Here is a 57671-nt window from a genome sequence, read left to right as displayed (position 1 = left end):
TCATCAAATTCGCTCAGCACACGCTTCATCTCGGTAGTCGAGACTCCTGCAGTACGAGGCAGATAAACTACTTCGACTTCGTCATCCAGATCATCAAATTTACCCTGCCAATCTTCGCCGATGCCGAACACCTTGGCATCATATTTTTTGATATCAAGACGCTTCTGTTCCCAGTTTTCCTCCGGGATCGCCAGATCTACGTACTTGATGGCTTGAACGATCTCCAGCCGTTGGGCGAAGGGCACGATGGGCTTTTTGCCTTTGATCGCGTTGAATTCATCGGTAGAAACGCCGACTACGAGGCGGTCGCCCTTTTCTTTGAGCCGCTTGAGAATATTCAGGTGTCCAATGTGGAACAAATCGAACGTACCGTAAGTAAGAACTGTTTTAGCCATGTTTACCTCCACGTCATGTTGCTGATGCATAGTTATTGTGGTGGGCTCTACGCCCGCCGGCCAGATTAAAGAACTGGTGGTCGTCCTGCCAGAGTCATTCTAAGCACGGTAGACCACTTCAGTTTAGGCCGAGTTTCACGGTGCCATGGGCTACCACGCCAACCAGCGCGCCAACCACCCAAATACTGTCGAACCGCAGGGCGGTTTTTCCGCATTCTGAGGCACTCAACCAGTAACCAAGATGTCGGATAGATCCAGCACAACGGTACAGGCAAGTTTCTTCGTGCCAGCCAAACTCTGTTGCGAGCATTCAGGCGATAAAACTCATCGTGCCGGCGGGGGTCAACCACTGGATGACCAATGCGCATGTCCCCGGCATACCAAACATAATGTCCGGTATCCCAAATGCGCCAAGCGAGTTCAATTCCTTCATGGGCGTACCAGAATCCTGCGGCCCACCCGCCAGTAGCATCAAAAAGTGCCCGGGGACTGACTAAGCAAGTCTCCCCCACATGGAAGACCTTGCTTGGTTCTTCAGCAGTACGTTTATTCAGGCGTGGAATCCACCGCGTTGGATCATTCTCCAGGGATTTTGGATCCGTAATTCGAGGCTGCAAGAGTCCCATTTTCGGGTACCGCTTGAAACGGTCAACGGAAGTGATCAAAAAATCTTCGTCTAGGAACCACGAATCATCATCCAGGAAGCAAAGGAATTCGCCTTGCACATGGTTCACCCCCGCATTGCGTCCGGCAGGAATACCAAGGTTCTCGGGAAGGAAGTGTGTTTTGATGGGCGCCGGAATGTCCTTGGGGTCCCAACCGTTGCCCACAACCACTGCATCAATTTGAACGCGCTTCTGTGCCAGCAAAGACGCTAATGCGCGTTTCAATTCGATGGGGCGATTTCCCATTGTCAGGACAACAACGCCTATCCGAGGCAGTACTCCTGTCGTCATTTTCTTCCTCCCTTCCAGCTAGTTAGCCTTAAGCCTAGTAGAAGCCATGTTTGCAACGAAATGACCTACGTTGACCAACACCGTAGCTGGAAGCAAAATCCAGATCATCCATTTTTCGGCAATCCCAGGTTCCCCAACCAGAGCCGAGATGATGGCGCAAGCCAGTATCACGAGGCTGAGTTCCACCGCGTGCAGCATCCTGTGGAACGGCACAAATCGAGCCAGCGAACGCAAACGTCCGACGAGCGAAGTTACTGGAATTGAGCGTGCTTCTGCGGTATCCGGCAGTTTTCCGAGTCCAGCCATCCCGCGAGCTGCATGCACCATCAAGGACTGGGACCTATTGAGAACGAGCAGGACAGCGAGACATCCACCCATAAACAAGGTTGGCCATGCCTGCGTAGCATTATCGCTACTTGCAGAGAGCTCCATGAACACGCGGTATCCCAAAGCAATAGGAATCAGCGCTTCGGTTGTATGGTGACCCACCATGTCGATAAATATCCCGCGCGGCGACTGAGTACCACGCCAGCGAGCCACTTCCCCGTCTGAACAATCAAAGTAGAGCTGTACTTGGGAAAGTACGACGGCCAGAAGTGGCCCCCAGATGCCTGGGATCAACAAAGCAACCGACATGCACCAGCCGGCAAGGATCATTAACCCGGTGACGCCGTTGGCGGAGATACGGGTTCGCACCAGTACTGCCGTGAGATATATGGAGATATGACGAAGGTAGAGTTCAGCGGTCCAATGTTCAGCGTTTTTTCGCGCGCGAACTTCAGGAGGTTGGCAGACCTCGCGTAGTTCTTGCAACGACGGTCGCGAAGGACGTACTGAACTCATTTAACCCTGCCTTTATCCAACGTGCTGCCGGCTCCAGATATACGCCCCTTGATGTAACCGAGTGCCCACGGAAGATGAATGGATGGGAAAGCGACAGCTGTAAGTAGCTTCTCCTTGAGTCCTCTTCCTTTGGCGCGCATTCCTTCCACTAAACAGACCAATGCGTAGAGCACCGGAACAATTCTGCTCAGATTCATCAGGACGTTGACGGGTTGTGGAATTGAATTACCGGCAACCGGTTGCACGGCAGCGGAGAGAATACCTACACCCACTCCCGCGAGAAGCAACGGTGGAAGGTCATGTCGCAAGGATTTTCCTTCGGGGAATCGCCGGGCGATTTCACCACGCCAGGTTCCAGAGGCGAACGACTGTTTGATAAGGGAGGGAAAATTATCGCGCGGGTAGTAGCCGACCTTCAGCTCCGGATCAAACCAGACTTTGTGGCCGGCCTGCCTTATCCTCAGGCAAAGCTCCCAGTCTTGTGCTCGCCACATGTTCTCGTCAAAGTAGCCGACTTCTTCAAAAACTTCACGCCGGAAGATACCGAGATATGCAGACTCGGCTTCACCTTCGGGGGCGCCTGAATGGTAGGCGGGTCCACCAAAACCAAATTTCGAGTGGTAGGCAGCGGCAATGGCCTTTTGCATTGGCGTGCGGCCACGAGCATCCATCAGACCGCCAACATCATGAGCACCAACGCGGTTGAGTGTTTCAATGCCGCGTTTGGTGTAGTAGGTAGGAAGCTCGCTGTGTGCGTCGACGCGAACCACAATTGGATGAGTCGAATTACGAATAGCTAAATTCAAAGCTATCGGGGTTCGGCCTTGAGGATTGTCCACCAGAGTAATACGTGAATCTTGAGCTGCTAATCGATGGGCAACAAGATTCGTTTCATCCGTGCTCGGACCCAATGCAAGCACCAGTTCCTTGTCACCTTCATAATCCTGCGCGAGAATCGATGCGACGGCCTCTTCAAGGTATTCCGCTTCGTTCAGCACAGGCATTACGTAAGCAACGCCTGGATATTCCGTCATCCGTCCCTTTACTTCTTCTTCAAATGAGCTTGGTAGGCCTTGATCACTGTGTCCGGATCGCCATCCATCTTCTGGACACCCTTCTCAATCCAAATACAGCGATTACAGGTCTCTTTGATTGAATTCATGGAGTGCGAAACGTTGAAAATTGTACCGGCGTTCTCTTGAATCTCGCGGATCTTTGCTTCACTTCGCTTCTTGAACTTCGCATCTCCAACAGCAAGAGCTTCGTCGATTATCAAGATATCGTGTTGCTTCGACGCCGCGATAGCAAACTTTAGGCGAGCACTCATACCTGATGAATAGGTACGCATTGGCAAGTCTATAAATTCTTCGAGTTCAGCGAACTTGATGATCTCTTCGCGCATCTTCTCAACCTCTTGGCGGCTATAGCCGAGCGCCAAACCACCAAGTGTAATATTTTTATCACCCGATAGACCGGGAATAAGAGCAGCTCCAACTCCCAATAAACTTGGGCGAGATCGCGCATAAACGCTTCCAGATGCAGGCGGGGTCAGCCCAGTAATTGCTTTGAGTAGCGTAGATTTGCCCGAACCATTAGAGCCGATGACACCGATTGATTCGTTTTCATATGCAACGAAGGAAATACCCTTCAAGGCATGAACGGTTCGAACTCCACGCATATTTGACTGCAGCAGTCGACGAGCGCCAGAAGCACCTACGGCCTTGCCACTGGAGTACACCTGATACTTCACATGAAGATTATCAACCATCACCACCGGCTGACGGGTGGAGTCAATGTAAAGATTTGAGTTTGCGCCTTCATCCTGCGTAACCACGTCAATGAATGAGGTGTCATCAGAAAAAATACGTTCAGGTTCGTATTCCGGATGCAAGTCCGGATTGATTAAGTCATCAAAATTAATCCGCACGGCCGTAACGCTCCTCAGCTTTCCAGAAGTAAATAAGGCCGAAGGCCAACGTGGCGATCGCCCAGGCTCCGACTATAAGCCATGCCATTGGGTCATATGGACTATCATTCATGATCATTGCGCGGGCAATACTCAAGGTCTGGTAAAGGGGATGAAAATCGAACACAGCAATCATCCATGGCCACTGGTTAAGGATTCTGTCAACGCTGAACAAGACGCCTGAGGTGTAGAAAAGTACGCGGCCAATGAGCGGCAAGATATTCGTGAAGTCTCTAATATGCACCGTAATTCGAGCGCAAATAAGGGCAACACCCATATTGAAGACGCTGAAGAGAAGTACCAGGGGGATGATCATGAACCAAGACCATTTAGGGGTGGTTCCCAAGATGAGAGCGTAAAGGAACATCACTCCGAGCATGGGCACCAGGGTCAATAGGTTTTGAGTGACTTGGGCGACTGGGAGCGATAGTCGCGGAAACGCAAGAGATTGAACAAGGGCAGTATTTCCAGTGATCGACTTCGCTCCACCGTTCATGGAGGTAGTGAAGAATTCGAAGAGGAATACACCGATAACTACGAATACCGGAAATTCTGGAGGCTTGTTAGCGCCTTGTAGTACACCGAAAATCATTCCATACATGAGCGCGTTGAAAGTTGGTTTGAGAACCACCCAAATCATGCCCAACCGGTTACGATCATTCTGCGACTGTACTCGAGCTTTCGCCAGTTCATAAATGAACTCTCGGCGGCTCCAGGTCTGCTTCAGGTAATCGACCAATGACGGCCTTGCCCCTACTCGGTGCAAGCCGTACTTTTCGGCCTCCTCCGCAACTGTCATGTGGAAAATGTCCTCTTGTCGAATGCTAACTACTACTTGAATTCGTAAGCACAGATGATCAAAGTCTAGTTTATGCGCAGTGCTAACACGTGATTTCATGTACGAAGCTCACGTGCAGTTAATCCCACTCAGCACTATAGGCACCTACTGCGGAGGATTATCCACAAGATATTCGGCCATAGTGTCCGTTTGCAAAGCTTCCGAAATCTGACCGATCGCCAACTCGCTAGCTAGTTCTATGGATTGCCCGTCGGGGCTTGTTGAGCTGCCAGCGGTAGGCATGGTGAACATTTCAAGGTTCTCGGTATCAACGTTCTTTAGTTGCATACCCAATCCCACTATGGTGGCCGCATCAAATTCTGAGTCAAAGGTCAGATACGGCGAAACCTTGTCGACGATGTTGTAGAGCTTCGTCGGATTAGTAAACGTATCGTTAGACAGCACTTGATTCACCGCAGCCATCAAGAAAGTCCGTTGATTCTTAACTCGTTGATAGTCACCATCACTGAACGATTTGCGTTCGCGCACGAACCGCAGGGCGCGGTCGCCCTCGAGAGTTATCTCGCCTTCTGGATAGAAGTAGTCCGTGTCGTGGGCCGTGAATGGAATCTCGTTAGTTACTTTAACTCCTCCGAGTGCCGTTGAAAGTTCTCGGAATCCGGCGAAGTCGATCATCGCTACGTGATCAACCTTTGTATCGAATAAGCCCTCTACCGTTTGCATCAGCAGGGGGACTCCCCCGAGTTCTACAGCAGCGTTTAACTTGTGCTGTCCATACCCAGGAACATCAACCCACATGTCTCTTACTAAAGACATTACGTAGATTTGTTTTCGGTCCTCGGGAATATGAACCAGCATCATCGAGTCACTGCGTTGACTTACCGCACCGTCCAGTGCCGCTGATTCAGCCTCGTTCTCGTCTGCGTGGTCAACACCCAGCATCAGAATATTCATCGATCCATCATCTGGGGCTTTCACCGGACGCTGATTCTGTTGCTCTTCGGTGTAGTTGATGGCTACGGAGTTGGATTTCGAATTAAACTTATGCTGAAGGTTGAAAACATAAAATCCGGCGCCCAAAGCCGCTACCACAACGAGAGCAACAACAGACAGTAAAACACCGCGCATGCGTCGTTTTCGCTTGCGCTGCACCCCGTAGCGGGCGCTACGCGAGGTGAAGCTTTCGCTCTTGTTTGGGATATTCATTCCTGCAGCTTCTCAAAGAAAATCTATGGTCGTCCCACGTGGCGAGTGGTTGCTCGCGACGGTGGCAAAGAAAAAGACTACTCAAGATAAATGTGATTATCCTGAGTAGCCCCTTTATTGCTAGTTATCGAGAGCAGCCACGAAGGACTTGAGCCAACTCTTCATGCCCTCGCCGAGCTCTTCATTTTCTACTGCGAGGGTCACGTTTGCCTGCAGGTAGCTTAGCTTGTCACCCGTGTCATAGCGGCGACCACGGAAAACTACTGCGTGTACTCCTGCTCCTTCAGCAGTACCGACGGCTAGTTCCTGCAACGCGTCGGTTAACTGAATTTCATCTCCACGGCCAGGTGCGGTGTGTTCAAGCACCTCAAATACCTGTGGATGCAACAAATAACGTCCAATAATGGCGAGGTTACTTGGTGCTTCTTCCACACTCGGCTTCTCCACTAAGGCGTTTACTTTGACATATTCTTCGCCTTCAACCGCAGAAACATCCGCGCAGCCATACGCGCTGATCTGTTCCGGCTCAACTTCCATGAGCGCAATGACTGACCCACCTGTTTTCTGCTGCGTTTCCACCATTAATGACAACAGTTCATCGCGTGAATCAATGAGATCATCACCAAGAAGGACAGCGAAAGGTTCGTTGCCTACGTGTTGCTTAGCGCACAGGACTGCATGGCCAAGACCACGTGGATCACGTTGGCGAACGTAGTGGATATCGCCCAATTCGGTGGCCTCTTGGATCGAACGCAGTTTTTTGGTGTCTCCCTTTGCTTCCAAAGAAGCTTCGAGAGAAGGTACTCGATCGAAGTGGTCCTCGAGGGCGCGCTTATTACGACCTGTAATCATCAGCACGTCGTTAAGGCCAGCTTTGACAGCCTCGGCAACAACGTATTGGATCGCAGGCTTGTCCACTACTGGCAGCATCTCTTTGGGCATTGCCTTCGTTGCCGGCAGGAATCTCGTTCCGAGACCCGCTGCTGGGATAACCGCTTTTGTAATTTTTGGATTTAGTGCCACGTTGCTAGTCCCCCGTCATTCTCAAATGCAATTAAATTCTTGTGACCCACTCCTGGCTCGATACACGAACCCGATTTTAACTCTTTTTCGACAGCCGCTTAATGACCGCGCGTGGGAAATACTCGTTCACATCCCCACCCAATGACTGCACCTCTTTGAGCAGTGAGGACGATAGGTGAGTAAATCTCGTGTCGGCCTGCAGAAAGACTGTTTCCACACCGGTCAGGTGACGGTTCATCGTAGCCATAGGAATTTCATAGGCATAGTCCACCGTGCTTCGCAGTCCCTTGACTATTGCCTCTGCACCTTGCTCCTTGCAGAAGTCTGCGAGCAGACCCTGACCCATAGGTATGGCCGAGACACCCCGAAGTCCTCCGACGGTCTCTTCAACTATTGCTACCCGTTCTTCTTCGGAAAACCGGTACTTCTTCGAGTAGTTTGTCGATACAGCAACAATGACCTCGTCAAAGAGACTTGCCGCTCGGGCGATGATCTCAACATGGCCATTATGAAGGGGATCAAAAGATCCTGGGCATACAGCTCTGCGCATATCTAGAATCTATCAACAAACCACTGATAACACGTGATTTTGACAGAACTGTCATGTAACGATTCATGCGTGTTCGCTTAGACCATCCAGAGGCCAGGAAGCATAATTGAGCTATGACCTTTGAATCTACCCCCTGGCGACGAACGGCTCAGAGCGCAAATCTCTTGGGAGCGGATGGTGAACCCGGCGTCACAATCTTCGAAGAAATCACCGGCCTAGCCACTAAGCATCAAGCCATCAACCTCGGTCAGGGATTCCCGGATACAGAAGGTCCACAAGAAATTCGTGAGATTGCGGTCAGGGCTATCCAAGACGGGGCTAACCAGTATGCCCCTGGCAGCGGGATTCCGGTGCTACGGCATGCGATAGCCAATCATCAACACCGATTTTATGGTTTGTCCATCGACCCTGACACTGAGGTGGTCGTCTCCACAGGAGCAACTGAAGCCATAGCTGCGGCAGTTTTGGCTTTTGTGGAGGCCGGGGACGAGGTTGTCACCTTTGAACCTTTTTATGATTCCTACGCCGCAATGATTGGACTTGCTAACGCCACTCACAAGGTAGTGAAATTGCGGGCTCCCTCCTTCGCCCCAGATCTTGATGAGCTTCGCAGAGCCATCACGGGTAAAACCCGGATGATTATTGTCAATAATCCGCATAACCCTACAGGCACCATCTTTGGAACCGAGGTCTTGGACGAAATCGTAGCTCTTGCACACCAGCACGATTGCATTATCCTGTCGGACGAAGTTTACGAGCATCTCACCTTCGCTTCTGCTCATGTTCCTATCGCTAGCCGCCCCGGCGGCTTCGAGCGAACCATTACTCTTTCCTCCGCAGGAAAATCCTTTTCCTTTACCGGTTGGAAAGTTGGTTGGGCCACAGGGCCCCGTGAGCTGATAACGGCTCTGCGCACAGTCAAACAGTTCCTTTCATACTCTTCTGGCCCTGCCTTCCAGCCGGCTGTAGCGCAGGCATTGGAACTACCCGATACTTTCTTTGAAAGTTTTGCCGCAGACCTTGGCGCTCGTGGTGATCAACTGGCCGAAGGACTCGAAGAGGCAGGCATTAAAGTCATCCGACCCAAAGGTACGTATTTTCTGGTTGCAGATTTGCAGGGTCTGGGCAATACCAGTGCGGTGGACGTTGCGAAACTGATGCCGGAGCGAATCGGTGTAGCTGCGATCCCCATGTCGGTGTTCGCTCTTCAAAAAAACCAGAAAGACTACTCATCCTTGCTGCGGTTTGCTTTCTGCAAACGGCCTGAAGTCATCGGCGAAGCGGTAGACAGACTGCAACTACTTCCCAAGGTGTTAACAAAATGAGTATGAAACCGCTAAAACGCTGGCTTGGTGGGATCCAAGAACACGCTAGCATTTATCCTGATGACCTAGTTCCAGGCGCGATGATCTTGGCGATTGGTGGCGCTGAACAGTCTCACGTAAATCTGACGCATCCAGAAAACATCTTCTACGAATACCTCGCGAGAATCGCGAATCATCTTGACGTGTTGCGCCCGCAGCGTGAGCCGCTCAAGTTTTTGCACTTGGGTGCCGGCGCGCTAACCCTCGCCCGGTGGGCCTCACTACGGTATCCCGAGAGCAAACACGTGGCTGTTGATATCGAACGTGAATTACTTGATTTTGTGCTAACTCATCTGCCTTTGCCAGAACGGTGCAATATGCAGACGCTGGTGGCTGATGCTCGTGCAGTCTTGAAGGAAGAGCTGCTCGATAAAGAATTTGACGTGATCGTCTTAGATATTTTCAGTGGCCCTGAAGCACCAGAGCATCTGACTAAAACGGAATATTATGAAGAACTGGCTCTGGCGCTAGCGCCAGAGGGTTTGCTCTTCGTAAATATTGGTGATGACCCTCCACTTGCTTTTACGGATCGTCAAGTTCAGGCCGCGCAATCTGCTTTCGACTATGTCTTGCTAAGTTCAACCCCGGAAATGTTTACGCGCAAATTCCCTGGCAACCTGATACTTACCGCTTCAAAGAAGCAAATCAACCAGTCAGCTATTACAGCTTGTGAAGCAGCCGGTCCTTATCCCGCAGAGGTTAGACATTCTTTAGCTCTGGACCGGTTCGGCAAACCATAACCGTGTTTCCCCATATTTTTTATCGGCGATCTTTGCCAGATTTGCGGGCCACAACGGTTCAGGGGAACGGCTTGAACGCTCGACAATTACTGTCGCATCCTCTGCCAAGATCATGGAAACCTTGTCAAGGGTGACAGCGAGTTCCTGATCCGTTAACGGATATGGAGGATCCATTAAAACCAGATCAAAGGTTCTTTTGGGAGCACTGCCTTCCTCATCGAAAAAGCTGGATAAAACGGTATCAACTTTGCCTCGTTGGACCGAGACAACGTCGCTTTTCAGAGCCTCATTGATTTTGGTGGCGTTGTGCTGACAAACGCTCACCGCTTTAGGAGCTAGTTCGACGAGCAATACCTGACGGGCTCCACGGCTTGCGGTCTCAAGTCCGAGGGAACCGGATCCAGCAAAAAGATCCAGTACGCGTGCCGACGAAATGACGTCCCAGCTTTCCAGGCGGGAAAACAGTGCTTCTTTGACCCGGTCAGTCGTTGGCCTTGTCGCGTCTCCGGGTACTGATTTCAGGCTAGTTCCCCCGGCAACTCCGGAAATAATACGGCTCATGTCTTGCTACTACTTTCGAAGTGTCAACGTTAATTCTTATTCAGAAATTCTCGGGTGGACTGGTCTATCCACGACTCTGCGACGGCAAAAAGTTCTGGATACTTTGTAGCCCACGCGCCCTGTTTTATGAGTTCTTGCACGTCTTCTCGCGCGGACTCAATGAGACCACGGTCTTTGATAATGCTCAGTTCTCTCAGCGTTGAGCGGCTACCAGATTGCTGTACTCCAAGGATATTTCCTTCCTTGCGTTCGGCTAGGTCTGCTTCTGCTAACTCGAAGCCATCAAGGGTCGATTCAATGGTTCGTAATCTATTCACCGATTGATGGTCCGCGTCCAACCACGTGGTGAGTAGACAGGTACCGGGCAATCCACCGCGGCCCACTCGACCTCGTAGCTGGTGGAGCTGCGAGATGCCGAATCTTTCGGCATCCATGATCGCCATCAAAGTTGCATTATGAACATCCACGCCAACTTCAATCACCGTGGTAGAGACCAACACATCTATCTGACCGTCAGCAAACTCATCCATGATTTCTTGTTTGTCCTGCGAATCAAGTTGTGAATGCAAGGCTTCCAGACGCACACCATCAAAAGATGGCATCGAGGAAAGCAACTCGAACATTGCTTCAACGCTCATAGTCTGGTTGGCGCCGTCCTCAGCAGTTGCCACCAGAATTCCTTGTTCCACCGCTGTTTCCGAAATTCTTGGACACACCACATAAACCTGATACCCCTTGGCCACTTCTTCACGGATCCGTGAAAAAAGCCTGTCCCGGTAACCGGTCAACTGCATCGGGACGATATGTGTTGAAATCGGGGCACGCCCTGCTGGCAATTTTTTAATAGTTGAGGTATCGAGGTCTCCGAAAACCGTCATCGCTACGGTCCGTGGAATAGGTGTAGCCGTCATGACCAAGGTATGCGGAACGTTTTCTTCACCCTTGGCGCGAAGAGCGTCTCGTTGCTCCACGCCGAATCGATGCTGCTCATCGATGACCACGAGACCGAGCTCTGCGAAGCGCACATGCTCCCCTAACAGCGCATGCGTTCCAATGATCAGTCCGGTCTCCCCGCTGGCAATGCCTAGAAGCGCCTGACGGCGCTGCGCCGTCTTAGCCGACCCGGTAAGCAGAGCTACGCCGGTACCTTCGCCCTCGCCAAATAAGCCTGGCTCGGCCAAATCTCCCAGCATTTTCCTAATCGAGGAATAGTGCTGGGCTGCAAGAACTTCGGTGGGCGCCAGTAAAGCGGCTTGTCCACCGGAATCAATGACCTGCAAAATAGCTCGTAACGCGACTATGGTTTTGCCCGAGCCGACTTCGCCTTGGAGCAGTCGGTGCATCGGATGCTCATTGAGCAGATCTGCCGAGATCTCTTTGCCGACCTCTATCTGATCCTCAGTGAGGGTAAAAGGAAGTCTTGAATCAAATTTCTCGGCTAACCTGCCTTTGACCGGTTTGCGCGCAATGGCTGGCTGGTTTCCCACTGCACGGTTTCGTTCTGCCAGGGAGAGTTGCAGCATGAAGGCTTCTTCGAAGGCAAAACGCTGACGGGCAATATAGGCATGCTTGATTTCACGAGGGTGGTGCCTGTCCAGGTAGGCCTTGGCTCTGCGTGGGTAATGATGTTTTGCCAAAAGTTGTTCTGGGAGAAATTCGGGAAGTTGCTCCTCTGTCATTTCATCAATGAGCAGTGAGAGTAAGTCTCGAATTTTCTTATTTGGCATTTTTGCCGAGGCCGGATAGATAGGTATGGGCCGCGGATCAGCCTCGGCTACCGTGTCCAAGATGGCGTAGTCGGGTTGGCTGAGCTGCAGGTGGTCCTGATACCAGCCGACTTTACCGCTGAACATCGCGATGGTTCCGACTTGCAAGTCTTGACGCGCTTGATAGCCGTTGAAAAAAGTCATCTTGAGTTCTTGACCATTCTGGTCAAGTTCGTCACTGACTGTCACTTCGAAGATGAAGCCACGTCGCGAGTGCATTTGCCGCTGGCTGACGTTAGTCACTTGTGCCACGACGGTGACGTGCTCGTCAAAAGGTAATTCTGCAATGGGGGTCAGCTCCCCCACGTCAACGTAGCGCCGGGGAAAATGCCAGAGGAATTGACCTACGGTGGTGTATCCAAAAGCTTTTTCGAGGGCACCAGCATTTTTGGCCCCGAGAACTAGTGATAGTTCAGCCTGCTCTAGAGATACCGCTTTGGTCTCATCCATCATGAGTACACAAGTCGGTGATGCTGATGTTCACCGGCTCCCCCTGCTGACGGATAAGATCCAACGCCAAGTCTGCCTCGGCCACGTGCACGTGGACCCTCCAGCGATACACTTCTTCGCCAGTGGGGTTGACCGGCGACATGATCACCGAGTCACCCACGCGATCCAGTTGCCCTCGCAGTGTGGCTGCTCCCAACGCATCAAGGGTAATCGTGCACATCACTTCGACACCCTGGGCATCATTTTGGATCAAATGCACATGTGGATCTTGGACTTGGTATCCATTAAAACCATCATAGGAATCAAAGTCTGTTTCTGTACCCCGAACTGCAGCGCAGAACTCGTCCAAGATCACCAGCATACCCACGGCGCCCGCGTCCACTACGCCTGCATTTTCAAGACTAGGTAATTCGTTTTCGGTACCGCGTACCGCCATCCGCGAAGCTTGAGCCACATGATGAAGCACAGTATCCAGGGCTGCGCGGCTCTCCACGTCTGTTTTTATGTGGGCCAAGGTTGAACCGGCAGCCAACGCTGCCGCACTGATCACCGAGAGCATGGTGCCTTCGACTGGTTCACTCAGTGCTGACCAGGAACGCACCTTGGCCCGTTCAAGGCCCTTGGCAAGCAGGCTAGCGGTCAGCCGGTCATGGCCCCGCCATGGTTCTGCGAGCCCACTGAGGAATACCGCCAGTAGGGTTCCTGAGTTGCCGCGCGCTGACTCCATGGACGCGCGGGCGGCAACTTCTAAGAATCCGCCGATGTCATCACTTTCCAGCTTGCTGACGGCATCATGACCGGCCCGAGCGGTGAGATACAGGTTAGTTCCTGTATCACCGTCGGCGACCGGAAACACGTTGATGGCGTTGAGCCTATCTGAATGATTTCCAAGACTCTTCACGCTCCGTTGCAACCATTCGCGAATGGCACGCACGGAGGTATCGAGTTTTTGTGTCATGGGAAATCGGGTCTTTCAGTTTTATTTGGAAAGGTCCGTGCTTGCCACGAACTCATCCATTTTGTCTTCCTGCAACGCCTTGCCAAACTTATCAATAGTTTCCATGTCAGGTATGACTATCGACTGGCCGTCTGCGGATCGCCCTGGTCCCTTATTTGGCAATGTAAAGAAAGTCATGTCACTTGGACGTACGTTGATCATTGACGCAGCGTAGCCGGCGACCTTGGAGGCATCCAGTGTTTCATCCACGGCAATAAATGGCGCAATCTCAGTGACCACGTCGTTCAGTTTACCCGGGTTGGTCAGAGTGTCCCTAGACATGATTTGTCCAAGCATTGCCTTGACGAAGAGCTGCTGGTTCTTCACACGTCCGTAGTCACTGCCTGGGAACGACTTACGCTCACGCACAAAGGCCAGTGCCTGCTCGCCGTCTAGGGTCTGAACTCCGGCAGGGAAATACATGCCGTTGGTAATTGACTGGCGGAAGGCTTGCGGGTTGTTGACCGTCACTCCTCCGAGCGCATCAGTCAAGCCTTTGAAGCCTTCAAAGTCGACGGAGGCTACGTGGTTGATGCGGACACCAAAGAGCCCTTCCAAGGTTTCTACGGCCTTGGGAACGCCGCCGCTGGCAAATGCACGGTTGATCTTTGCAGTTCCAACACCAGGAATGTCCAACCAGGTATCACGCATCACCGAGGTGACGTACATACCCTTGCGGTCCTCTGGGATATGTACCAGCATCATGGTGTCCGAACGGCCACCGTTTGGTAGGGTTCCGAACTCTTCGCTTGATTCGTCTGTCTCCCGAGTGGCGCGGGTGTCGCTACCCAGAAGCAGGATATTTACTGCGTCTTTAGATTCTTCTTTGACCTCTGGGCGAGTTTCCTCAGCAGGGAATGCCTCGGCAATCTTGTCACTCTTCGAGTCGAAGGTGCGGCCAAGATTCCAAACGTACCCGCCGGCCACGAGGCCGGCAATCACTACTAGCGCCAGAATGCCAATGAGGATTCCACGCCCGGTGCGTTTTTTCTTCGCACGTGGACGTACGGGCTGTTCTTCGAAGGACATATGCTACCTTTCACAGTTTCATCTTTTTACATCTTATCTTTCAGAAACGAACGGTACGCTGTTAAAGTGTCCGTTTTCAGTAATAAGAGTCAAGAGTCATCAAAACTTAATCTAAAGATTAGGCGTATGGCTACTTTAGCCGCAGTCGCCTTGGTGATCACACCCACACTTGCCGCCTGCGCCTCGGTAGCAGCTGTAGAGCCTGCAAGTGATGCCGGGAATCCAACCTGTGCCGAGATGATGGTGATTCTCCCGCAGTTCATTGGTGATGCTGAGCGTCGCAGCACTAACTCCCAGGCTACTGCCGCCTGGGGCGACCCATCTCAGGTGGTCCTACGCTGTGGGGTTCAAGTACCCGGCCCAACAACAGATCCCTGCGTCTCAGTGAACGAAGTTGATTGGATTGCGCACGAGGGTGAGGACGGAGTGTGGACATTAACCACCTACGGCCGTACCCCGGCTACGGAAGTCGTTCTAGACCCGCAGGTAATTCCATCGAGCACTGTGCTCGCCTCGCTATCCCAAGCCGCCTCACGCATTCCTGCAGAAGGCGCGTGCGTCAGCGTAGAGAAGAACGTAGATCTCTAACTAAGGAAATACAGCCCGGCAAACAGCGAAGCCGTTCAAATATGCGGACCGTCGAAGATCCCAGATCTTTGACGGTCCGCATCAGTTAAATTGCTTTAGCGTAAACCAATTTTTCGTTCACAAGCTAATGCGATGAGTTCATTGATTAGTTCGCTGTAGCCGATACCCGTCTTTGCCCACATTTGTGGATACATGCTCGAAGGGGTGAAACCTGGCATGGTATTGATTTCATTGATAATCCACTCGCCATCAGCGGTGTAGAAGAAATCAACCCGAGATAATCCTTCGGCGTCAATGGCATCAAATGCTTTCACTGCCAGCTCTCGGATAGTTGAGGTCGCCTCATCACTGAGGACAGCCGGGCAGCTGAGCTTCGCCGCTGCACCATCAACATATTTTGCTTCAAAATCGTAGAAGGTATGCTCGTTGCCTGCTACTGCGATCTCCCCTGGCATAGACGCCCGAGATTCCAGCGAACCGTGGCCTTCCAGAACACCGCATTCGATTTCACGCCCGCTGATGCCCTGTTCCACAATGACCTTCGGGTCTTCCTCGCGAGCAAGCTCAATAGCTGCCTGTAGCTGTGTAGCGTCCTCAACCTTGGTGATACCAACGGAGGACCCCGCACGCGCCGGTTTGACGAATAACGGGTACTGCAAATCCTTGCACCGATCCAGTGCTGCAGCACTGTCACGCAGCCACTGTTTGTTAGTGATTACCTGGTATGGGCCAACGTTAAATCCAGCATTTTCGAAGACGACCTTCATGAAATGCTTGTCCATACCCATGGCGCTGGCTGCGATGCCTGAACCGACATAGGAAACGCCAGACATTTCCAGCATCCCCTGAATCGAACCGTCTTCGCCAAAAGGGCCGTGCAGCAGTGGGAAGACCACATCAATGGGACCTAGATCAGTGATTTCAGAGCCCGAATACTGCAAGAGGCAAGTTCGCTGACCATCATTGGACAGGTGCACAGGTTTATCCGCGACCGAGATTTCGGGAAGATTTCCCGAACTCAGAGTCCAATCTGGAGAGTCCTGGTCTACCAGGGTCCATGCTCCCGCGCGGGTGATTCCCACGGGAATGACTTCAAATCGATCTTTGTCGATTTCCTGCATGACACCGGCGGCGGTCACACAGGAAACGGAATGTTCTGAGGAACGGCCGCCAAAGAGCAGGAGGACTCGTGGTTTTGGCTCGCTCATTTTTGCAGTTCTCCTTCAGATTTCAGTTCTCGCGACAACAGACGCTCCGCCATATTCTCGACGCTCAAAGTGCCTTCCAGAACCATAACCACAGATTCGGTAATTGGCATGTCCACCTGATGGCTCGTTGACAGATCCAGGACTGCACGAGCCGATTTGATTCCTTCGGCCGTCTGGGACATACGATCATTTACTTCTTCAAGGAAAAGACCTTGTCCGAGCAAGCGGCCTGCAGTGTTATTTCGTGACAGAGATGAGGAGCAGGTGGCAACTAGGTCGCCGAGCCCCGAGAGGCCGGACAATGTCTCCAAACGGCCGCCAAGAGCAAGTACCAGACGTGTGGTTTCTGCCAATCCGCGGGTGATGACGGTGGATTTAGTATTGTCACCCATTCCCATGCCATCACACATTCCTACGGCCAGGGCGATGATGTTTTTGACGATTCCGCCAAGTTCAACACCCAGTACGTCGTCATTGGTATACGGACGGAAGTACGGTGCGGAGCACAATTGCGCAATCCAATGCGCAGTCTGTGCGTTGGAGCAGGCAACCACCGAGGCGGTTGGCTGTTCGCGGGCAATTTCCATGGCCAAGTTTGGACCGGAGAGGACCGCGATACGATCAGCTGGAATACCGGTAACCTCGGCCATTACTTCGCTCATCCGAAGATCCGTGCCGCGTTCAAGGCCCTTCATCAAGGACAGCAAAACAACATCTTGTTCAAAGTACTGAACAAATTTAGCCAGTTCTTCACGTAAGGACTGGGCGGGAATGGCCAAGACCACGAGGTCTGCGCCAGTTAATACTTCAGCACTCTGCGCAGAGGCGGAAATATTGGTGGGAAGTTTCGTATCGCGCAAATAGCGCGAATTGGTGTGACGCTCGTTGATTTCACGAGCAGCTTCTTCACGGCGGGCCCAGATCTGTACCGGAATGCCTTGGTCAGAAACTGCGTCCGCCAGAACCTTCGCAAAGGTGGTTCCCCAGCTTCCGGCACCCATGACGGCGATCTTACGTGGTAGCGGCTTACTCAAGGCTTTTCCTTCGCTAGGTGATCAGACTTAGTCGTTTGGTTGTTTCGGGGCATCATAATCTCGGCCCGTAGTTGCTTGTCCATGCTCACTTGGGTTCCACGGCGCCTGCGGTGCTGTCTCTTGGCGCAGTTCAGCTTCTAGCTCGGTAATGGAGGCCATGATTCGTGCCGTGGCTTCCTGCAGTACCGTACGGGTGCGTGCCCCGACACGCAGATCATCAAGCTGCACTTGTTCCCCCACGGACAACGTCACGTGCTTACGCGGGAACGGGTACATTTTCTTGGCATATCTGGGAAATAATTCTTGATCTCCCCAGTGGGCCATTGGCACCACCGGCGCTCCAGTTTGCAATGCCAGGCGTGCAGCACCGGTACGGCCAACCATTGGCCAGAGCTGAGGATCTCTGGTCAGCGTGCCTTCAGGGTAAATGACAATCACGCCCCCTGCTTCAAGGACCTTTTTCGCAGCTTCCAGAGATTCAGCGGCACTTGAGGATTTACGAGAAACCGGAATTTGTCCGGTTGCACGTAAAGCTGATCCAAGAACTGGAACTTTAAACAATGAGTCCTTGGTCAGCCAACGCGGCAAACGTCCACTGCTATATATCGCATGGCCAACGACCAAAGGATCAATCTCGGTCAGGTGGTTAGGGCAGAGAATAAACCCGCCGGAAGGAAGCTTGTCAAAGTTTTGCCAAGTCCTGCCAATCAGGGTATTCATAACCGGACGAACCACACCGGCCAGGATTGCAAAGACCGTTTTACTTTTGACGGTTTCCCGATGCACTGAGTTATCTGTCACGAACTAACGCTCCCCTAGTTGCTCAGTTCAACGTTTGCACCTAGTGCGGTCAGCTTTTCCATGAAGTGCTCATAGCCACGGTTGATAATCTCAATACCGGTCACCTTGCTGGTGCCTTCGGCGGCCAGTGCGGCAATCATATGTGAGAATCCGCCACGCAAATCAGGAACGTCAATGTTTGCGCCCTTCAACTTTGCTGGGCCAAGAACTACCGCTGAGTGCTTGAAGTTACGCTGACCAAAACGGCAAGGGGTAGAACCCAAGCAGTCGGTATGCACCTGCACGGTGGCGCCCATACGTACCAAAGCGTCGGTGAAGCCAAAGCGGTTTTCGTACACGGTTTCGTGGATGACAGAAACGCCGCTAGCCTGCGTCAGCGCAACCACCAGAGGCTGCTGCCAGTCGGTCATGAACCCAGGGTGCACATCGGTTTCAAGGATCAAAGGATTCAGCTCTCCACCTGGGTGGTAGAAGCGAATACCGTTCTGCTTCACTTCAAATTCTCCGCCAATCTGACGGTAAACGTGGAGGAAGGCGGTGAGGTCACGCTGCTGCGCTTCTTCAACGAAGATATCGCCTTTGGTGACCAGTGCAGCAGAGGCCCACGAAGCGGCTTCATTCCGGTCCGGCAAAGCGTAGTGGTCATAACCACGGAGTTCGTCAACACCCTGGATGCGGATGACTCGGTCACGGTGCACCGAGATAATGGCACCCATTTTCTGCAGCAAGGAGATCAGATCCAGGATTTCCGGCTCAATCGCCGCGTTGCTGACCTCGGTGACTCCCTTTGCGCGCACTGCGGAAAGCAGAACCTGCTCGGTAGTGCCAACGCTTGGGTACTGAAGTTCTAGTTTCGCACCAGTCAGTCCCAGAGGGGCGGAGATACGGATGCCAGCGGCTTCTTTATCTACCACGGCACCGAATTCGCGCAAGACTTCCAGATGGAAGTCGATAGGACGGTCACCAATTCGGCAACCACCTAGGTCTGGGATGAAAGCTTCACCCAGGGAGTGGATAAGAGGTCCACAGAAGAGAATAGGGATACGTGAGTCGCCTGCGTGAGCATCAATGGCCTGGTTTGAGGCGCTCTTCGCGGCGGATGGATCCATGGTGAGGTCACCAGTCTCGGGGTCTTGAGAAACCTTAACCCCATGGATCTCTAAAAGGCTGCGCACGACTGCGACGTCTTTAATCTCCGGTACGTTACGTAGTACCGAAGGAGAGTTTCCGAGCAGTGCCGCAACCATAGCCTTTGGAACCAGGTTCTTAGCGCCGCCTACTCGAACGGTGCCTTTCAAAGGGACACCGCCATGGACCGTTAGAATCTTACCCATGTATGAATAAACCTCATCGCGTAGTCGTTTTCTCCTGCCCGGGCCGGTAGGCCGATAAAACAGGCAGGACTAAGCAAGCATACCGTCATTGCCGGTGCGCGTTGGAGCGGTTCTGCCCGTGGCGCACACATTGTGAGGATGCTTTCAGGGAAGACCTGTAGATGGTGAGGCTGTTGATTGCATTAACGAAGGAAGGCCCCGCTCGAATACACCTACTGATTAGTACGAACGAGGCCTGTCAACCAACTTAGTCAGCTGTTCTTGCCGGCAAAGTCTGAGGCTTAAATGCTGCACGGGAAGCTTCAAAGGAAGTAATGTCAGCTTCTTGCTTCAGCGTCAGCCCAATATCGTCCAAGCCTTCCATCAGACGCCACCGGGTGTAGTCATCAATCTGGAACGGAGCCACAATTGATCCGCACTGCACGGTGCGCGCATCCAGATTTACGGTGACTTCAGTTCCTGGATTATTCTCGAGTTCTTTCCAGATCAGTTCAATGTCACTCTGCGCAACCTCGGCGGCAACCAATCCCTGCTTGCCAGAGTTACCACGGAAGATATCGGCAAAGCGGGCTGAGATTACGGCTTTGAACCCATAATCTTTCAGGGCCCAGACCGCGTGCTCACGTGAAGATCCGGTACCAAAATCCGGACCTGCGACCAAGACCGAGCCCTTGTCATATGGCTGCGTATTCAAAATGAAATTTTCATCCCGGCGCCAGCCAGCGAACAGCGCATCTTCAAAGCCTGTGCGTGTAATCCGCTTCAGATAGACGGCAGGAATGATCTGGTCAGTATCGATGTTGCTCTGACGCAGCGGGACACCAATTCCGGTGTGGGTAACAACTTTTTCCATGATGGTGTTTCTTCCTAGGCCGAGACCGGAGTGTTGGCAATATCCGCGGGGGATGCGAGAGTGCCACGAATAGCCGTTGCTGCGGCTACCAGTGGTGAAACTAGGTGGGTACGCCCACCCTTTCCCTGACGTCCTTCGAAGTTTCGGTTGGAGGTAGAAGCGCAACGCTCCCCCTCAGCCAGTTGGTCTGGGTTCATTCCCAGACACATGGAGCAACCAGCAAAGCGCCACTCTGCACCGAAGTCCTTGAAAATCTTATCCAGCCCTTCGGCTTCCGCTTCGAGGCGAACACGGGCCGAACCTGGCACCACGATCATGCGGATCTGCGGATCCTTTTCGCGGCCCTTCACAATTTCGGCGGCCGCGCGCAGGTCTTCCATCCGCGAGTTGGTGCAAGAACCTAAGAACACGGTGTCCACCCGGATTTCCTTCATAGGAGTTCCGCCGGTCAATCCCATGTATGTCAACGCACGTTCGCAGGCCTTGCGATCATTTTCGTCTTCAAAATCTTCGGGGACCGGAACGTTGGAGGACAGCGAAACACCCTGGCCGGGGTTGGTTCCCCAGGTGACGAATGGTTCGAGCTCATCAGCATTCAGGAACACTTCGTTATCGAAGCGTGCACCCTCGTCGCTTTGCAAGGTCTTCCAGTAGTCAACGGCAGCGTCCCAGTCATCACCCTCAGGTGCGTGGGGGCGGCCCTTGACGTATTCAAAGGTTGTTTCGTCCGGTGCAATCATGCCGGCGCGGGCGCCAGCTTCAATGGACATATTGCAGATCGTCATGCGGGCATCCATGGACAATGCGCGAATTGCGGAACCTCGGTATTCCAGCACGTAGCCCTGTCCACCGCCTGTGCCAATCTTTGCAATTACTGCCAAGATAATATCTTTTGCGGTCACACCCGGCTTCAGTGTTCCCTCAACGTTGATGGACATCGTCTTGAATGGCTTCAAGCTCAGAGATTGCGTGGCCATGACATGTTCAACTTCGGAGGTGCCGATACCAAAAGCCAGAGCACCGAAGGCACCATGCGTTGAAGTATGGGAGTCACCGCAGACGACGGTCATACCTGGCTGTGTCAGGCCCAACTGGGGACCAACCACGTGAACAATTCCTTGTTCCTTGTCGCCTAGTGAGTGCAGGCGGACGCCAAATTCCTTGCAGTTATCCCGCAAGGTGAAGATCTGTGTCCGGCTCGTTAAATCTGCAATGGGCTTATCAATATCACGCGTCGGAGTGTTGTGATCCTCTGTAGCGATAGTGAGATCCGGGCGGCGAAGTTTGCGCCCCGCCAGACGCAAGCCTTCAAAGGCTTGCGGTGAGGTGACCTCGTGTAGCAGGTGAAGGTCAATGTAGATCAAATCGGGTTGGCGTGCTTCGCCTTCCCCTTCTCCATGGCGCACTACGTGCGCATTCCAGACCTTCTCTGCGAGGGTCTGGGGCGACTGCATGGTGGACATGCGACACACTCCTCAAGCTACGAACTATCAACACCTTTACTTTGACACTTCATAGAACACCATTTCCAGTATCTGGACTTGAATCTCAAATACTGAGACGCAATAATGGTTTCATGACTACAGGTAGCGGTGTTGGTGTCCTCGATAAGGCAGCAGCCATTCTTAACGCATTGGAAAATGGGCCGACTACCCTTTCGCAGCTGGTGGAGGTCACGCAGATCTCCCGCCCCACAGTGCACCGTATCGCTCAATCGTTGGTTCATCATGGACTGGTGGGCCGCGACATGCACGGCCGTTTCGAGCTCGGCGGACGGCTTGTCGAGCTCGCAAGCGCGGCAGGTGAAGACAGACTAGTGAGCACCGCGGGGCCGGTACTCACTAAATTGCGGGATCACACCGGCGAGAGCACTCAGGTATTCCGCAAACAAGGAGACTTCCGCGTGTGTATAGCCAGTGCCGAACGGCCTGTAGGGTTGCGCGATACCATTCCTGTGGGTACGCAGCTATCGATGAAGGCTGGCTCCGCGGCTCAGGTTCTCTTGGCTTGGGAAGACAATGAACGCATGATTGATGGCCTGCATCACGCGCGCTTTACCCCGACCATCCTGGCCGGGGTGCGGCGCCGCGGATGGGCGCAGTCACTGGGCGAACGGGAACCCGGAGTTGCCTCGGTCTCTGCCCCAATTCGGGGGCAGTCCGGACGGGTGATCGCCGCACTGTCCATGTCCGGACCTATTGAGCGCTTGACCCGCCAGCCAGGCAAGATTCACCACGAATCGGTAGTGAACGCCGGCCGGGAGCTGTCCGATTTATTGCGTATTCAGTCCGAAGGCTAAAAACTCAGCACGGCTCTAGCCGAAGTGATCAAAACCGTTTCGGTAATCCAATTGTTTTCCGTCGAGACGAACTGTTGACCGACGGCCAGTAGTGCGTAGAACCTTTCCAACAACGGTAAATTCTTCAGGAATTTCGGCTTCGGCCGGGAACGTTGCGAGCAGACCAAAGTCTTCTCCGCCGCGCAACACCCACTCCATGGGGTCTGTTTTTAAAAGCGTTGCAGCAGGTTCCAAACGCTGAGCAAAACCTTCAAGCGCCTGCCGGTCTAAGTCGAGACTGACGCAGCTAGCCTTTGCCAGCCTTCCTGCATCCCGGAGCAGCCCGTCTGAAATATCCATCATCGCGCTTGCCCCGGCTTGTGCTGCACGCGGACCAGATTCCAAGGGTGGTACCGGCCTGCACTGTGCCTCAACCAGTCGAAGCACCGCACGGTTCCAGCTCGTTGAATCGTTGTGCGCATCCAGCAGAGCCAGGCCCGCACCAGCGGAACCTAGCCTGCCTGCAACTGCAAGCAGGTCCCCCGGCTTCGCCCCACTGCGCAGGACTTTACCGTGTTCGCATTCACCAAGTACTGTAGTGGTCACCGAAATTTCCGAAGACTTACTCAAGTCTCCGCCTAAGATGGCCAAGCGATCAGCACCCAGCGAAGTAATCGCTCCGGCGATTCCCCCGGCAAATTCTTTTGCCCATGACAAAGTAACGTCTGTAGGCATGGACAGCGAAACGACTGCTCCGGTGGGCACACCGCCCATGGCATTGATGTCTGAAACATTTTGAGCAATGGACTTCCAGCCAATGTCATACGCTTTATGCTCATGACCGCTGGGCCAAACTAAACGGAAATCCTGGTCTTGGACAATAGTGTCTACGGACACCACTACCTCGCCACCAGCCACGCGAAGCGCTCCAGCGTCATCCCCTGGGCCAAGTCCGGCGTCTTTGGCATCTAGCAGAGGAAGAATCTCATTAAGAATCCCCTGTTCGCCAATGTCGCCTACGGTCAAGTTTTTCTCTGTCTGTTGATTAGTCAAAGGCTGCTATTCGACTTTCTTCGCTGCTCTGGTAATCAGCGACGCATAACTGTTGTATTGCTCTAAATGGTGTGATGTTGGATCTACGATAAATCGCCGAACCACGCCACCCACTGAATTTTGAAGATTTTTTAGTGCTTTCCTTCGCTTCAGTCTAGCGACCATTTTATTTATAAATGACCCGAAGATTCCCAATACTATGCCCAGCAGTACCCCCACAAAGACCATCAGCGTTGGAATTGCGAATCCTTCCACGCGCGGAGTCTCTGGAAGATTAAATTGGAAGTAAGCAGCCACTGCAATTCCACCAAGCCACAACGCCCCTACCAGTGCCACCACGACTCCAAGCCACTGAACAAATTTTGTCACCGGCCACCACCAGGACTTTTTTTCAACTCCAAGGGTGCAACTAGCTATAGCAATATCGATTTCATTTGCCAGTTCCGTTTTTTGTTCGTGGATACCGTCCTTGAGTGACTGGGACCAACGTGGCGAGAGGTCTTCAGTAGCAGTATTCAGATATTTCACGACGGCTTGGTCTACCGCAGCATTCTCTGCGATTGATAGTTCGGGACGCGACGTGAGAGAAATTTCAGGCTTTTCAATTCCTCGGCCAAGATTCATTCGTTTCAGTGGGTCATTACGCAACCTGGTCAACCAGCTAGTCAGCGGCCAGCCGGTGTTAGTCGCAGCACGCAGCTTATACGAGGTCTGGGCCGCATCAGCGATCCGGTGGGAACCATGGGCCTTGGCAATGCTGCCCTCAAGCTCACTCTGTTCCATAATCCCAGGGGTATGGACCTTGGGAACCGCAAGGTCACCGTCCAACAAGCGCAATAGTCCATCCACATCGGCACGCAATCGTCTGGTTGCCTGCACCTTATTATTCAGTGCTGCCGCTAATTTGTCGCGAACGGCATCGAGGCCTTCTCCCGAACGTGCTGAGGCCAAAACAATGGGCACTTGCCCGATTCCCTGATCCGCAAGCAATGCTTTTAAAGATGCCTTAACCGGCTCACGGTCGCTTTCCGCGATGGTATCGACCTGGTTAAGCACCACCAAGAGGTTTCCGCGTTGGCCGGTCAGCTCACTGAGGTAGCCATGGTGAATCGAAGCATCAGCATACTTTTGTGGGTCAAGGACCCAGACAAGGTAATCGACTTGTCCTGCGAGTCGTGAGGCGATGAGGTGATGTTCAGTTGAGGTTGAGTCCATATCTGGAAGATCCAGCAGGATAAGTCCTCCACCTAAATCTTGAGACTTCTTGGAATCTTTGCCAAGAACCTGTGAACTCAAAATATGACGCTCACTGACCTCCAGCCAGTCAAGTAAGGCGTCAGCGCCCACAGGCTGCCAGATGGCAGCCACGGTTTTGGTAGTGGTCGGTCGGATCACACCGGTTTGTGCTATCTCGGAACCGACGAGGGCATTAAATAGCGAGGATTTCCCACTGCCAGTGGCACCAAAGAGGCCTACCACCACATGATCAGCTGATAGCTGCCGGCGCGCTTCGGCACGTTCAATGATCACGGCGGCTTGGTCAACGATCTCGGGCTCAAGATACGGTTCAGCAATTTGCATTGCAGAGACTACCGCGTCAATTTGTTCGCTAAGTCCCGTATGTGCACGAGTTACCTTGCGCTCGCTCATGCCTTATACCCTCCACCACGTAAAGGTTTCACTTGGCCAAGTAGTTCTTGAACAATTGCTGGCTGAAGATGAGCGTCAATTTCATTGCGGTACACAGCTAGATTCTCGTCAATGAGCTCCTGGGTTCGAGTCTCGAGCATGGTGCGGGCGCGCGTAGCCATTCGCCTCACCGCGTCTTCACCAAATATTGCTTCCAGCAATTTTTGTCCCACCACTGCTGAGCCTCCAGCGATTCCTACTTCCAATCCGGTGACTCCGGCAGTGGAGGCAAAGACCACCACCATCAGCGCCACTGCCACACCGTTAACACCGAATGCAGCGATTCTGGCTGTCTTGCGCTTCCCCGCACCTTCGTTGCGAATCATTTCCAGCACATCTTTTTGCCAGGCGCGGATCGTGTCTGCAGCCCTAGTTTCCAGTTCTTTGGGCGGACGCTGGGCAGGCAATGAACTGAGAAGGTGTATTCCAATCGGCGTATTGCGCCAGCTTCGATCTACGTCATGGAATGCGTTGGTGATCTCACCAACCAAAACCGTATGAAGACCTGATTCTATGGCATCTTCAACCCGATGCGTTGCCGGTGGCTTGCCGCTGAAGAATGAACCAACTCGGTCACGGATGCGCCCCACGACGCCTTCAATGCCTCGCAGTAATTCTCCGGCGCCGACAAAGTCTTGCCACCGGGCTAAAATCTCACCGCGCAAGAGCGATCCGTCGTTCAGCGCTTCGGTGGTCTTTCCCAAGGTAAATTCAAAGCGCTCAGTGGCAATCCTGGCTAGGGCAGACAATTGAAGATCTTGATCGTCCGCCTGCTCACCTAGGCAGCGAACATCATGTTGCAAACGCTTAATGGCGCCTTCGAGCGTCTGTTCGGCAATGCGTTGACGTTCGGCTACGTTGGCGGCTAGAGAATTCAGCCATGCCGAAATCGGTTCGAGCCGCTCGCCCGGAATCATTTGCTGTTCATCAAGCGGAACCTCGTTGATGACGTGAAGTAATTTAGGATCCAAGTTTTTTGCTGCGAGCAGTCTTTGCAGATCCGGAACAATATCAGTCTCGGCTCCGGACGGGACACGGTTAAGTATCACACAGACCGTAATTTCCCGCCCGCCTGCTTCAGTGAGCATTTCCCACGGGATCGCGTCGGCGTACCGGTTCGCGGTGGTGACAAAAATCCAGAGGTCTGCAGCATTCAGCAGCTGTCCCGCAAGAGCGCGATTATCATCTGATACGGAGTCAATGTCTGGTGCGTCAAGAATAGCTAATCCCCGGGGCACATTCCTGTGCGTTACCACCAGTAAAGCATCGTGGCGCTCCATACCGTGGCCTTCGCTGTAACCAGCACCTTTGAGACGTGTCAGCTCAGGAAGGATCCGTTCGCTGGCAAACCACGGCTGGTCTGCGGGATTCACTGCAAGTACCGGTGTGCGTGTGGTGGGCCGTACTGCTCCGGAGCGGCTAATACGATCACCAAGGAGTGAGTTGACTAGCGTGGATTTTCCGGCACCGGTAGAACCTCCGACCACTGCAAGTAGAGGTGCATTTAAACTTTTGATGCGAGGTTCGAGATAGTCATTGATCTGGTGCAATGCCTTGATGCGCAGCGATTCACCATTGGCGTCGTGAGCGAGAATGAACTGCAGATTATTGAGTGAGTCTTCAAGCTTGGCTACTCGCTCCAGCATTTCAATGGCATGCTTATCCGGCTCGGTGTTGTCCGGGTTTGTCGATTCCGGCGGTAATGACGTGGACTCCATGAGTCCAATCATGCCTTATGACAAGCTGAACGCCACGAGCAACAATGGTGTCAGAAGAGGTTAAGAAGAAAAACCACGACAATGTCGTGGTTTTTGTGACCCCAACGGGATTCGAACCCGTGTTGCCGCCGTGAGAGGGCGGAGTACTAGGCCGCTATACGATGGGGCCGTACGCTAAAGATTTCTCTTCAACTCACCGAATCTCTCCGGTGAAGCGCTGGGATACCAGGACTCGAACCTAGAATGACGGAACCAGAAACCGTTGTGTTGCCAATTACACCATATCCCAAGGTGACTTGGACATTCAGCGAACAAACCTCATCAGGATTTTCGCTTTATGCCATAGCACGAGAATTAACTATACCCAGCTAATCAGGCGCTGACAAATTGAGGACTTGAAGTTAGGCGCACTCCTACAAATCGATGCATTGACCGATTAAGGTAGTGAGCTGGCCGAGGTTCGATACGGTGAAAGCCGATTGCGCTGCGTGTTTGGAGTCGCGGTCGACAAAGATTCCGATAAGTCCGGCGTTCTCTGCGCCCTGAATATCATTTATTGGATTGTCACCCACGTACAGGGTTCTGGCCGGCGCGGTTTGCAGCTGACTGCACCCAGCAAGAAATGGCGCAGGATCTGGTTTAGGTGCCCCGGCCGTGTCCGACCCGATCACCACCCTGAATCCGGGCAGTCCGGCACGTTCCAGCTTCATTCGCTGATACGCCTCAACGTTATTGCTCACCGCACCATAAGGTATCCCCCAACTGCTGAGCGCGGCAAGATGCGGCAAGACGTCATTAAATGGTTTCCACGAATCCTTGACCAGAGATTCATAGTCGTCAGCCCAGCGAAGGTAGGACTGCTCTGAAAGAGGTTTGTGGTCAACTAGCTCAAAGGCGCGATTTAGCCGCAATTGACGTTGCCCGAGAAACGTGACTTCGCCGGCCATATATCGTTCATAAGCCCCTGCACCATCATCTGCAAAGTCTTCGGCAATGAGTCGTAACCGCTCGCTAGTGACTTCTTCTAGCAGGTCATTAACCATGGCAAGAAATGCACCGATTGCTGCGGACCGCAAATCAACGAGTGTGTCATCTATGTCAAAAAGAACACCTTCGATTCCGCCACCCAGTCGGGCGGTGGAATCGAAGGTGTTGCTTAGTTCGCGCAATGCGTGTTCTATCGCTTAGCGTGATTCGCCGAAAGCACGCAGGCGCTTCAAGCTGGATTCGCGTCCCAGAATTTCCATTGATTCAAACAATGGAGGCGATACTCGCTTTCCTGAAACAGCAACACGAGCCGGGCCGAATGCCTGACGGGGCTTAAGTTCAAGCTCCTCAATCAGCTTTACTCGCAATGCGTCCTGAATGTTTTCAGCATTCCATTCCTGGACACTTTCAAGTGCAGCAATGCTCGCGTCTACAACCTCAATCAGGTTTGCAGGCATTCCCTTCAGGGCCTTCTCTTCAATCTCAATTTCTTCATCAGATTTGAAAAGGAACTCCATCATTTCGGCGGCTTCTCCGAGCAAGCCGACACGCTCCTGAACCAGAGGTGCAGCCGAGTCAAGTATTTCGTTCTCGCGTGCGCTCAATTCACTGCCCACAAGCTGAGCAGCCTGCAGATAAGGAACTAGACGGTCACGGAAGTCTTGCGGCTCAAGCAAACGTACGTGAGTACCGTTGATAGCTTCTGCCTTTTTGATATCGAAGCGTGCTGGGTTTGAGAGCACGTCTTTAACATCAAATGCTTCGATGAGTTGCTTACGGGTGAAGATATCTTCATCAGCACTCAGCGACCAACCTAGCAGCGACAGGTAGTTCAGTAGACCCTCGGGGATGAATCCGCGGTCACGGTGCAGGAATAAGCTCGACTCTGGGTCACGCTTGGACAGCTTCTTATTTCCCTGACCCATCACGTATGGCAGATGTCCAAACAGCGGCATGTACTGGGCGACCTTTATATCAATCAAGGCTCGGTACAGCACTATCTGACGCGGAGTTGAAGAGAGCAAATCTTCGCCTCGAAGCACGTGGGTGATACCCATCAGGGCATCATCAACGGGGTTCACCAAGGTGTAAAGGGGCTGGCCATTGGCACGGACAACCACAAAGTCGGGAATGGTTCCCGGCTTGAAGGTAATGTCGCCACGAACCAGGTCGGTGAAGGTGATGTCCTCTTCTGGCATGCGAATGCGCAGTACAGGTTCGCGGCCTTCCGCCTTGAACGCGGCAATCTGCTCTTCGCTCAATTCGCGGTCGAAGTTGTCATAACCCAGCTTTGGATCACGACTCGCGGCCTTATGGCGTGCTTCGACTTCTTCAGGGGTGGAGTATGACTCGTAGACGTGTCCTGCAGCGCGAAGCTTTGCAATGACGTCCTGGTAAATGTCACCACGCTGGGACTGGCGGTATGGCTCGTGTGGGCCACCGACGTTTACGCCTTCGTCCCAGTCGATGCCCAGCCACGCCAAAGCGTCCAGCAGCTGGTTGTAGCTCTCTTCGGAGTCGCGCTTCGCATCCGTATCTTCGATACGGAAAATCATCTTGCCCCCGGTATGGCGTGCGTAGGCCCAGTTGAACAGGGCTGTACGGATCAGGCCAACGTGTGGGGTGCCCGTAGGCGATGGGCAGAAACGAACCCGAACCGGGGTTTCTTCGGTCACGGTAGGAATCAGCGATAGATCAGTCATGGTGATTTCATTCTAGTCCCGTTGACCTGCCGGAAGCACAATAGCGCGCTGGTCTTCGCATCACAATGGATGAGAAGATCAGCGCGCTACGGCAAAATCGTTCTCCGGAGATCTCGTCAGCTTAACGGCGGAAGACGCTTCGAAGAGTTCCGATTCCTTCTACTTCAATCTCCACGTTGTCACCTTCAACAACTAAACCAACGCCGGCTGGCGTACCGGTGAGAATTACGTCTCCCGGTAGCAGCGTGAAAGCCTCGGACGCCCTAGCGACAAGGTCATTGACCGACCAGATCATTTCGCTGGTTGATCCGTCTTGGCGAACTTCGCCGTTAACACGGGTAACGATTCCCACATCATCTGGATCGGCTAGCTGTGTTTCAATCCACGGGCCTAGTGGACATGACCCATCAAAGCCCTTGGCTCTCGCCCACTGCGGATCCTTACGCTGCGCGTCACGTGCGGTGAGGTCATTAGCCACGGTGTAGCCAAAGATCACGTCCGCAGCTTTTTCCGCTGGGACATCTTTGCAAATACGTCCAATGACCACTGCTAGTTCGCCCTCAAAAGAAACTTCTTCGGAGAATGCTGGAAGAGTCACAGGATCGCCGTGCCCCACGACGGAGGTATTCGGCTTGAGGAACATCAATGGTTCATTGGGAACTTCGTTTCCAAGTTCTTTTGCATGTTCACGGTAAGTTCTACCGAACCCCACGACCTTAGAGCGGGGAATGATCGGTGCCACGAGTCGTACGTCGTCGAGCTGGTGGGTAACACCGGTGGTCTTGATTCCCTGGAAGAAAGGGTCTCCGGACAAAACGTGGATATCGTTTCCGTCTACGACTCCATACATTGGGTCGCTATCAACTACAAATCTGGCAATGCGCATACACACAAGCCTAGGGCATGTTTGCAATCAGCAAAAAGCGCTTTCAAGCGCACTGCCTCTGACAACTAGCCAGCCTTAAATGGTTTCAGATCGAATTCAACGAGCGTTGTATCTTCGAAAGTCCCGAAAACTCGCCCCGTGGGCAGCGAGGTTATCCTGTATCCAAATTTATCTTTGGTTTTACGGCTGCCGATCGTTGACATAGTACCCTTCACGAAGTCAATGACTGTCGTAGTATCTGCAGCACTATGAACAATCTTCCCACCGCCGCCCACTGCTAGATCAGCACTCGCCCAACCAGCTCGTCGCTGGGAATTGTTTGTATCTGATAGTCGGTGCTTCCGCACAAGACGGCCATCAACAGGATCAATTACGTTGATTCCTTCGATGTCGGCTACCAACAGCCAACCTGCAATTATTGTAGGCGCATATAGAGCACCTGTGTCGAGTATCGGAGAGGACTGCCAGACTAATCGTTGTTGTTTTATATCGAACTTAAAAATCTTCGCAGGGCCTTTCGTGTCTGGTATACCATAACCGTTTCGAACGGAAGTCGTTCCATACACGTGCTGTTCATCCGCTACAAGTCCAATGATGGAATGCCCTTCTATGTACCCTTTCCCATCTCCGTCCAGTACCCAGTCGATTTCACTTTCGTACGGAGATATTTTCCCTAGCACTCCCCCGGAACGTCCATAATCAGGAACCGTGCCGAAAAAAACGCTATTCGAATTCGTGGCCCACCCGAAAGGTCTGGACTGGCCATATTTTCTGTCTAACCGCTCAAGACGAAGATAACCTTTGGAAATATCCCGACGTTTGTAATCAACACTGACGATGTCCGCAAAACCGTAAGAGCCGACATACAAGCTCGAAGGGTCAAACTCCACCATCCCCTCAATCTGGTTGATAACAGTTTGCTCAGCGGGGGAAGACCATCGGGCGTTGGTATCGGGATTTACAGATGCGAGTCCTTCGCCCATATAACCACCGAGGTAAATATTCCCGTCGGAATGCCCCAGAAGGGATTGGATTTTAAAGTCTCCACCCTTGAGGGTTATAGGGCTAATCGATCCAACCGACATGTCTCTGACGTCAATGCGCGTTATCACCAGTCCTTTCGGTGACTCATTTACCAACGAAACATACTGATCCTGCGTAGTTATTTTAATCAGAGAATCGCTTGGAACTGATCCTAGTTTCGTCTCATTCCAAGTCTGTGTATCTGTTTCAAAAAGCGCTCCATCAGAAACGGTATAGAACACGTTTCCTAGGGAGCCCTTATTTTCCTCCGATGCAAGGCGAGCACCCCAAACGCGATCGATTGGGTCCTCCCATTGTCGAGTTTTAACGTTTAGGACGAGCTGTTCGGAAATCCCGCTAACGCTGACGATAAGTCGATCGCCCAGAAGATCTAGAGTCGAGATAAAACCATTTGCTTGAGGTCGTGGAAGGGCAATCTCTTCGACACTATTTGGCGATTTAGATGAGAATACAAAAATTCGTGGATTCAGAGATCCAGTTCCAACCCATATTTGGTCTCGTTCGTCAATTACCAGACGTCGAGTGTAGTCAGTATCTGGAGCCAACTTGCCCGTAGAAGTAACTGCTTTTTTGGCCGTGTTTATGCGATATACAGCTCCGGTAGGATAAGCGCCGACCCAGAGGTTTCCTTTAGAATCGACTAGCGCTCCGTACAAGGTACTGGCTTCAGTGATGATGGCATTTGGCTCAAGGCGATCCGGGCGCGCACTAGACCATTCGTATATTTGATTCAAGGTTGAAAAGAGAATTCGTTGCCGTTCACGGTCCCAGACTAGTGCGCTTATCCCCCCATCGTGGCTTTCAGGAACTGTCAGAACATGAACCGGCTGTTCCATCTCCGCGTCAATAATTTGCAACTGATTAGAGACTCCAATGATTGTCACCGCATACATTCTGCGTGGCTTACCCACAAATCCTGGAAGCTCAATCACTTTGTCAATTTTTGTCATGGGAAAAGCGCTTTCATACTTCCGCAAAGCGCCGCTAGTGTTAGATACACGTTTCAAGGGGTGCAATATCGCTCGGTCACGATTTTTCCACTGATGAATTTTAGTCGAGTTTGTTTCTATTTCGTGTTGAAGCGATCCGGGCATACCAGAATCTACAGATTTAGCGAACGTAAGAAGTCCCGCGGAAGCGAGCACCAAGGACAGCATACTTCTACGAGCAATGGTCTTGGGAAGACCGTTCTCATTCTCATGCACTATTGGCTGCTCCTAAATTCTGCGTTCAATTCGCGCTACTGACTATAACCTTTAATTCTGAGACGATACTAGCCATGGCGGACTGCTCCAGTCTTGTGGACTCAAGTTCAGCTGTACTGAACTTATCGATCGGAAGAGCGCGCTCATCCAAATTAGTCCACACCTCCGTAAATGCCAGCCAGTCGTTTAACCGAAACAGCAGCAAGATTTGATTAAAAAAGAACCAGCGGGCCAGATGCAAGTTCCGCCCCGCTGATTCCGGTTAATGCTTTAGGCCAAGCGCTCGAGCCAACCGTGGCGGTCTTCTACGGTTCCGCGCTGGATACCTAGAAGTTCTTCACGGATGGACATTGTCACTTCCCCGGCCGGAGCATTCTCGTCACCGATCAGTTCTTCACCGTTCTTGAGCACGCCGATTGGAGTGATGACTGCGGCAGTACCGCAGGCGAACACCTCGGTGATGTCGCCGCTGGCGACCGAATCACGCCACTCGTCCAACGTAATCTTGCGCTCTTCAACTTTCATGCCACGATCCTTGGCCAGCTGAATCACCGAAGAACGAGTCACGCCCTCCAAAATGGTCCCGGTCAACGCCGGGGTGACTAGAGTGCCATCCTTAGTTACGAAGAACACGTTCATTCCGCCAAGTTCTTCAACTGCATTGTCATTGAATGAATCAAGGAAGAGCACCTGCTTGCAGCCGTTCTCTTCTGCTTCTAGCTGGGCTACAAGTGAAGCGGCGTAGTTGCCACCGCATTTAGCCGATCCGGTGCCGCCACGGCCTGCACGGGCGTAATTCTTTGAAACCCAAATACCTACTGGCTTCAGTTCCCCGCCGAAGTAGTTTCCGGCCGGTGAGGCAATCACCCGGTAGGAGACTTCACGCGCGGCACGAACACCCAAGAAAGCTTCGGTGGCGATCATGAATGGGCGCAGGTAGAGAGCTTCCCCGTCACCGGTAGGCACCCAGTCAATATCGGTGGAAACAATTTTGCGCAGCGAATCAACAAAAACGTCTTCGTCCAGCTGTGGTAGTGCCAGGCGTACTGCTGATTTGTTCAGACGTGCTGCGTTGGCGTGCGGGCGGAACGTCCATACTGATCCGTCCTCGTGGCGGTACGCCTTGAGTCCTTCAAAGATTTCCTGGCCATAGTGCAGGACGGAGGCAGCAGGATCCATTGCGATGGGGCCGTACGGCTCAACTCGGGCGTCATGCCACTGACCGGTGTCAGCCTCGGAGCCAGCAGTCCAGTCAACAACCACGGTGTGGTCGGTGAAAAAGTCCCCAAACCCGGGGTCTGCTAGGACGGCAGCGCGTTCTTCCGCGCTCTTGCGATTCGATGAAGGATTTTCGGTGAATTCCATCTAACTCTGGACTTCCTTGCTCAGTTAACGAAAAACGGGCGCCCACGCCATTGGCGGAACACCCGTCCGTGGATTTGCTGCTCGATTAGCAACTAATCGAGCTACATCACTTTTAGCTTAGGCCAGTAGCGCCACAATTGCATCGCCGATTTCGCTGGTGGTGCGATGATCGGTCAATTCTTGGCGCGAAGTGATCTCTTTTTCGACAGCCTGCTCAACAGCGGTAGCCGCAGCTGACATTCCGAGGTGTTCCAGCATCAATGCCACCGACAGGATTGCTGCCGTGGGGTCGGCCTTCTGCTGACCGGCGATATCTGGTGCCGAGCCGTGGACCGGCTCAAACATGGATGGGTAGGTTCGGTCCATGTTGATGTTGCCGCTGGCTGCCAAGCCGATGCCGCCGGTGATTGCGCCGGCCTGGTCGGTGAGAATGTCACCGAAGAGGTTGTCGGTCACAATGACATCAAAACGCGACGGGTTGGTAGTCAAGAAGATGGTGGCCGCATCCACGTGGAGGTAGTCGTGGGTGACTTCCGGGAATTCTTGGGCAACCATTTCTACAGTACGGCGCCACAAGTGTCCGGCGTAGACCAGCACATTGTGTTTGTGAACTAAGGTCACGTGCTTGCGTGTCCTGGCTGCCGCACGGGTGAAGGCATCTCGAACTACTCGTTCTACGCCGTAGGCGGTGTTCACCGAGACCTCGGTAGCAATTTCATGCGGGGTGCCGGTACGGAGCGAACCGCCGTTGCCTACGTATGGGCCTTCGGTGCCTTCACGGACAACCACGAAGTCGATTTCTCCCGGGTTTGCCAGTGGGCTTTCAATACCTGCATACAACTTGGACGGACGCAGGTTCACGAAATGATCAAGAGAGAACCGCAGCTTCAACAGCAATTCGCGTTCAATGATTCCCGAAGGGATTCGTGTGTCACCCGGTGCGGCGCCAACGGCACCGAACAAGATGGCGTCATGCTTTTTGATGGCTTCAAGAGTTTCATCGGTCAGGGTCTCCCCCGTCTTGAGCCAGTGTTCTGCGCCCAAGGTGTACTCGGTGAGATCTACCTGCTGGTCTCCACCGTTAGTCACGAACTTCAGGACTTTCACGGCTTCGGCAACCACTTCTGGGCCGATACCATCGCCTGGAATGACAGCAATATTAATGACGTTTCCCATGCTCTCATCATAACGAAGTGAATCCACCATTTGAGAACCTATCTCAAATTATGAGATAGGTTTCTTTTTGCGTCGCAGAATCTCAAACCGTGGCATGAGGACTGCGGCCAATTCGCTGGCTAGACTCAAGGTAGAACAGAGCATAAGCACGCGCGAGGGAACACTTGATTTTCACTAATCCACACCGGCGGATAGACCGGTGGATCCGTTCAAACCCCGGCCGGATCGATATGTTCGCAGGTGCGATTTACACACTCGTGTGCATTACTTTCTCGGTCGGCCTCGGATTTGGCGTGGGCATAGGCTTTGGACTCAGCATCGCGGCAATCGCCCTATTGCAATCGGCACCACTCATGGTCCGCCGTCGCTACCCGTGGGCAGCTACCCTCACCATTGCTAGCGCCCACATTCTGCAGCTGTTCTTCCAAGGGGTATTCCTGCCCTCTCAGATCTCGGTCCCACTCATGATTTACACCATGGCTATCTATGGGAAACGCTGGCAATCCTTCGCTACCTTGGGTCTGGGATTTCTTGGAGCCATTTTGGCTACGTTCAATATTTTCGGACCGGGACTTTATGGTAATAATCCAATTACCTTTGACATGGTCATTTCCTTTGTCGGCTTGTCCTTAGTGGTGACAGTCGCTTGGACCTTTGGCGACCTCGCGCGAAGTAGAAAGCAAACTTTGAGCGCGTTACGGGCACATGCGCAGCGTCTGGAACATGAACGTCTGATTGAACGCGAGCTGGCCGCCTCTGACGAACGCAACCATATAGCCCGAGAAATGCATGACATCGTGGCACATTCGTTATCGGTGATTATCACGCAGGCGGACGGCGCTCGGTACGCAGCGGCTCAGGACCCAAATATTGCCATTGAAACGTTGAAGACCGTCTCAGATGCGGGCCGGTCTTCACTACGGGAAATGCGTCGTTTGCTAGGCGTGCTGCGCACCGACGAAGAAGTTGAGCACCGTCCGTTGCCAAGTTTGAGTAATATTCCTGAACTCGTTGAGATGGCAGTCAAGTCTGGCTTGGAAGTTTCCTATGAGACTACGGGGTCCCCTCGACGGTCTCTGCCTACCGGCGCCGAGCTCACTGCGTACAGATGCGTACAAGAAGCGATCACTAATGTAATAAAGCATGCTGGCCCAAAGGCTATATCCACGGTTAAGTTGCATTGGTCAAACCGAGGCCTCGATATCAATATCGAGGATGACGGAGCGTGTGCCGGAAAACTTGAAATCGAGGGTGCTGGCCAAGGGTTACGTGGATTGCATGAACGGGTCGCCCTATACGATGGAACCAGCACAGCTGGACCGCTTCCTGACGGAGGCTTCTGCGTCTCCGTCTTCATCCCCTACTCCGAGGACTGAAAATCGAATGACTACCACCGAGCCAATCAACGTTGCCTTGGTAGATGACCAGCTTCTGGTCCGTAGCGGATTCCGAATGCTGATCAATTCCCAGGACGATATGAAGGTGGTTGCCGAAGCGTCCAATGGACGCGAAGCCTTGGCGTCTCCAGCCTTAGCCGCAGCGGACGTCATCTTGATGGATGTTCGTATGCCGGAAATGAATGGTATAGAAGCTACTGAGCGATTGCTAGATCCTGATAGGAAGGCAGCTGGCGGCCCCAAAGTCATAGTTCTGACCACGTTCGATATGGATGAGTACGCACTGAGTGCAATCCAAGCCGGCGCAAGTGGCTTCCTTCTCAAGGATGTTCCACCAGAAGAGCTCTTGGAATCTATCCGTACCGTGAACCGTGGTGACGCAGTGATTGCTCCATCGACTACACGCCGATTATTAAATCATATGGCGCCAATGCTCAAGAAGATCACCGCTCAAAGTAACGATCACCTTACTGCAGCCGTCGAGTCCTTGACGCCTCGTGAGCGTGAGGTGTTTGGTTTGATTGCTGAAGGTCGATCAAACCCAGAAATCGCAGAGCAGCTATTCCTGTCGGAGGCCACAGTAAAAACACATGTCGGACATATTCTGGCGAAGCTGGGAGCCCGCGACCGAGTTCAGGCAGTGGTCATTGCCTATCAAACTGGCATAGCCAGCGTCTGAGCCTTCGTTGCACAGACACTTGATCCCAGTATATTTCCTGTTGCAGGGACGGACGTCGTCTATTCTTGAATCATCTGAGCTGCGCGAACCAATTGTTCTTCACTTGGATTCCAAGAATTGAATTCTTCGGCTCGCTCTCCAACATGAAGAAGTTCCGCTATCGCGGCAACGCTCCTTAGCGAAGCTTTACCGTCACCATATGGGTTTATTGCAGTAGCCATCGACTCGAATGCTGCTTGGTCACCCAAGAGAAGCAACATTTCACGGACGATGTCGTCGGTAGCCGTTCCCACCAATTTAACGGACCCAGCAACAATACCTTCCGGCCGTTCAGTATTGGAGCGCATGACAAGTACCGGCTTACCTAAACTTGGCGCTTCTTCCTGAACGCCACCAGAGTCAGTCAGCACAACGCTAGATAGACTCAGCAATTTCGTGAACTCTGCATAATTTAATGGATCCGTTACCACTACATTATCGAGTCCTGAAATTGCTGGAATTATCTGATCGCGAACAGCGGGGTTCCAATGCAACGGTAAAACGAAATCCGTCTCTGGAACAGTCGCAGCAATTTCCGCGATGGCCCTAGCTATCGATGTCATCCTCGAACCATGATTCTCACGTCGATGAGTTGTGATTGTTACAAGTCGTCTACCCGAGGACTCGACTTCCAATAGGCGCGGATCCGAGAAACTAATATCGTCCGAGAGAGTTTGAAGCAAAGCGTCAATCACGGTGTTACCCGTAACCACGATGTTCTGTTCAGAGACCCCCTCGTTTAACAAATTACGTTTATTGAACATCGTTGGGGCGAGATGCAGGGTGGCAAGTTGGCTCGCTAGTTTACGGTTCGCTTCTTCTGGGAAGGGTGAGAACAGATTGTAGCTGCGGAGTCCGGCCTCCGCGTGAACCACCGGTATGCCCCGGTAAAACGCAGCAATGGCGCCAGCCACGGCGCTGGTTGTGTCCCCTTGAACCAATACAACGTCAGGAGCACACTCATCGAATACGCCATCTAGGCCGTCAATGATCCGTGCAACCAGCCTATTCAACGACTGATCCTTAGCGAAAACATCGAGATCGAAATCAGGCACGATTCCGAAAAGTGTATTCACTTGGTCCAACATCTCGCGATGCTGGCCGGTAACGGCCACCACACACTCTAACTGAGGAGATGTTTTGGCTGCCTGGATAATAGGTGCAACTTTGATAGCTTCGGGACGCGTCCCGAATATAACCAGCAGTTTTTTTGCTTCCACGGACTAGATATCCAATTCTTTCCACAGACCGCGCGTGTCCACCAGGTCTTTGGCAAGCAAAGTACTTTGCGGAATCGTTTTAAAGATGTCATGGTCAACTAGCAATACGAGCAAGTTCTCATTCTCAAGCGCAGTCTCAAGGTCTGTAAGCTTCACATTGTCGAATTCCTGCAATGCCCGTGGAAGCACATCGACAAAAGGTTCGACAACGCTTAGCCTAACATCTGGGTACTGCAGGGCTAGATCTTGCACGATGCTGACGGCGGGCGATTCTCGAAGATCATCCACATTGGCTTTAAAGGCCAATCCTAAAAGCGCTAGACTATCTCGCTGCGTACTGCGAAGGTGTTCCGCGATCTTGTCCACCACAAACTTCGGTTTTGAATCGTTGACATTCCTCGCGGAACGGATCAAAGTCGCCTTCGTCGGTGCCGAGGCGACAAGGAACCATGGATCTACCGCGATGCAGTGACCACCTACCCCTGGTCCTGGTTGAAGAATTTGCACACGTGGGTGTTTATTCGCCAGCTCGATTACTTCCCAAACGTTAACACCTAGATGATCTGCAACGATGGACAGCTCGTTAGCAAATGCGATGTTGACATCTCTAAAAGAATTTTCAGTCAGCTTGGTTAGTTCAGCTGTCCGCGCATCGGTCAGATGTATCTCGCCCTGGCAGAATGAGCGGTACAGATTCGCCGCACGTTCCGCGGAAATCGCGTCATACCCGCCGACAACACGATCGTTACTGATGATTTCCTTCATCATACTGCCAGGAATAACACGCTCTGGGCAGTGCGCGAAGTACAAGTTGGAATCGACTAGATCAGGCCTCGACCGAAGCAAGAGTTCACGGATCATCTCGGTTGTGCCTACTGGCGAAGTGCTTTCCAAAATGAAAAGGTCGTTATCTTTCGCAAAAGGAGCTACCGATTCAATTGCAGATCTGATATACGAGGTATCTGGTTCATTGTTTGAATTAATCGGTGTAGGGACAGCTATGATATAAACATTTGATACTTGCGGAACGGTCGACACTGTGAGATTTCCACTGTTGACGCAGGTTCTAAGCTCTGACGAGATCCCGGGTTCTTCGAACGTAGCTACACCATTACTCAAGTCATTTACGACTTGTTCATTAATGTCTACTCCGTGTACGCGCCAACCCGCTCTGGCTAATACAACTGAAGTGGGCAAACCAATATATCCCATGCCCACGACACAAACATCAATTTCAGTCATTCTTTTTCTACTTCCAAGGATTGTTTATGCTTAGTCGATAAAGTTTGAAAAATGCAATTAATGCCGCCTACTTCTCGCTTCTTTCATCACACAACGAACTGTACAGAGTAGTTATTCTCTCCGCGTTGGCTGCCCATGTCCTCGTAGCCAGGACCTTCGTACGCCCGGCATGTCCCATCGCCGACCGCATTTCCTTGTCTTCCAATAAGATCCGAATCTTATCGGCAAGATCTGATTGGTCGCCTGCTGCGAAGAGCAAACCGTCCACACCATCATCCACGATCTCCCGTAACGCGGGAAGATCAGTAGCTACCACTGGTACTTCGAATGCCATGGCTTCTACTGGTTTAAGGGGAGTTACTGCACGCGTGACATCCAAATCGCGACGAGGAACAACGAAAACATCCAACGCTCGATGATATAGGCGAGCTTGGGTCTTCTCAACTCGGCCAGGGAATATTGTCCGCCCCTTGACACCAAGTTCATCGGCTAAATTGATGAGGCTCGTCCGCTCAGTTCCGTCGCCGACGATCACGATCCGCAATTTTGGATGGCGTGGTGCAAGTTCGGCAAACGCCCTAATAAGAAGGTCGAGTCCTTCGTAACCAACGAGACTTGAAACAGTACCAATCAGTTGCCAGTCGTCATCTAATCCGAGCTTCTTTCGGCTCGAGGATTTGTCTGGCACGTTCTCGATGAATTCCTCGCCGACTGCGTTCGGGCAAATCAGAATGCGCTGAGGATCCACACCAGCTGCGACCAGCTCGTCCTTCATGGTGCTTCCAAGAGTGATAACTGCATCTGCAGACTTCGCTATCTCTGCTTCCCTTGCTTTGAAGTTTACGTACCGGAAGGATTCCCTACTTCGATCTTCGCATCCGGACAGCCAAGTATCCGCAAGTTGTCCTCGAACTTCATAGACCCACGGAAGCTCCGCCTTTTGAGCAACGTCTTTTACCGACATGCCGTTTAAGAACTCGGTCGTAGTATGCAGGACTGACGGTTTAAACTTATCTACAGCTTGCGACAAAAGTTCTGACTGTACGGACAATCGTTCAGTTACTGTCGCCGGAAGTACCTTCGGCAGTAACCGGCGATAAGTTACCCCGTCGATCTCATCAGCGTCAGCGCTCGGTAATATTCCTACAATCCATGGATAACCAACTCGTGAAAATGGGACTACTTCCCATCCAGCCTTTTGAATGGACTTTAAAACACTGTGGCTTCGTTGTGTATATCCGCTATTGGTGAATGGGAGTGAATTAGTCAGCAGGTGCAAAACACGACGATCTTGAATATAGATATCCGTTAAAGACGTCTCTTGATCCGTCATCGCAACGGAGAGAACGGATATCTCCGAGGCATATTGTTTAGCTAAACGTCGCCCGGTCTTTCCAGCGTTTGTTGCTTCGGTAAGAGCAATCTCGTACTCGCCCAAGAATGCATGGATCCTAGCACGTGCACACAATGTTTTCGCATCGTGAAGGCCGCTGAGCAATGCGATAGCGTCATTCGGTTTACCGTCCAATAGGAGGATAGAGCTACGTATTCTTCTGGCAAAATCAAAACTCGCGAATTTTTTGGTCTCGAGAAGGCGACCAATCCGTTCACTGGCACTTAGGAAGATTCTGCTTGACGCAAAGCGACGTGAAACCATCAAGGCAAAGTGAACAGGGTCCTCTTTTACACCAGCCACGCCAATACGCGAAATTGCAAGTAATCCACGTACTCTAAGTGCCGACATCAAACTTTTCTTCCTTCGATTTGTTGATAGTGGGAATTAAGTAGACGGAAATACTCATGTCCCAACCGCTCAAGATCAAAACGCTCCTTGAACGCGCGTAGCGAGGCCGGATTTGGCTGCCATTCAATAATTTTTGAAGCGTCCGCCATCCACGAACTAGAAATTGAAAGAACATCGCCCGTGTAGCTAAATCCAAGTTCGTAAACCCGTATCAGATTCTTTGCTTCACCACTCACAAGACCCGTAATGTGGCATCCGTATCCTGCAAGCTCAAAAAGTTTTGAAGGCACAGTGTAGTCGAAACTTTCCCAGTCTTCGCGAAGAGAAACTAGACAGGTATCAGCCCAGTCGTACCATTCAAGAACGGTAGCACCTTTAACCGGCGGATAGAAAACTCTGCTAAGTCCTAATTCATCAGCGCGTGATTGCAATGCAGGTAGAGCCGACCCTTTACCTACGATTCGTAGATCCATCCAGTCTTTGGATACTGCTGCTATGTCCAAGGCCTTCTGGAGGCCTTGACTTTCGCCAAGATTTCCTAAATATAGAACTCGAAGTGGACGATGACTGGTGCCAGTCCGGGACTTACTTTTGCTGAACTGTCTGAATCGATATCCATTAGTTACGACTTCAACGTCTTTGCAACCGTTTTCGACCAACTTTGCGACATGCCCAGGCGTGACAGCCACAACCTTGGAAGCCGAGTTTTGCATACGAGTTATACACCGAACTGCCATTCGTTCTACCGCCTTCCAAGGGATCACCCCAGACTCTTCCAATAGTTCTGGCCAAGCATCCCGCATTTCAACGACGAGCGGAACCCTCCGTAGTTTGGAAACGATGTATCCAGCGACAAGAGTCGGCAGGGCCGGTACGGTAACAATGAGCAAATCTGGCTTCGGCGCACGAAGCGCACACGGAATCATGAATAGAATCATCAAGAACTGCACAAGCAGCTTGGAGTACCAGCGGAAAGCTCGGAATCGAAAACTGAACGAGTATAGAGAGAATTTCCCATGCACTTTATCCAGTGTGGCATCGCTCAACGGCGTCCACGTCTTATCCGACTGACGATTAGGCGCAATTACATCAACGTCGGCCCCATTCGCAAGAAAAGTTTCAATGAACGTCGACCATCGCCGCTGCGGAGGAGAGACTTCCGGACCGAATGAATGAGTTAGAAGTTGAATTCGCATGCTAATTATCTTTCATTCGTTTCCGGCGGCTGTTTGGGGCTTCTACAATCTTATAGTTTCGCTAATTGCTTGGGCCGCTTCCTCGCCACTATCGATGAATTGAGGGTATCCATCTGTCTGCGTTGTGCTATCGCACCCTCTCGAGGACCTATCCAGAAGAGCAGCAATATAAGTATAAATCTCGCTGTCTGATAGAGCGGTAAAGTGCTTTACATCATCGCATAGAGCGTCAGCACGTGTTTTCTGATCGTCTGTACTCGCGTTTAAATTGGGGATCACAAGTGACGGTACATCCCATTTTATGATTTCGTGGATGCTGTTATAACCAGCAGCGGAGACTACAAAGTCGAAGGCGCGAAGATATGGCGAAATCGGATATTTGCGTACAGTGATTGAGTTCTCGTCGCCTTGCACATGATTGCTTAGTGGAGACGACGCAATCACAGGCATAACTGCGCCTCTCGACTGCTCTTGAATTGCAGCGGTGACTTTCTGCCGAATGTCCGAAATGTCATTGATGTTCCCAGCACCCAACTGAACCAATGCGTAGTTACCATCAGGATCAAGTGCCAATTCTTCTAGCGCTGATTTTCTGGAGAGTAAAGCACTATTAGACAAAACGATGCCTTGAACTAAAGTTTGAGTCTTTCGATGAGAAAGGGGTCCGTCGTCCAGACGGTCTCCGACGTCCCAAGGTGTAAGAATTCGCGCGCAATAAGCTTCCATCTCCGGCAGCTGTTCGATACTGGCGGTCTTCTTCCAAAGTCCGCGACGTAACCAAATCAACTTCAAGCTTGGTTTTTTATCCAGTACATCGCGCAGGCCACGGTAAATCCAGGTTCCATCGAACACCACGGCGTCGAAGTGATTCCTCCGCGTAAGTACGTTGAAGAATTGGTAAAAGTTATTGTTCCAAAGTCGTGCAGGTTGTCCAGTTGTACCAGCGCTGGCGAAGTGAAGGTATTCGAAACCTTGCTGGGCAATAACTTCTGCGGACGTCGAGAGAGTGACGAAAGATGCGTGAAAATCTTCGCTTCCACTCTTTGCAACCGCCAAACAGCGAGTAATGTGCCCCATGCCTGCCCCATTGCTCGTTATGAAAAGCACATGTGGCATGTCCAGAGCCGGCTTCGAAAACGTAAGGTTCTCGACATTTCCGTTAAACAAGTTTTTATAAGTGGAAATTGCGCGCAGCCTATCGACTGTAAATCGTAGGCTACGCGCAACTGCCCTTAATGAGGTCGAACTCATGCAGATATATTTCCCATAAATTTCAGATGCGGTTAGGCAACGACCTGATTATCAATTGCGTCAAGTCGTTGCATAAGAGCATCGATTCCGTATCGAGTCGCAATGTAATTTCTAGCCTTGTCCGACTGCTCTTCATAGAGTGAGCGGTCCGCCCAATAGCGCTGGATTAGGCTTTCAACCTCATTGGCGTCAGCATAGATTGCGCCGTCACCAAATGTTGTTTCCATGTACGGCGGCAATATAACAACTTTGCCTGCCGCCATGGCTTCAGCAGTCGACATACCAAATGACTCGGTGAGCTTATCGTCGTGAAAGTATGCCCAGAAGTCAACAGAGCTCAGGAAATCATCCACTTCCATTGCACCAAATTCATGAACAGTAATTCCATCAGTTGCCGACTCTCCCAACTTCTTACGAAGTTCGTCAGCACCACCAAGGATTTTGGTCTCATAATTATCTGAGACGTATGCTGAACGGAAGGTGGTAAGACTTGATGGCCATTTCAGTCCATGATCTCGTGAGTGACGACCTAAAACTGGCTTCTTAGTGAAGTCCGGCGAAGGCGTACTTCCACTCGAAATAACACCAGGCCAAGTGCTCTTCAGCAGTCTCGACTCTGGAACCAGTGGCACTGATAGTTTCCGCGTTAGGTCAGACTCACCAATAACGAACGTCTCAGTCTTAAACAGACGGTCCATGTTCGAGATGCAAACTTCCAAATCAAACACCATGCCACTACCCCCTCTGTTAACTGGAGGGTTATTCACGATAAGGAGTGCCCGGTCTACAGTAATCTTGGAATCTGCTCGCTCCAAGTAAGTGACCACCGTCGGATGACGTACAATCAAAACTCGCACGTGTGCGACGTCACTAAGGCTGAGCTGCTCGGCCTGGCCGCGACGCTGGATTTCGAATAGAGCGTCGTTAATTGGCGTAGTTGGTTTGTTTAGTGGAGACTCCAAATGAATGAACCCTACACGTTTACCACTTTGCGCGACCGCTTTAATTTCCGCAAGGGTAAGCGTCGTAGTGCCACCGGGGAAGCGGAAGTCAGTTACGTAAACGACATCAAAAGTCCCTAAATCAGCACCACGTTTACCAGCCTCCATCGTAGAAGGAATCATGTACTCGCGATCCTGACCACGGTGAATACTCTCAGGATTCTGTCCGAATTCAGAGTGCCACTTTAGGTAACTAGCAAGATACAAAAGACGCGAAGGATCAACGAATCCACGACTCATTTCGCCTGCAGTCAATGAACCTTCACGAGTTCGAGTGAACGAAAGCGCCATATTTCCGACAGAAGGAATTGGTGTACCAAAACGCTGTACAACACGGTCACGGAATTCAGCATCGCCACCGCGATTAACAGTGTCCCAAGGGCCGATTTCTGCAAAGAGTGAACGGCGCACCATCAACGACGAGAAGTTTGGTTGTGCGAACTGCGGATTGTTATTAATCCGCAGGAACTTCAATTCATCGGTGGATCGTGCGTGAAGGGACATATTGCCCGGTACTTCAGGATTCTCTAGCAGATGCTTAACTTGCAAAGCGATCTTGTCTGGGTGTGACCAGTCGTCATCGTCATGAACCGTGATGAACTCACCTTGGGCAACCGCGAGGCCTGCGTTTCGGGCGCAGTAGGCGCCAAGGTTTTTCGCCTGACGCAAAACCTTAATTTTCGGGCTCATTGCTTCAGCTTCAACGAGGTACTGCTCGTACTCCATACCGGAGCAGTCGTCGACAACAATAATCTCCAGGTTGTCCCAAGTCTGTTCCAACAAAGAAATAAGTGCAGTCTTTAGCAACGCACCCCCTCGGAAAGAAGGCACTAGTACGGAGACTGTTGGACCGTCGGTGATCTTTTTAGCTTTGCTTCGCAAACGATCAATCGCAGCAAGCTCGTCAGACTCTTCAAGGCGAATCTCAGCGAGACCTTCCTTTGCAAAAAGCCCATTGAGCTCCTCCAGCCATCGCTCAGTAACTCCCGCATCGACCTGGTGCACCGAATTCAGACGAAGCAGCTCGCCTTGAATCGGGAACTTATTGCGGATACCAAAACGCTTAATAGCCTCGCGTTGTTTCTTCAGTTCACCGGTCTCGGTCAAAACCTCTACGTAGATCAGTCGATCGTTACGTCCAAGAGCCTTGATTCCGAAATAGCGTTCAACCAAATTAAACAGACGCGCAGAATCCTGCATGTCGCTTTCGAAGGCACGCTGATTTGCAGCAAGCCGAGCCAAGGTCAGAAGCATGTCCTTATTCCAAGAACGAACGACTTCCAAATGCTGACGCTCAATCATGCCCATGTCGGCGACGGTGAGCATCTCACGAAGGGGCTTGTACTTATACATCCCACTGGTAGCAGCCAAAGCAACCGCATCACGGACACGGACACTTTTCGAGCGAAGAGCAAAAGTTTCCATCTGCGGACGTACGTGTGGCATCCGTCGAGCCCACTCGTTGTCAAGTCCGACAGGCGGCAACGTTGGTCGAGGGGCAGCTTTTTCCGAATTCCCTGTCTCTCCGGTCATCCCCTCATAATTCGCTGGCACCACTCCGTAAGAAATCTCACCGACTTTAGCGTCAAGTTTCTTTAGCTGACGCCATGTTTGGCGGCTGAACAGAAGCAGTAGAAGTAAAGTTCCAAGAATCGCGATACCAAAGCCGATAGCAATTAAAACTGTCGACTGCAGTAGGCTTCCGCCTACCGCAACTATGAATCCGAATACGCTTGCTGCTAAAACAGCAACTTGCCAAGGCTGGAAACCTCGTAATTTTTTTAGCATTCGAGTGATCACTCTTCTTTAAAGGCGTACTGCAGCGTCGCCGGCCGAAACACCACGGGTGTCGAAGAACGACTTTGCGGCATTTGCCAGGGCGTCGACGTTGTAGTTGGCGTGGTTCTGCAAGAGAACAACTAAGTCAACATCAGCTACAGCTGCTTCCAGTGATTTAACGCGGTTGAACGACGTATCGCCAACGAACCATTCCTCGATCTTTGGATCGTGGAACGAGATATCTGCACCGCGCTCTAAGAACGCCTCTGCTACAGGCAATGCTGGCGAGTGACGCTGATCCGCGATGTTTGGCTTGTAGGTAACCCCCAGAAGTAGTATCTTAGCGTTCTTAAGTGCCTTGCCGGATTCGTTCAGGACATTCTGCACGCGGTCGACTACGTAGCGTGGCATCGAGCTGTTGATTTCTTCGGCAAGTTCGACAAAGCGGAATGGGTACCCAAGGGACTTGCGCACGGAGTAGCTCAAGTAGTTTGGGTCGATTGGAATGCAGTGTCCGCCTACACCTGGGCCAGGGTAAAACGCCTGGAAACCGAATGGCTTGGTCTTGGCCGCGTTAATTACGTCCCAGAGATCGATGTCCATGTCGTTGCAGAACTTGGACATTTCGTTGACCAAGGCAATGTTGATATGGCGGTAGGTGTTCTCCAGAAGTTTGGCAGTTTCAGCTTCTTTGGCGCCCTTGGCGCGGACTACAGAATCAATGAATTGGCTATAGAAAGCGACAGCCCGATCCCCGGATTCTTCGGTCATGCCACCGACAACCTTTGGAGTGTTCTTCAGTCCGTAAGTTGGGTTACCTGGATCGATTCGTTCTGGCGAAAAGGCCAAGAACAGATTCTGGTCCAGTACTGCACCATTCTCGGTCAAGATCGGTAAACAGATCTCTTCAGTCGTGCCTGGGTAAGTAGTAGATTCAAGGACAACCAGAGTTTCGCCCGACAGATTGTCGCGAATTGTCTTCGTTGCGCCGATAACTGCACCCAGGTCAGGGCTTCCAGCTTCGCCAAGCGGAGTAGGAACGCAAATTACCACTACGTCTGCATCTGCGATAACGGATGGATCGTTGCTAGCACGGTAACCCTTTTGCAACAACTCGGAGAGGTCATCGTTCGAGATATCGTCCACGTGGGAGATTCCGTTGTTGAGGTTCTCAACAACAGTCTTGTTCAGCTCGAGTCCGGTGACCTGAAGCCCGGCGTGAACGGCTCCCTGAGAAAGTGGAAGCCCAACATAGCCTTGGCCTACTACTACTAGTTTTTGCATATTTCCTATGCCCCTCTTTCTAATATTGTTCGTGCTTTGCCTGCTCGCGAGTTGACGTTCACAGCTCGAAATTCAACTCACAATTGCAACGAATCTTCAGCTGAGACGATCAAGCCTCGTTCATTCTAACGTACTTAGATTTACTCGCTTTTACTCGAAAACGATACTCAACGGTAATCCTTGATACCTTATTTGCCGCACATTGGTGTGTGGCTACTTCAATTCTTCATACCGAGGGAATACCGGTGCCGGCACCGGAAGCTCGGTTCCTGGAACCAAAGCGGTGCCGAAGTTCTCGAAGTTACGCGCGGTGCCCTGACCGACAGCCAAAAGGTCAAGCATGCTGGTCATAGTTTGCGGCAAAACAGGCTGCAGCAGCAAAGCCACCTTGCGCACGATTTCAATGGTGACATAAAGAACCGTTTCCATACGCGCTGGATCAGTTTTCTTCAGCTTCCAAGGTTCTTGATCCGCAAAGTACGCATTGGTGTCGCCCAAGACGTGCCAGACGGCTTCCAGAGCTCGGCTGAAGTCTTGACGTGTGTACGCGTCACGGTTGAGTTCCAAGAGCTCTGAAGCTGCAGCCATAATCTGCTCATCAGCTGGCAAGAGCTGTCCAGGAGTCGGCACGACTCCCCCGCAGTTCTTGGCAACCATGGATAGCGAACGCTGAGCGAGGTTTCCAAAGTTGTTTGCGAGGTCACCGTTGATGCGCGCAATGATAGTGTCATGGTTGTAGTTTCCGTCGGCGCCAAAGGTCACTTCGCGCAGGAAGAAGTAGCGCACCTGGTCAAGACCGTAACGTGCAACAAAGTCATCCGGAGATACGGTGTTGCCCAGAGACTTGGACATCTTCACACCGTTATTGTGCAAGAAACCATGGATCATCACGCGCTTGGGAACCGACAACTTTGCCGACATCAAGAATGCGGGCCAGTAGATCGCGTGGAAGCGCGAAATATCTTTTCCAATTACATGGACATCGGAAGGCCAATACTTCTGGAAGGATGCAGAATCCACATCTGGGAAACCGGCACCGGTCAGATAATTGGTCAGTGCGTCAACCCATACGTACATCACGTGCTTCTCGTTGCCTGGAACAGGGATTCCCCAGTCGAAGGTAGTACGCGAAATAGAAAGGTCGGTCAGGCCGCCTTCAACAAAACGAACAACTTCGTTAAAGCGTGAACGTGGGGCACCAAAGTCTGGATTGTTCTCATAGTGGGCCAAGAGCTTGTCCTGATACTTAGAGAGCCGGAAGAAGTAGGACTCTTCCTCGGTCCAAGTAACCTCGGTGTCGGTTTCCGTGGCGTAACGGATTCCATCGTCGCGGACATCAGTTTGCTCTTCGGTGTAAAAAGCTTCGTCACGCACCGAATACCAGCCGGCGTACTTATCCAGGTAAATATCGTCGTTAGCTTCCATCCGGCGCCACAGCTCCTGTGCCGCAGCATGGTGGTCAGCGTCGCTGGTGCGGATGAAGCGGTCGTAGCTGGTACCCAACTCGTCATTCATCGCTTGAAAGGCGTCAGAGTTACGCTGCGCCAGTTGAGCGGGGGTAATTCCCTCCTTTTCAGCAGTCTGCATCATCTTCTGACCGTGTTCATCGGTACCGGTCAAGAAGAAGACGTCATATCCGTCCAAGCGCTTAAAACGCGCCATGGCATCGGTAGCGACTACCTCGTAGGCGTGCCCGATATGCGGGGTACCGTTGGGGTAGGAGATTGCTGTGGTGATGTAAAAGGGTTTCTGCTGAGAAGTCACGATACAAATTTACCTTAGTCAGTATTGGAAGCTTGATTCATTAAAGCGATCATCTCGTCACATGATTTGATCTAGGTAATCCCAGAAGGCTCCGCGAAGTGTCCGGCGAATCGTTTGCTGGTCGGTTTTCCACTCCCCCAAAACCTGGGCGCAGTCTTTCAGCAAGGTGCGGTCAATCTCCGGCGGCAGCTGTGGCTTATCTGCAACGAGTTCAACGACTTCGGCTTGCGTGGTGCTGGCCAGCCAAGACTGAGCTACTTTGGCACCAATCTCTTCGGCTGCCGTGAGCTCCTTTTGTTCATAAGCTGCTTGTCCGTGGAATCCGGAACGCTCACTATCCGAGGAATACACCATTTCTGGTTGCATCACTGGTTCTGCGCTGCGAACAGGCTGGGCCTTTTGCGCCAACATTGCCGGTGTCGGAATACCAGGTTTAGGAGATGCGGCGGGTTTAGCGGTGGGTGCGGCGGCAACCAGTGCGGTTTTTGCGCAGTTGTCCTTATCCCAATCGATAATACGAGTAAACGAACTATCTATTATTGAGTCAGGCATGACTTCGATAGCGTCTGCGGTCAGGGCTAAATGCTCGGCTACCGAGGCAACGCCAAGTCGGCTCTGATCCTTTTGCAACCCAAGCAGGACTACTTTCATGCCTAAGTCTTGGGCTTCTTCTACCGCTTCGGCCAGATCATCATCACCTGAGACTAAGTAAGCGACAGATGCGGAGCCATGACGGGCAACACCGACCAGGTCGAGTGCTAAGCGAAGGTCGACACCTTTTTGCTCACCATTATAGGAAATACGTCCCAAGCGAACTTTGACACCCGGGATCAGCCCAATACGCTTATGCTGCTCAGTAAAAAGACCGTCCTTGGAAGCGTCATACCAGTAAACACGTAAGTTATTAAGCCCTGTATTCTTCTTGACAGTTTGAACTATCCCACGAACTAACGACTCATAATGTGTAGTAAAGGCCGAGCGCAAGGTTGTTCCTGCAACCCTGTGGCCGCCTAAAGATAATAAGAACCCGGCATCAACAAATATGGCAGTTTGATTCATCATACTTTTGATACTACCCAATCTATCGTCATAAATAGCCGCCTCACTGCCCCCAAGATTCCCCGACACTCTGCGGCTTCTACAACGCACCACCCATAAAAAATCCCCTTTTTCCATGCTTTGAATTGTGAAAATAAAACAAAACCCAAAGTACCGAATTAATGGGTATACACCTAAACCACCTCACCACACGGTGACCGATCAACATAGAATGTATCGGCAAGTCCGATCTAAAACCAAAGCTCTTGCGGACCACCCGTCAACGACCAATAGTTCTCTAAACAACCTCACGTTGAGTGAATTGCTAGCGGGGCCACACAAACTGGCGGCTCGGAAATTTTCGAGTAAAATGAGACCACCAAGTCTTAGACCAACATTTTTCCCCTTCTTCCTGCTTGAGCGGTTCGTTATTCCAAGTCACTTCAGGCAGTAACATTTTCTTCAATAGCCGGTTCTTTCCAAACCGTTCAGGATGCTCCGCCCATGCTTTCTCCAACGCCGCTAGGCGCTGGCCATCCACCTGCCCAGTCATCCCGAAATGCACGTCCGCATGAGTATGAAACACCAACCGGCGAATGACGATGCTCAGTGTTATACGCATGAACAAACCGGCCCAAAAAATCCCGGGCATGCTCCAACGAACCAAACCGCTCAGGAAATACCGGCATATACTACAATGCCTTAAACCAAGAATCGCTATTATCCCGAATTCGGGATAATAGCGGGGCGCTTTCAATACTTTGAAATATGCTTCTGAATTCCCTAAACGATTCCATTCTTTGAGCGCGATGCAGCAGTTTAGTAGGCGAGTTCGTGCAGTGGAACACCCATGCTCATCACCATTCCGGCAATAATTTATACACGTCTGCCGATGTTCATGTCGGGTCAGCTGGCAGGTTGCCGGTGAAGCATTCAGAGACGTTGGCTGTCGCTCGTGACAAGCATCCTGAACGGTTTAGTTCATCGCGGGATCCGAGGTTCTTAGCGATGCCGAAAGCTGCAAGGATTAATAATTCGATAAATCAGTCAGTTCAAGCCGCTTGAGTGTTATTTAAACTCGTGGTTGGTACCGTGTGACTTGAAAATTCCGGATCCATCAAAATTTAAAAGGCTGAGCTCAAAGCCAAATAAAATACAATGTCTAAGCTGCCTGTTTATGTCCTAATTGCATTGGATAAGTTAGTTAACATAGCAAGGTAAGTAGCATCCACATAGTGAAACGGAGCGGGCCCCCATCTATGACCGTCCGTGCGCGAGATAGTATCGCTTTGCGAGGTAGGTACAACGGTAACACCGGACTGCGACGCGTAGTCTAAGTATCGATCAGCATCACGGTTAAACTGCTCAGCAGTTTCAGCCTGACCATTATAGTTTTGCCCGAACTCGTCCTCAACGGCCCAAGGTGTCGCGTTCAAGAACAACCGATCGGCGAGTCCACTCCGTTTCAGAACTTTTAACAACTCGTCTAGACCACGTTTCCAAAGCTTAAAGTGCTCATCGGCGCCGAAATTGATGAATCGACCGAACGGCCCCGGATGGATACCTTCGGCTATATGATCCCGGGATCGCGTAACCAATCCGCCTGTCTTAACCAGTTTGACTCCGAGCCTCTCATCGCAGATGTCCCAAATGATTACGTCTGGATTGGTTCTTGCGATTTCGAACCGTAGGTTACCCTCTACATCGCCTCTGGTCATTGTCCGCTGAAAGTTCGAAGCTACTTTAGAGAAGTCGAACTCAGATGTCTCAACTTTGCGGAACGCGGAGATTAGGGATTGACGGGCCACATAACCGGCCAGCTCAAGGCCGTAGTCTTTGAAAAAAGGCTCAGAATCGCGAGTGACGCAACTGCCATAGATAAATACTCGTTTCATGGCATCAATCCTAACGGATGAGCCGTTCGTTCTGCTCCATGAAGCCCTCGATTGTAGAATTGGAAGGTGACTTCAAAGATCAACTCAAAAACAGGCCTGCGCGAAACCCACCACGATTACTATGGTGTCCCTCAGGTTAATCAAAAGAGCCTTAACATGCTTCGGCTCACCGGACAGCCCACGGCAGTCCATTCGGCGCCCATAGGCAATGGAATGACCTTGGATTTTTACTCAACGCTAAGGGCCTCGAATGAACTATTTGTAGTTTTTCATGGTGCTAATACCTCGAAGAATCACTTCTACCCTAGATTCGAACGAGTCCACTCGATGCAGTCGAGCGTCAAGTCCTTTATGGCATTCGCTGATCCAACTATTCAGATGGGTCTGAAACAGGATATGTGGTTGTCTTGGTTCCTAGGTGGACCTTCGTTTGATCCCCTTCCGTTGATCTCAAGGGTGGTCCATAAAGCGCTGGGGAGAACCGGAGCCAAGTACGTGGCCTTCGTCGGTGGATCTGGTGGCGGGTACGCTGCCCTCCGCGCGTCAGCAGCTTGGCCTGGATCTTTGGCATACATACAAGATCCCCAAACGCAGATTCACCAATATGTGCCTTCTGTGGTTTCGAAGTACTTCAACACTGTATGGCCCGGCTGGGATTCTGAACAGCTCATGGCTGCTTTCCCAGAGCGATTCAACATGGTAGACCACTACGCGACTCTCCAACCACGAAACTTTGTTTACTATGCACAGAGTCAATCTGATACGGCGCATGTGGCCAACCACTTTGCGCCTTTTGCTAAAGTCCACGGAATGGACCCTGTGGCTGGTATGAACTCTGCCAAGAATCGGCTACTCGCACTGTACGAGGGAAAAATTAGCGGACACGCAAAAATTACTGCCTCGGAATACGCTCTGCACTTTAGTAATGCAATTCAGTTTTGGCGTGAAGGAAGGAAGTGAAAATAACTATGTCGAGACCTAAATGAACTTACTGACTCTCCGACGAAATTAATCGATGAACAACGAATTCTTAGACGAGGAAGATCTCAAGACATGCGCCTGACAGGGAGGAGAGCTAAGAATACCCGAGCATGGAAGCATGGAATCCGCTCTGCCCCAGAACCAGCCCTGACGCAATCCATCAGAAAGTCCCCAAATTAACTGCCCTGAAGGTTATGTCCACGCCATCCGAACAAATCAAGGGAGCAGGCGCCTAGGCACCAAGGCGATCTACTCCTCATCGAACACATCACTACTTCTACCGGCGGGGTGACACGGATCTAGAACAATGAACTCGCCAAAGAATCTAGCAAAGATCACGCGACTAAAGATACTAGTAACAACCGATGAATCGAAATTTGCAAGTACGCAAACCACGTTAGAGCCGTTCAGGGGCTTAGCCCACGCCGAGGGAATGATGAATGATCACAGTTATCACGTTTCGCTCACCGGTCCGTAGTGTCTCAAGTCAATATGCTCGCGTAATCTCTAAGAAACCTGCGCCTGGGTCTTCGCCTCCTCGAGCCGAATGAGCTCCCGTTGCAACTGCAGGATCCGCCGGGTCAGCTCAGCCAGATCCGTTTCCCAATTCAACCGGTCCAGAACTTCGCGCTGCGGTGGCAACATCGCTCCAGAAAACCTCAACCGGCCTGCCGGCGTGCACGGCGCATCAGAGGTCCGCATCTGCCTCCCTGACAGGCCGATCTTGTATCCCACGGCCTTAGTCGTAGGAGTGAACAGGTTCTTGTGCAAGTTTACTAACGGCCATAAAGCCTTCAATACCGCCAACTCTCAGGGCGTGTCATACCGGTAATAGAACGCCTCCTTCCGGACGATATCCCCGTTTTTCTGCTGGACGAAAGGATTGTCATTTGAATACCGTGGACGCGAGCGCGTAACCTGCAAGTTATTGGTTTCCACCCAAGCTTGTACGGCAGTTTTCAGAAATTCTGATCCATGGTCGCTATGAATTAAGTACAGTTCACAGTGGAATGAACGCTTGGTTTCGTCTAGGCATTCAGCTGCCAAATAGCGCGAGTTGGAACTAATGTTCTGACGACGTGGTGTGTTATCTCGTCACATCGTGGACACCGAATCTCATGACTTCGTGGACAACCAATCTCATGACTTTGTGCACAAGTACCACCAGCCCTCCTACGCCCGTCGGAGAGCTGGTGGACAGTCGAAGATCTCGATCAATCACCAGTGAAAACATGCGGCATCTGCGTTGCCCGCTGTGCATACTCTTTCCTGTAATGCTCCGCTTTACTTTCCCACTGTGCTGACGCATTCAACATCTGAATTCCCCGAATCGCGTACGACGGAATGAACTTACCGCTCCTATACAAAGCCGTCAGCGGCAAAGGGAACGACATGAAAACTTCCCTGGTGTCAGGATCCGAGGGAAGAAATTCTTCGTCAGTCACCATCCGATAATACTGGCGGCCTGCCAGCATTGACGGGACAGAAATATGCAGTGCTTTGTAGTAGACTTTCCGTTGATCTTTCACGAAGTCAACCAACATCTGAATTGCTGCCACCCCCGGAGCAGGTTCCTCGAATAAACCAGGATCGATGATTTTTCCCGTTTTGGATACCGCAATAGTAGCCTTGCCCAACGCAATATGCTTGAGCCTGCGGTGACTCAGATACTCAGCGGCTTTAGCTTGCAGCACGGACAAATGTAGCGGCTCCATTGCTGGGGTATGCGCCAAGGTCTGCCAAGCGATTTCGGGTGTCGACTGGTTCAACTCCTGGTCCGGCCGCCGACGGTTGTAATGCTCACGATATCTAGTGATCAGCCTACGCATGTCGGCAAGATCTTGCGGTTTATTCGCTACCAAGAAGCGATTCAAGGTCTGATGGGACCGCTCGTTCTTGCTTTGCGTGGTAGGCCTGCCTGGGAGGCCGCTGATTGGCATGGCCCCCTTGGAAGCAAGGAACAATTCCACCGCTCCGATCCTCCCGCTGCGCAATTGATTGAACGCCTTGGAATTATCACTGAGCAACTCTTTGGAAGCCCCATAGGACTTGATGGCGCGAGCGATCACATCCTGTGCGTCATGGCTGTTTTCGTGCTGCTGGTAAGCCCAGAAACCTACATCAAAACGTGCTGCGTCGTCGGGCAGCTGGTAAACAGTGACGACTTTGCCATCGCCAGTACGAAATTCGAAGGCATCGAGCTGCCACAAGGCCATGGCTGAAGAGCGGGCAAACGGCAAATACGAAGATTGCGGACGTTTGCGTGGATTCCGGTCAACATGACTCACACCAGCCAGCAGGCGAGCGATCGTTGCAATTGAAGGGACGATTCCGCCGGGGAAGGAATCTTTGATCGTTGCTTCGTAGTGAATAGTTTTCGGCCCGTAGTCCCACCCGTCGGTCTTGAGCTGTTTACGGATACGGACCAATCCTGTTTCGTGCCACTGTTAGTGACCCTTTCTCAAAACGCCAATCACCGCTTCGAATTCAGCAGGAACCAACGCATCAAAAGTCATCTCACCGCCGTTGATCAGCACCCGCGAGCCGCGTAACCCCTTCAGATCCGTGATTAACCGTTTTAACGGCAGCCCAGACAGCTCCTGCAGATGCCGGCCAATAGCCAAAGCAGCAAAGACAACCGTCAAGTGGGCATCGATAGAATCCTTTTCACGGTGGAAGATCGGCTTGGCCCGAAGATCCGACTTCGTCATCCTGAACGAGGCCTCCACCTGCCACAAATCGTGATACGCACTGATCACCCGCGTGGCAGGTACCGATTCGACCGGCAGATTGGTGACGTAGCCTTTCAACCCGGCCAGCATCCTGGCTCGTTCGATGATTTTCTCGTCCAGCTCTTTCTCGGCCCCGGATACTTTAAGGAACCGCACCTTCTTCATCGGCGATTTGCCCTCGGCCACAGCCAGGGCCTTGCGTTCCATGAGGTTGATATTCCGGTTGTCCCTGGCAAAACGCTTCGCTGACCACTGATACACCACCCTGCGCTCCCGCGCGTTCTTCCCCGTGCCCATCTGACGGGTGGATTCGACGACCTGCCCGTTGGTGAACCGGTTGCCTTTAGTCTCGAAATGTTCTTGAAGATCATACGGAGCTTTGGTCAGGCGAGAGCCGACAATGAACGTGAACCCGGCGTCCTCGATCGCCTTCAGGTTGTTGGCCGAAAGCATGCCCGCGTCAGCCACGACGACCAGGTCGGTGATGCCGTGGCGTTGTTGGAACGCTTCGAGCACGGGGATGATCGTAGTGGTTTCGGCCTTGTTCCCCTCGAACATGTGCAGTTCCAGCGGGAATCCTGCCGGATCCACGAGCAGTCCGACCTGGATTTGCGGGTCGACGCGGCGTTCCTTGCTCATGCCTACTTTGCGCAGTTTGTCTTCGTCTTTCGCCTCGAAATGTAATGTGCTTACGTCGTACATCACCAACGATGCTAGGCCTGCAGTTGCCGCCCGGTAGGCGACCATGGCTTTGGCCAGTTGGTCGCGGTAGTCCTTGTCGATACAGGTGCCCAGGCTACGGAACAACGTGCGCAATGAAGGGTGGGGTGCATCAATTTGCTGGAGCACACGAATGCTCTGT

General features: G+C 51.9%; 47 protein-coding genes, 2 tRNA genes and 3 pseudogenes (1 of these 52 running past the window's edge). 8 read left to right on the top strand and 44 right to left on the bottom strand.

Annotation, left to right across the window (positions count from 1 at the left end):
- From VJ369_RS01950 to coaD, 9 genes are all read right to left on the bottom strand, one after another.
- On the bottom strand, positions 1-395 hold the 5' portion of the coding sequence (locus VJ369_RS01950; protein WP_188685389.1) for an adenylyltransferase/cytidyltransferase family protein. The gene continues 67 nt to the left of window position 1, outside the view; 395 of the gene's 462 nt are visible here — the first part of the coding sequence; its start codon is at positions 393-395; the stop codon falls past the left edge of the window.
- A gap of 65 nt (positions 396-460) precedes the next feature.
- Entirely contained in the window at positions 461-1351 is an 891-nt protein-coding gene (locus VJ369_RS01945; protein WP_324090466.1) for a glycosyltransferase family 2 protein, read from the bottom strand.
- An 18-nt stretch (positions 1352-1369) separates the two neighbouring features.
- A complete protein-coding gene (locus VJ369_RS01940; RefSeq protein WP_324090465.1) occupies positions 1370-2194 on the bottom strand; it encodes a CDP-alcohol phosphatidyltransferase family protein in 825 nt (274 codons plus the stop codon).
- Entirely contained in the window at positions 2191-3198 is a 1008-nt protein-coding gene (locus VJ369_RS01935) for a glycosyltransferase family 2 protein (RefSeq protein WP_414652609.1), read from the bottom strand. The genes VJ369_RS01940 and VJ369_RS01935 overlap by 4 nt, the downstream gene beginning before the upstream one ends.
- Before the next feature lie 38 nt (positions 3199-3236).
- Positions 3237-4121, bottom strand: a complete 885-nt coding sequence (locus tag VJ369_RS01930) for an ABC transporter ATP-binding protein (protein ID WP_324090463.1) — start codon at positions 4119-4121, stop codon at positions 3237-3239.
- A complete protein-coding gene (locus VJ369_RS01925; protein ID WP_324090462.1) occupies positions 4111-4959 on the bottom strand; it encodes an ABC transporter permease in 849 nt (282 codons plus the stop codon). The genes VJ369_RS01930 and VJ369_RS01925 overlap by 11 nt, the downstream gene beginning before the upstream one ends.
- Positions 4960-5103: 144 nt before the next feature.
- Positions 5104-6165, bottom strand: a complete 1062-nt coding sequence (locus tag VJ369_RS01920; RefSeq protein WP_324090461.1) for an LCP family protein — start codon at positions 6163-6165, stop codon at positions 5104-5106.
- A 120-nt stretch (positions 6166-6285) separates the two neighbouring features.
- A complete protein-coding gene (gene galU, locus VJ369_RS01915; protein ID WP_324090460.1) occupies positions 6286-7188 on the bottom strand; it encodes a UTP--glucose-1-phosphate uridylyltransferase GalU in 903 nt (300 codons plus the stop codon).
- 76 nt (positions 7189-7264) lie between these two features.
- Positions 7265-7738: a pantetheine-phosphate adenylyltransferase gene (gene coaD / locus VJ369_RS01910; RefSeq protein WP_105674624.1), complete on the bottom strand. Its 474-nt coding sequence runs from the start codon at positions 7736-7738 to the stop codon at positions 7265-7267.
- Positions 7739-7851: 113 nt separating this feature from the next.
- Between coaD and VJ369_RS01905 the strand changes: the two genes are divergently transcribed.
- A complete protein-coding gene (locus tag VJ369_RS01905) occupies positions 7852-9063 on the top strand; it encodes an aminotransferase class I/II-fold pyridoxal phosphate-dependent enzyme (protein WP_324090459.1) in 1212 nt (403 codons plus the stop codon).
- 80 nt (positions 9064-9143) lie between these two features.
- Positions 9144-9842, top strand: coding sequence for a fused MFS/spermidine synthase (locus VJ369_RS01900; protein ID WP_324090637.1), 699 nt, complete (start codon positions 9144-9146; stop codon positions 9840-9842).
- Here VJ369_RS01900 and rsmD read toward each other — a convergent pair.
- The 4 genes from rsmD to VJ369_RS01880 are packed head-to-tail and all read right to left on the bottom strand — an operon-like array spanning position 9813 to position 14645.
- On the bottom strand, positions 9813-10403 hold the full coding sequence (gene rsmD, locus VJ369_RS01895; protein WP_324090458.1) for a 16S rRNA (guanine(966)-N(2))-methyltransferase RsmD: 591 nt from the start codon (positions 10401-10403) through the stop codon (positions 9813-9815). The two genes, VJ369_RS01900 and rsmD, sit on opposite strands and share 30 nt — an antisense overlap.
- A 29-nt stretch (positions 10404-10432) precedes the next feature.
- Entirely contained in the window at positions 10433-12619 is a 2187-nt protein-coding gene (locus tag VJ369_RS01890; RefSeq protein ID WP_324090457.1) for an ATP-dependent DNA helicase RecG, read from the bottom strand.
- Positions 12612-13577, bottom strand: coding sequence for a DAK2 domain-containing protein (locus VJ369_RS01885; RefSeq protein WP_324090456.1), 966 nt, complete (start codon positions 13575-13577; stop codon positions 12612-12614). Before VJ369_RS01885 ends, VJ369_RS01890 begins: the two co-directional genes overlap by 8 nt.
- A gap of 21 nt (positions 13578-13598) precedes the next feature.
- Positions 13599-14645 (bottom strand): LCP family protein, encoded by a 1047-nt coding sequence (locus VJ369_RS01880; RefSeq protein ID WP_324090455.1) that lies wholly within the window; start codon positions 14643-14645, stop codon positions 13599-13601.
- Between the two features lie 126 nt (positions 14646-14771).
- Here VJ369_RS01880 and VJ369_RS01875 point away from each other — a divergent pair, with 126 nt between their 5' ends.
- Positions 14772-15233: a DUF3515 family protein gene (locus tag VJ369_RS01875; RefSeq protein WP_324090454.1), complete on the top strand. Its 462-nt coding sequence runs from the start codon at positions 14772-14774 to the stop codon at positions 15231-15233.
- Between the two features lie 95 nt (positions 15234-15328).
- On the opposite strand, the gene VJ369_RS01870 is transcribed toward VJ369_RS01875, so the two are convergent.
- The 6 genes from VJ369_RS01870 to leuC form a co-directional block, all read right to left on the bottom strand.
- Positions 15329-16441 carry a D-alanine--D-alanine ligase family protein gene (locus VJ369_RS01870; RefSeq protein WP_324090453.1) on the bottom strand — a complete coding sequence of 371 codons (1113 nt, stop codon included), beginning with the start codon at positions 16439-16441 and terminating at the stop codon, positions 15329-15331.
- Positions 16438-17475 (bottom strand): NAD(P)H-dependent glycerol-3-phosphate dehydrogenase, encoded by a 1038-nt coding sequence (locus tag VJ369_RS01865; RefSeq protein WP_324090452.1) that lies wholly within the window; start codon positions 17473-17475, stop codon positions 16438-16440. The genes VJ369_RS01870 and VJ369_RS01865 overlap by 4 nt, the downstream gene beginning before the upstream one ends.
- A 27-nt stretch (positions 17476-17502) precedes the next feature.
- A complete protein-coding gene (locus tag VJ369_RS01860; RefSeq protein ID WP_414652608.1) occupies positions 17503-18276 on the bottom strand; it encodes a lysophospholipid acyltransferase family protein in 774 nt (257 codons plus the stop codon).
- Between the two features lie 14 nt (positions 18277-18290).
- Entirely contained in the window at positions 18291-19610 is a 1320-nt protein-coding gene (gene murA / locus VJ369_RS01855) for a UDP-N-acetylglucosamine 1-carboxyvinyltransferase (protein ID WP_324090451.1), read from the bottom strand.
- Positions 19611-19857: 247 nt separating this feature from the next.
- Entirely contained in the window at positions 19858-20463 is a 606-nt protein-coding gene (leuD, locus tag VJ369_RS01850; protein WP_324090450.1) for a 3-isopropylmalate dehydratase small subunit, read from the bottom strand.
- 14 nt (positions 20464-20477) lie between these two features.
- Complete coding sequence (gene leuC, locus VJ369_RS01845; RefSeq protein ID WP_324090635.1) at positions 20478-21917, bottom strand: 3-isopropylmalate dehydratase large subunit; 1440 nt, start codon at positions 21915-21917, stop codon at positions 20478-20480.
- 122 nt (positions 21918-22039) lie between these two features.
- Here leuC and VJ369_RS01840 point away from each other — a divergent pair, with 122 nt between their 5' ends.
- Positions 22040-22762, top strand: a complete 723-nt coding sequence (locus VJ369_RS01840) for an IclR family transcriptional regulator (RefSeq protein WP_324090449.1) — start codon at positions 22040-22042, stop codon at positions 22760-22762.
- A 15-nt stretch (positions 22763-22777) separates the two neighbouring features.
- On the opposite strand, the gene thiL is transcribed toward VJ369_RS01840, so the two are convergent.
- The 11 genes from thiL to VJ369_RS01785 form a co-directional block, all read right to left on the bottom strand.
- Positions 22778-23794 carry a thiamine-phosphate kinase gene (gene thiL, locus VJ369_RS01835; protein ID WP_324090448.1) on the bottom strand — a complete coding sequence of 339 codons (1017 nt, stop codon included), beginning with the start codon at positions 23792-23794 and terminating at the stop codon, positions 22778-22780.
- Positions 23795-23800: 6 nt separating this feature from the next.
- On the bottom strand, positions 23801-25444 hold the full coding sequence (locus VJ369_RS01830; RefSeq protein ID WP_324090447.1) for a GTPase: 1644 nt from the start codon (positions 25442-25444) through the stop codon (positions 23801-23803).
- Entirely contained in the window at positions 25441-27201 is a 1761-nt protein-coding gene (locus VJ369_RS01825) for a dynamin family protein (protein ID WP_324090446.1), read from the bottom strand. Before VJ369_RS01825 ends, VJ369_RS01830 begins: the two co-directional genes overlap by 4 nt.
- Positions 27202-27297: 96 nt before the next feature.
- Positions 27298-27370, bottom strand: a tRNA-Glu gene (locus tag VJ369_RS01820).
- A gap of 48 nt (positions 27371-27418) precedes the next feature.
- Positions 27419-27490: transfer RNA gene (locus tag VJ369_RS01815), tRNA-Gln, on the bottom strand.
- 124 nt (positions 27491-27614) lie between these two features.
- Entirely contained in the window at positions 27615-28370 is a 756-nt protein-coding gene (locus tag VJ369_RS01810; protein WP_324090445.1) for an HAD family hydrolase, read from the bottom strand.
- 15 nt (positions 28371-28385) lie between these two features.
- Positions 28386-29891: a glutamate--tRNA ligase gene (gene gltX, locus VJ369_RS01805; protein WP_324090444.1), complete on the bottom strand. Its 1506-nt coding sequence runs from the start codon at positions 29889-29891 to the stop codon at positions 28386-28388.
- A 121-nt stretch (positions 29892-30012) separates the two neighbouring features.
- Positions 30013-30777: a fumarylacetoacetate hydrolase family protein gene (locus VJ369_RS01800; RefSeq protein WP_324090443.1), complete on the bottom strand. Its 765-nt coding sequence runs from the start codon at positions 30775-30777 to the stop codon at positions 30013-30015.
- A 65-nt stretch (positions 30778-30842) separates the two neighbouring features.
- Complete coding sequence (locus VJ369_RS01795; RefSeq protein WP_324090442.1) at positions 30843-33026, bottom strand: hypothetical protein; 2184 nt, start codon at positions 33024-33026, stop codon at positions 30843-30845.
- 270 nt (positions 33027-33296) lie between these two features.
- Positions 33297-34391: a branched-chain amino acid aminotransferase gene (locus VJ369_RS01790; protein WP_324090441.1), complete on the bottom strand. Its 1095-nt coding sequence runs from the start codon at positions 34389-34391 to the stop codon at positions 33297-33299.
- A 117-nt stretch (positions 34392-34508) separates the two neighbouring features.
- Positions 34509-35567 (bottom strand): 3-isopropylmalate dehydrogenase, encoded by a 1059-nt coding sequence (locus tag VJ369_RS01785; protein ID WP_324090440.1) that lies wholly within the window; start codon positions 35565-35567, stop codon positions 34509-34511.
- A 164-nt stretch (positions 35568-35731) separates the two neighbouring features.
- Between VJ369_RS01785 and VJ369_RS01780 the strand changes: the two genes are divergently transcribed.
- A complete protein-coding gene (locus VJ369_RS01780; protein WP_324090439.1) occupies positions 35732-36943 on the top strand; it encodes a sensor histidine kinase in 1212 nt (403 codons plus the stop codon).
- Positions 36944-36950: 7 nt separating this feature from the next.
- Positions 36951-37643 (top strand): response regulator transcription factor, encoded by a 693-nt coding sequence (locus tag VJ369_RS01775; protein ID WP_324090438.1) that lies wholly within the window; start codon positions 36951-36953, stop codon positions 37641-37643.
- A 59-nt stretch (positions 37644-37702) separates the two neighbouring features.
- On the opposite strand, the gene wecB is transcribed toward VJ369_RS01775, so the two are convergent.
- From wecB to VJ369_RS01725, 10 genes and pseudogenes are all read right to left on the bottom strand, one after another.
- Positions 37703-38902, bottom strand: coding sequence for a non-hydrolyzing UDP-N-acetylglucosamine 2-epimerase (wecB, locus tag VJ369_RS01770; protein WP_324090437.1), 1200 nt, complete (start codon positions 38900-38902; stop codon positions 37703-37705).
- 3 nt (positions 38903-38905) lie between these two features.
- Complete coding sequence (gene wecC, locus VJ369_RS01765) at positions 38906-40144, bottom strand: UDP-N-acetyl-D-mannosamine dehydrogenase (protein ID WP_324090436.1); 1239 nt, start codon at positions 40142-40144, stop codon at positions 38906-38908.
- 67 nt (positions 40145-40211) lie between these two features.
- Positions 40212-41888, bottom strand: a complete 1677-nt coding sequence (locus tag VJ369_RS01760; protein ID WP_324090435.1) for a glycosyltransferase family 4 protein — start codon at positions 41886-41888, stop codon at positions 40212-40214.
- Entirely contained in the window at positions 41888-43084 is a 1197-nt protein-coding gene (locus VJ369_RS01755) for a glycosyltransferase (RefSeq protein WP_324090434.1), read from the bottom strand. The genes VJ369_RS01760 and VJ369_RS01755 overlap by 1 nt, the downstream gene beginning before the upstream one ends.
- Before the next feature lie 42 nt (positions 43085-43126).
- Positions 43127-44335, bottom strand: coding sequence for a glycosyltransferase (locus VJ369_RS01750; RefSeq protein ID WP_324090433.1), 1209 nt, complete (start codon positions 44333-44335; stop codon positions 43127-43129).
- Positions 44336-44367: 32 nt separating this feature from the next.
- On the bottom strand, positions 44368-47136 hold the full coding sequence (locus VJ369_RS01745) for a glycosyltransferase (protein WP_324090432.1): 2769 nt from the start codon (positions 47134-47136) through the stop codon (positions 44368-44370).
- A gap of 6 nt (positions 47137-47142) precedes the next feature.
- Positions 47143-48399, bottom strand: coding sequence for a nucleotide sugar dehydrogenase (locus VJ369_RS01740; RefSeq protein WP_324090431.1), 1257 nt, complete (start codon positions 48397-48399; stop codon positions 47143-47145).
- A gap of 213 nt (positions 48400-48612) precedes the next feature.
- Entirely contained in the window at positions 48613-50163 is a 1551-nt protein-coding gene (metG, locus tag VJ369_RS01735) for a methionine--tRNA ligase (RefSeq protein ID WP_324090430.1), read from the bottom strand.
- A 57-nt stretch (positions 50164-50220) separates the two neighbouring features.
- Entirely contained in the window at positions 50221-51291 is a 1071-nt protein-coding gene (locus VJ369_RS01730; protein WP_324090429.1) for an NYN domain-containing protein, read from the bottom strand.
- A 307-nt stretch (positions 51292-51598) separates the two neighbouring features.
- A pseudogene (locus VJ369_RS01725) lies at positions 51599-51953 on the bottom strand (IS3 family transposase); the annotation flags it as partial.
- Between VJ369_RS01725 and VJ369_RS01720 the strand changes: the two are divergent.
- A pseudogene (locus VJ369_RS01720) lies at positions 51954-52266 on the top strand (IS3 family transposase); the annotation flags it as partial.
- A gap of 110 nt (positions 52267-52376) precedes the next feature.
- Here VJ369_RS01720 and VJ369_RS01715 read toward each other — a convergent pair.
- Positions 52377-53096 carry a DUF6270 domain-containing protein gene (locus tag VJ369_RS01715; protein ID WP_324090428.1) on the bottom strand — a complete coding sequence of 240 codons (720 nt, stop codon included), beginning with the start codon at positions 53094-53096 and terminating at the stop codon, positions 52377-52379.
- A 66-nt stretch (positions 53097-53162) separates the two neighbouring features.
- On the opposite strand from VJ369_RS01715, the gene VJ369_RS01710 reads away from it, so the two are divergent.
- The gene (locus VJ369_RS01710; protein WP_324090427.1) at positions 53163-54056 is read left to right on the top strand and encodes a hypothetical protein; all 894 of its coding nucleotides are present in this window, start codon (positions 53163-53165) and stop codon (positions 54054-54056) included.
- A 528-nt stretch (positions 54057-54584) separates the two neighbouring features.
- On the opposite strand, the gene VJ369_RS01705 is transcribed toward VJ369_RS01710, so the two are convergent.
- The 3 genes and pseudogenes from VJ369_RS01705 to VJ369_RS01695 form a co-directional block, all read right to left on the bottom strand.
- Entirely contained in the window at positions 54585-54722 is a 138-nt protein-coding gene (locus VJ369_RS01705; RefSeq protein WP_324090426.1) for a hypothetical protein, read from the bottom strand.
- A gap of 569 nt (positions 54723-55291) precedes the next feature.
- Positions 55292-56506 (bottom strand): annotated as a pseudogene (locus VJ369_RS01700) (integrase core domain-containing protein); the annotation flags it as partial.
- An 18-nt stretch (positions 56507-56524) separates the two neighbouring features.
- The coding region (locus VJ369_RS01695) for an IS1634 family transposase (RefSeq protein WP_324090425.1) at positions 56525-57671 on the bottom strand (1147 nt) is incomplete at its 5' end.

The organism is Glutamicibacter sp. (assembly GCF_035257265.1).
GTDB lineage: Bacteria > Actinomycetota > Actinomycetes > Actinomycetales > Micrococcaceae > Glutamicibacter.
This window is presented reverse-complemented; position numbering and strand designations above follow the sequence as displayed.

Bases quoted from the DNA above. Each gene is read 5' to 3' on its own strand.
- leuD (WP_324090450.1), bottom strand. From the start codon at position 20,463: ATGGAAAAAGTTGTTACCCACACCGGAATTGGTGTCCCGCTGCGTCAG.
- VJ369_RS01800 (WP_324090443.1), bottom strand. From the start codon at position 30,777: ATGCGCATTGCCAGATTTGTAGTTGATAGCGACCCAATGTATGGAGTC.
- VJ369_RS01785 (WP_324090440.1), bottom strand. From the start codon at position 35,567: ATGGGAAACGTCATTAATATTGCTGTCATTCCAGGCGATGGTATCGGC.
- VJ369_RS01715 (WP_324090428.1), bottom strand. From the start codon at position 53,096: ATGAAACGAGTATTTATCTATGGCAGTTGCGTCACTCGCGATTCTGAG.
- wecC (WP_324090436.1), bottom strand. From the start codon at position 40,144: ATGACTGAAATTGATGTTTGTGTCGTGGGCATGGGATATATTGGTTTG.
- VJ369_RS01750 (WP_324090433.1), bottom strand. From the start codon at position 44,335: ATGAGTTCGACCTCATTAAGGGCAGTTGCGCGTAGCCTACGATTTACA.
- VJ369_RS01890 (WP_324090457.1), bottom strand. From the start codon at position 12,619: ATGGATGAGACCAAAGCGGTATCTCTAGAGCAGGCTGAACTATCACTA.
- murA (WP_324090451.1), bottom strand. From the start codon at position 19,610: ATGGGTAAGATTCTAACGGTCCATGGCGGTGTCCCTTTGAAAGGCACC.
- VJ369_RS01940 (WP_324090465.1), bottom strand. From the start codon at position 2,194: ATGAGTTCAGTACGTCCTTCGCGACCGTCGTTGCAAGAACTACGCGAG.
- VJ369_RS01825 (WP_324090446.1), bottom strand. From the start codon at position 27,201: ATGGAGTCCACGTCATTACCGCCGGAATCGACAAACCCGGACAACACC.
- VJ369_RS01705 (WP_324090426.1), bottom strand. From the start codon at position 54,722: ATGTTGCCACCGCAGCGCGAAGTTCTGGACCGGTTGAATTGGGAAACG.
- coaD (WP_105674624.1), bottom strand. From the start codon at position 7,738: ATGCGCAGAGCTGTATGCCCAGGATCTTTTGATCCCCTTCATAATGGC.
- VJ369_RS01760 (WP_324090435.1), bottom strand. From the start codon at position 41,888: ATGTCGGCACTTAGAGTACGTGGATTACTTGCAATTTCGCGTATTGGC.
- leuC (WP_324090635.1), bottom strand. From the start codon at position 21,917: ATGCAGTCGCCCCAGACCCTCGCAGAGAAGGTCTGGAATGCGCACGTA.
- VJ369_RS01840 (WP_324090449.1), top strand. From the start codon at position 22,040: ATGACTACAGGTAGCGGTGTTGGTGTCCTCGATAAGGCAGCAGCCATT.
- VJ369_RS01870 (WP_324090453.1), bottom strand. From the start codon at position 16,441: ATGAGCGAGCCAAAACCACGAGTCCTCCTGCTCTTTGGCGGCCGTTCC.
- VJ369_RS01740 (WP_324090431.1), bottom strand. From the start codon at position 48,399: ATGCAAAAACTAGTAGTAGTAGGCCAAGGCTATGTTGGGCTTCCACTT.
- VJ369_RS01885 (WP_324090456.1), bottom strand. From the start codon at position 13,577: ATGACACAAAAACTCGATACCTCCGTGCGTGCCATTCGCGAATGGTTG.
- VJ369_RS01790 (WP_324090441.1), bottom strand. From the start codon at position 34,391: ATGGAATTCACCGAAAATCCTTCATCGAATCGCAAGAGCGCGGAAGAA.
- VJ369_RS01920 (WP_324090461.1), bottom strand. From the start codon at position 6,165: ATGAATATCCCAAACAAGAGCGAAAGCTTCACCTCGCGTAGCGCCCGC.
- VJ369_RS01900 (WP_324090637.1), top strand. From the start codon at position 9,144: ATGATCTTGGCGATTGGTGGCGCTGAACAGTCTCACGTAAATCTGACG.
- VJ369_RS01880 (WP_324090455.1), bottom strand. From the start codon at position 14,645: ATGTCCTTCGAAGAACAGCCCGTACGTCCACGTGCGAAGAAAAAACGC.
- VJ369_RS01945 (WP_324090466.1), bottom strand. From the start codon at position 1,351: ATGACGACAGGAGTACTGCCTCGGATAGGCGTTGTTGTCCTGACAATG.
- VJ369_RS01830 (WP_324090447.1), bottom strand. From the start codon at position 25,444: ATGAGCGAGCGCAAGGTAACTCGTGCACATACGGGACTTAGCGAACAA.
- VJ369_RS01905 (WP_324090459.1), top strand. From the start codon at position 7,852: ATGACCTTTGAATCTACCCCCTGGCGACGAACGGCTCAGAGCGCAAAT.
- VJ369_RS01875 (WP_324090454.1), top strand. From the start codon at position 14,772: ATGGCTACTTTAGCCGCAGTCGCCTTGGTGATCACACCCACACTTGCC.
- VJ369_RS01775 (WP_324090438.1), top strand. From the start codon at position 36,951: ATGACTACCACCGAGCCAATCAACGTTGCCTTGGTAGATGACCAGCTT.
- VJ369_RS01755 (WP_324090434.1), bottom strand. From the start codon at position 43,084: ATGCGAATTCAACTTCTAACTCATTCATTCGGTCCGGAAGTCTCTCCT.
- rsmD (WP_324090458.1), bottom strand. From the start codon at position 10,403: ATGAGCCGTATTATTTCCGGAGTTGCCGGGGGAACTAGCCTGAAATCA.
- gltX (WP_324090444.1), bottom strand. From the start codon at position 29,891: ATGACTGATCTATCGCTGATTCCTACCGTGACCGAAGAAACCCCGGTT.
- VJ369_RS01925 (WP_324090462.1), bottom strand. From the start codon at position 4,959: ATGACAGTTGCGGAGGAGGCCGAAAAGTACGGCTTGCACCGAGTAGGG.
- VJ369_RS01935 (WP_414652609.1), bottom strand. From the start codon at position 3,198: ATGCCTGTGCTGAACGAAGCGGAATACCTTGAAGAGGCCGTCGCATCG.